The organism is Bradyrhizobium sp. 154 (assembly GCF_023073875.1).
In the GTDB taxonomy this organism is placed as follows: Bacteria; Pseudomonadota; Alphaproteobacteria; order Rhizobiales; family Xanthobacteraceae; genus Bradyrhizobium.
On record NZ_JADPKG010000058.1, the window covers coordinates 1 to 57,671 of the forward strand.

The following is a 57,671-nucleotide window of genomic DNA, read 5'->3' on the forward strand; positions in this document are numbered from 1 at the left end:
ATTGAGGTGAACCTCATCGCACAGGCGCCGTTCCGATCGGATGCCGAAGCAGTAACCGACCAGGAGCATCCGGATCATCAGTTCAGGATCGATCGAAGGCCGACCGATGCTGCTGTAGAAAGGCGCCAGGTCCCGCCGGACCTGTTCAAGATCGACAAACCTGTCAATCAACCGCAGCAAGTGATCAGTCGGGATATGTCTTTCGAGCGAGAACTCATAGAACAACGCGGTCTGTTCGACTTGCCGATGCCCCATCATGATCTTCAGTCCTGCCAATTAGACAGACTGAATCACTGCTATCCTTGAGTCGCAACTGCCGCCTTTTTCAACAAAATCGGCCCATCAGCGAAGTAGCGGCGCACCTCGTCGAGTCCGCTTAGTGAGGCACGGCGGACTACATCTGCTCAGGTTGAGTCTTCACATTTTGACCCGAAGCCGAGCAAAGCTCCGGCCGTTGTCGCGTCGGCTGCTGAAGGTCTCTGAACGGCCCGCTTGGCCCGGCCTTCATGTCCAAAGGCCTCATCTGAGAACTGAAAGCAGTGAACCGCATTCGTTCCGAGCTGTGGAACCAATTCCACGCCGCTCTGTAATCTACCGGGGACGTGCAGCTAAGCGGAGACACAACGGTCGAACCATTAAGGTGTGCGCCACTAACCGTGGCGGGAGCCGAGATGCCATAACGCCGGCTGCGTCCGCCAAAATCCATCAACACACACCAACTTGGAGGATCAGGAATGTTGCAAGGAATGCGAAAATATTCGCTCGGCGCCGCAGCGGCAGCTGCTCTTTTTGTAATTCCAGTGTCGGCCTCTTCCCAATCAATTGAGGTTGGACCGGGAGGCGTCCGGATGGGAGGTGGGGAATGCGAGCAATTGCGGCGAGCTTGCGAAAACAAGGACGTGCTAGGTGAGCGGGGCGAAGGAAATTGCCGGAGATACCGGGAGACCTGCCAACGGCCAGTTCGGAGGGATGCGTGCGCCGAATTGCGACAAGCCTGCCTCAACAAGGACGAATTGGGCGAACGAGGCGAAGGAAATTGCCGCAGGTATCGCCAGACCTGCAGAGGACGCTTGTAAAGGGCGCTGTTTGTCGGTGTTGCATAGTGATCCGCCATCGCTCGACGCCGCTTCCGTGCACAGATCACCCGAAGGCCGCCTCAATCGGCGGCCTTCGTTCGTATCGGGCCAAGCCTGCGACGTCGCCTTCTGGCCCTTCGGCGAGTGGCAGCATCACTCCACGAAGTCCGCTTATCGAGGCATGGCGGACAAGATTTGCTCACGTTGAGTTCTTCGCATTTTGGACCCTGAGCGGACGCACCAGCATCTTTACCGCATGGCCGCGGACGGGGAGATCCAACGTCCCTGCTTCCGATTGCATCGGGTTGCGGTTCTGCCGCAATCGGGGATACAAAGTTACGGAGGGCTGCCTCCGTCCTGAATGGTGTGATCGCGAGCAATCCCTGTGCAGAGGTCCATCCCCCACCCGCAAATCTTGTTTATCGATGGCCTTCCTGGTTCCGGTAAGAGCATGGCCGCTGGGGCGCTGGGCGGTTCTGTCTCCAATAGTAGGGTTTTCGTCGAGAGCGCCCCAAACCATCCCTTGCTCGTCGGCAGGCCCGATCGAATGGGAGCAGCGTTCGCAGACATTCACAAGAGACACTCCGTGGGCTCGTTTGCCTCTGCAGCGCTCAGAAGGCTGGAGACCTTCCTGGAGAGCGTTGAGCATGATGTGCTGTACGTCTTTGAGAGCCATCCCATACAAAGCACGGTTCGGGTGCTTTTTCAGTTGGATGCGCCTCAAACGACCATCATCCGGTTTTGGTCAGATTTGCAGGATCGGCTGGCCGTCGTGCAACCTCGGCTGATCTACTTCCAGGAGCCCGATCCTTTGCAGGCCATAAAGGATGTCAGTCGAAAGCGAGGGCCAACTTGGGAGAGCTACTTTCTTGAAGCATTTCAGGAATCACCCTGGATGCAGGCGCGCTCCCTGTCCGACGCCGAAGGAGTGGATCGAATGGTTGTAGCGTATGCAGGTCTAATGGATGAGTTGGCAAATCTTTGGCGGTTTCCGAAATTAGAGCTCCCCGCGCGGCCGGAGGATTATGAAGCGCGCACGGACGTGCTGATCACGTGGGTCACCCGCCAGCCAACCGAGAACGGCAGCAGTGGCAGCCGCGCGCGTTCTCGATAATTATCCTTTGCTCGCTCCTGACCCGTGGCTGACCCCAGCTCAGAGCGCCCCGAGTTCTGCTTCCTGAAGGTGACCCGAACAGGGTGATGCGAGCGGTCCAAGGCAGCCTTTGACCCGAAGCTGACGTCACCTCGGCCATCGCTCGTTCTCTAACGTTCAGCTGCGAATATGCGCCACTCGCCCGGGATGCCCTTGAGGGATTGGTTACCGCGGTCGTTGAAGCGCAATCCAGAACCCGCTACCAGGTCTTTGACCGTGCTCGAGACCAAAACCTCGCTCCGACCGGCAAGCGCCGCAATCCGTGCGCCTATGTGAACAGCGATACCGCCAACATCGTCGCCGATCATTTCGCACTCGCCTGTATGAAGTCCAGCACGGACCTCTATGCCGAGCGGCTTGATCTCATCCGCGATGGCGCAAGCGCAGCGGACGCCACGCGCCGGGCCGTCAAAAGTTACGAGAAAGCCATCGCCGGTCGTCTTCACTTCGCGGCCACGGAAGCGGGCAAGCACGCGCCGGATCGTAGCATGATGGTCATCGAGCAGATTGCGCCAGCGCCGGTCGCCGAGGCTTGCAGCCTTCTCCGTCGAGCCAACAATATCGGTGAACAGAACGGTCGCCAGGACGCGATCCGCCTCGATGCGCGCCGGCGCGCCGGTGAGGAATTCTTCTATCGCGTCTGAGATCTTTTCTGCGCCGTCGCCAACGTAGAATATATGATCGACTCCCGGAAGCTCAACCAGCTTGGCACCCGGAATATTGGCGGCTACGTCGCGCCCACCGGCGATATCGACAACCTGATCTTCTGTGCGGTGAAGCACGAGCGTCGGTACCCTGACCGCTGGAAGGATGCCGCTGATGTCAATCTGGCTGTTCATACGCATCAGCGCGGTCACCGCGGCTGGGCTGGCACCGAGGCGTTCGTTGCGGCCCCACCATTGCTGGAATGCAGCGTCGTTGGCCCGCGATGGCGCAAATCGATGGATACTACCACCGGTGCCCCAGGCTTTCTCGACATACTCGAAGAAGCCTGCGAGGGCCTCCTCCGTCGGAAACCAATAAGAGAAGCGGGAAAAGCTGCCGTACAATACCAGCGCTCGGCAACGCTCGGGATAGCTCGCTGCAAACAACGCAGACAGGGGCGCGCCTTCCGAAATCCCGAGCAGCGCTGCCTGCTCCATACCGGTAGCATCCATGACCGCACGGAGGTCGTCCATGCGTACCTCGAGGCCGGGCAGCTCGGTGACGCGATCGGACCCGCCGGTACCGCGCTTGTCGAAGGTCACTACTCGGGCATAGCCACCCATGCGACGGAGGAACCGCGCAAAGTCGGGCTGGTCCCAGTAGTTCTCTACGTTCGACACAAATCCCGGAACGATCACCACATTAATCGGCCCCGCACCAAAGATCTGATAGGCGATGTGGACGTCGCCGCTTTTTGCGTATTGCGTAACCGGCTGCATGGATGTCCCCGCTGGCTCGCCCGGTTTTCCCGCGCGAATTGCAAAACTGGCCTGACGAGGGAGAAACAGCAAGTGCCGTGATGTAAGGAACGCGCGTTTTCGCTACCGCGAGGCGGTCTGATCGGTGAGGCAGTGGCTTCAACTGGCCGCACTTGGCGGCCGACACGTCCACCCCTTCAGCCCATCGCTTACGAGCCCGGGTATCCGCTTTCAGGAGATGAGCCGAACAGGTTATTCGCTCCGCCGAAGGCAGTCTTTGACCCAAATGCGACATCAGTCTCCTTTCGCCACATCTAGCTGTGGGATAAAATTCATGGTCTGGACCGAGAGGCTGGCAATGAGAAGACGCGAGTTCATCACGTTGGCCGGGGCGGTTGCGTCGTTGTGGTGGCCACTTCTAGGGTTCGTGCCGATGATAAGATAACCAAGATCGTCGTGCTCGGAGATTCTCTCACTGCCGGAAGCGGTATCCCTGCTGGCCATCGTTTCACAGAGCAGCTTGAATTTGCACTGAGAGCCAAAGGACAATTGGCCGCTGTGATCAATGCTGGTGTGGGTGGCGACACGGCTGCAAGGGGGCTTGCTAGGTTGAACCGGTCAGTCCCCGATGATACCGACGCGGTGATTTTAGAACTTGGTGCGAATGACATGCTCCGGGGAGGCGATCCAACTGTCACTCGCACGGCGCTCGCGGAGATTCTACGTAACCTCGAAGCCCGGAGAATTGCAGTGCTTCTTTGCGGGGCGCGGACCCGCACCACCTTTCGAGACGAATACAAGAACGCATTTGCCGCGATGTTTTCTGGCCTTGCCAGTGAACACAATGTGCTGTTCTTACCCGGCTTTCGACGATGCGTTTGTGGACGATGCTCAACTCAAGCTGTTGGACGGCCTGCATCCTAACGCAGCCGGGATCAAAGCGCTCGTCACGCGCATATTGCCGAATGTCGAAACCCTGATCGACCGGACGCGTCGTAAAGTCCGTTGATCTTGTCCAGCGAACACCTACCAATGTCGTCGACGACGTCCCACTCAGAGCCTGACCGCCGCCGCGGAAGGCGACCAGCGCAGCAGGTGGGCCCCGACTGGAACCTCCGATCACCAAACAGGCGTTTACCGAAGCGGACGCAGAGCAGGTCTATTCGTCAGGGTCAATCGACCGCTCGCGCCGCCCAACATGGCGCAAGTGTTCGAGCGGTATATCGCAATATCTCTGACTGAAGAAATTGGTCAGGTATCGCACGGCAGATGTTGAGGTTTGCGGAAGACGAATGCCGCAAGCGTAATCGTTCTCAGATGGATTTGAACCCCTCAGAGTTGCGGCGCGAGGCGCTGTCACTGCAGAGGGCCTCTGCATATCAATCGGTTCGTGAGGAGCTCGCCGTTTCAGCCAGCAATAAAACTTTGGGCGGAGGTCTACTGCGCTATCATTTCAGTAAGGAGCTGTGATGCTGATCCGCTGTTGGCCCGCGGGCGAAGTCGCGATAACCTCCGGCACATCCGCAGTTTGGCGCCAGACCTACTATCGGGAACACGCGCCCAACCCGACGCGAATGACCCGTTGCAGATTTTCTTTTTGCCTGCCAGGGTCTAAGGTCTTGTTTCATCGCCAAAGTGTCTCGATCAACATCGGGCGAGTTCAGCATAGGTACTGAATTGCTGGTTTGTTCCCACCGTGAGCGGGTGGCGTCCGTGTTGAGCCCGACGTTGTCCTAATCAGTTATGAGAGGCGCCTGAAGTTCGCTATTCAACCAAAAGCGACATGGGATAGTTTGCCTGCACATGAAAGAGATACTGGCCCATCTTGAACTGCTTCGCGTGCAAATCGCTGACTGCGAGCGCCTGCAACAGTCAGCAAAGAGCCCGCTTAGGCGCGACGTCTATACGCGGGTGCTCTCTCGTTACAAGGCCATCGCAACAGAATTAGAGCAAGCGATAGCGCGGCTGCCACCTGCTGCTGGGACGACCCGTCGTCGCCCGCAAAATCGACATGAGGAAAAGTAAGGCCGCTCAGTTGGCGATTCGTCCGCTTAGTGGCTTATGGGCGGACAATGGACTCCAGCCGGGTTCGTCGCCTTCTGTTCAATGCGAAACTATCGGGAAAGCTCCGGATCATCATTTCCGAACTTCTCAAGCGCGGCAAACCACAAGGCAATGCGGCTCCATTAACGAGCCGGGCTCGGATGGCTTTTGCCTGACCGAGGTGTGGACCATAACCAATTTTGAAGCGGGATCGACCAAAGATTTGGCCTCGGATACCGAGCAGCGCGAACCTGCGCTGCTCTCCGGGAAGGATCCATAGTTGGTAGCCATATCCAAAATAAGCGGTCGCGACTTTCGCAGAGAGCTGTTTATCAGCGGGTTTGACCGTTGTTGCGTCCAAAATCCATTGCTGCGGGACCAACTGGCGACCTTCCTAAGTGCCGTCGTGGGCCAGCAGTCTGCCCGAAACGAGCATAGTCGCGCAAGGTTGCGTTGAAGCAGCAGAAAGCTATCTCCTGGCCGCCGCCATCGACGGCCCATGAAGCGTCAGCTTCGGGGCCGGCGAGCGTACCCGGTCGACCGGATGGCTCAACGCGGAAGACGTCGAGGTGTGACTCACAACCGGCTTTGAACGCGACCCACGCGCCCTTCTTCATGGCGAGCTCTCTGATCCAGTCGGCGTCATAGCCACGGTCGGCAAGGAGCATTGACCCGACTTTCAAATGGGACAGCAGTTTTCGGCAAGTCGAACGTCGTGGGCCTCACCGGAGCTCAGCGCCAGTCGTACCGGCAGACCATTGCTATCGACCACCGCATGGATTTTGCTGGTCAAGCCGCCGCGTGACCTCCCCATCGATTGGCGCTGATTTAGTCTGATGCAGGCTCCATGCTGATGCACACGGACGATGGAGGTGTCGATCATCTGGACAGCGGCATCGTGGGCCGCGGCAAGTGCGTCTATGATGCGGCCCCAGACACCAGCCCGCCGCCAGCGAACAAAGCGGTTGTAGCAAGTGGTGTACGGACCAAACGCCTCCGGGAGATCACGCCAGGGCGCTCCGGATCGTAAGACTCAGAAAATTCCACTGATGACACGGCGGTCGTTTACCCGGGGAATGCCACGCGGCTTGTTCGGCAGCATCGGCCTGATGGTGGTCCATTCATGATCCGTGAGTTCGTAGCGCATGATTCAAGCCCCCAGTTATCAGAGGTTTGAATCACGGCAGCTCGGCCGGAAGCAACGCTCCTAGCCAATCCCCTGATAGGGCTTATCGGCAGAAGCGTATATCAACTGACCGACGAAGCCCGTTTCTCCTATGTAGCCCCTAAGACAGACGCAGCAGGTGAAACACCGTTAACTTTTGCTGCGAGGAGGACGTAGCCATGCTGCAGAAGCGAAGACGGATCAAGCATACCATGACCTTCGATGAGCGACTGGCCAAGTCGGCTGCGCAACTTAAAGAGCAAGCCCGGGGGATGCCGCCTGGTCGGGAGAAGGACGCTCTAGTAAAACGAGCGCGCCAGACCGACGTCGCAGTTCATATCAACGAATGGCTCACGTCACCAGGTTTGCGCCCACCGCGATAAATGACTGATCGTCGGCTTTACACAGTCGGCAACGACGGGCAATTCGTGGCATGCCGGGTCTTTTCGTGCGAAATGACGACGACGCGATTGTATGGGCAAAGCAGTTGATTGACGGAGCCCCCGCGAGCTTTGGAGTCTCGCTCGGTTCGTAATCAGGCTTGAGCCGAGGTATATGGCTCGGACCCTCATTAAAGTAGCTTATCGTAATTCAATCGAACCGCTTCGTAGCATTCGCAGGCGCTTTCCCTCAGTCCCTCAACGTTGAGGATTTCGATGCGCCCTCGCGTGTACCTGATCATCCCGGCTTGTTGCAGCGTATGCGCGACCGGGCTGACGCTGGTTCTGTTCCTGCCCAGCATTTCCGCCAGAAATTCTTGGGTGAATGGCAGGGTGTCGCTTTCAGCCAGATCACGAGCCCGGAGCATCCAGCGGCAAAGCCGGGCTTGAGTGTCATGTGCGGCCATACATGCCGTCGACTGTTGAGCTTGTGCGAATACGGTCTGTTCATGCCGAACGAGCATGGCGATCAAAGCGCGGCTTTGAAATGCCGCGGTCTCCAATGCCTTGGCGCTACACTCCAAGGCGTTGCCAGGCAGCTGAATGATTGCGCGGTTCAGGGATATTTTCCCGTCGAGCGCGGCTCCCGCTCCGACAACGCCATCGCGGCCGACCATTGCGGCCTCGACTGACTGTCCCGTTGACAGGGGCACGACTAATGACACCACGCAGGTCAGCGGGAAGTATACGACAGGTACCGGATCGCCGGTATCAAACAAAATGCGCTGGTGCTCAAGTTTGACAGGCCGGAGGTGCGGCTTGAGGACTTCGAGGTCGGCAGCTGACAAGGCGCCGAGGATACGGTTTGATCCGATCATTGAAAGCTCTCGCGCAGTAAGGCGGGAGCATTTCAACTCTCAGTCACTGACGCCCAATATCGTGGCCAGCAATGTCTCCTTCTTACGCTCATTCGGGCGGCACGTCTGTAGTGCGATGGACATAGCGCGGGCTGTTTCACTGACGGGGCGGGACCGCTACGCCTTTATGAGGCTATCCAAATGGCTGTTTGGAAACGAACTCAGGAACCATTGTGCGCCGCTTTACTTAGCATTCGTGGCCCCAAAGACCACCGAAGAGGTCAAGTGGCCACAGTTTTAGTCGTTGAGGATGAAGTTCTAATCAGGGATCTTGTGGCGGGAGACCTCCAAGAGGCTGGGTTTACCGTGGTCGTCGCAAAAAACGCTGATCATGCCATCGCCATTCTGGAAGCCCGCAAAGACATCCATTTGCTATTTACAGGCATCGAAATGCCGGGTTCCATCAACGGGCTGAAGCTCGCCGCTGCTGTCCGGGACAGATGGCCTCCGGTGCATATCATCATAACTTCCGGGAAGTTGAGGCCGCTTGAAATTCCGGCAAACGCGCTTTTCATCGCAAAACCTTACCTCGGAAAGAATGTTGTTGCCGTGATGAGAACCTTTGAAAATACGTCCCACTAGCTGCCGTGGTCTACAGTCCTGCCACTTGACGCATAGGTCTCTGTCGCAGCGGATACTGCCATTGTCGCCTCACGCCCTTGGTTTATGGGTACACGTCTTAGCAAGACCGAAATTGACGATTGGATGAATGGAGAGCGTCGGATCGCGTGGCTCCGGTCCCAAGGTTACGCGAAGTGACTTGATGACTCCTTCCTCCAACTATCTTTGCGGCGCGACACGGTTATCGCTAGTATTTAGAGCTGACCTAATTTGGTTCCAGTATCTGGAACTGACTATTTACTTTAAGGTCTGGGGATCGATGCCCCGCCCTTGGCTATTATCGGTGACTGAGAGTTCTGAAAGCTCCCGCCCTCAACAATCGCGGTGAGCTATGTTTGAGAAGTGTGAAGAGATCGATCTGCGCATTGCGCGCTACAAGTACATAGCATCACGCATCAACGACCGAATTGCGGTCGATGGCATAGCTGAATTGATAGAAGCTGCGCTTGCCAAGAAGGCGGCTATCCATCGCGAACCGGAGGAACAGTAGGGCCGCCTTGAACCTAAACGCCAGCGCCCCGTTAGCGTCTACTGGAGGATTGCAGTTTCCAGTTCCACCGTAGCGCCACTGAGCATTATTCGGCTTGGTGGCGTTTTCGTTTAGTGGCGCATTTCTAAATTCAGGGCGGTTTATTTCGGCCAGTACCGATGGGAGCTGGCCTGTTTCCAACCTCGGTGGCCCAGTTTGATTTCAGCAGTGGCCTATTTTGGTTCGTCGCCATGGTGCCCAGCGATCACCGCCCAAACAGGCGGAGAAGGTTCGATCCCAGTTGCTCTCCCTCCGCCATTGGTCTCATCTCGTCAGCTTCCATCTCCCGTCTCCGGCCCGCTTCAGCACGGGATCGCTCACCCGCACATGCTCGGCGAGAAAATCAATGAACGCACGGACGCGTGCCGGGAGCGGCGCGGTGTGGCCGACATAGACGGCGTGGATGTCTTCGCGGTCGCCGGGATTGTGGCTTTGCAGCACCGGGACGAGGCGGCCCGATTCGATGTCGGGGCCGATGTGGAAGAGGGCGAGGCGCGCGAGGCCGACGCCGCCCAGCGCAAGGCGGCGCGCGGCTTCGCCGTCGCTGGCGCGCGCGACGGGCGGCGGCACCGCTTCTTCGGTGTGGTCGCCACGCTTGAATGGCCAGCCCCGGATACTGCGCGGAAACGTCCAACCGATGCCGCGGTGATCAGCTAGGTCGGCCGGCGTCCTCGGCGTGCCGCAACGTGCGAGATAGTTCGGCGCGCCGACCACGACCATGCGGCTGGTGCCGAGTTTTCGGGCGACGAGACGTGACGCACGCAACGGGCCGACCCGGATCGCGACGTCGGCGCGCTCCTGCATCAGGTCGATGACCGTATCCGTGAGCACGAGATCGAGCGTGACGTCGGGATGCTCTTCCAGGAACCGCGGGATCAGTGGCATCACATGCAGCATGCCGAATGGAATGTTGCTGTTCACCGTGAGGCGGCCGCGCGGGGCCGCACCGGAGGCCGCCTCGCGCTCGGCTTCCTCCATCTCTGCGAGGATGCGCACGGCCCGTTGGTAGAACGCCTGCCCTTCTTCGGTCAGGGTCAGCTTGCGTGTGGTGCGGTTGACGAGGCGCGAGCCGAGCCGTGCCTCCAGCCGTGAGATCAGCTTGCTCACGCCCGATGGCGTCAGGCGCAGTTTTCGACCGGCCTGGGTGAATCCGCCGAGGTCGACGACGCGGACGAAGACCTCCATCTCGGCGGAGCGGTTGGTGTCGAAACGGCCCATGTTGAATTCACGTCACAAATGATTGGATTGCGGCCATGCTAACGGTTTTGCCCACGCGCGGCTATCTGCGTGGCTCGTCTCATCCATCGGAGCCACGCATGCCTTCCGCCGTCCTTGCGCTCACCGCCGGTGCCTTTGGCATCGGCACCACCGAATTCATCATCATGGGCCTGTTGCTCCAGGTCGCCGCCGAGATGCACGTCTCGGTGCCCGTCGCGGGCCTGCTCATCTCCGGCTATGCGCTCGGCGTGTTCGTCGGCGCGCCCGTCCTGACGCTGGCGACGCGGCGAATGCCACGGAAAACCGTGCTGCTCGCGCTGATGGCGATCTTCACGCTCGGCAATGCGGCCTGCGCACTGGCACCGAACTACGAATTGCTGATGGCCGCGCGCGTGTTGACTTCCCTTGCCCATGGTACCTTCTTCGGCGTTGGCTCGGTGGTGGCGACCAGCCTCGTCGCCGAGGACAAGCGGGCCTCGGCGATTGCCACCATGTTCATCGGCCTTACGGTCGCGACATTGCTGGGCGTGCCCTTCGGCGCCTGGGTCGGCCTGATGCTCGGCTGGCGCGCGGCGTTCTGGGCCGTGACGGTCATCGGTGTGATCGCCTTTGCCGTGGTTGCCGCGCTGGTGCCCGGCCATGTCGGCAACGGCGACAAGCCGGTCTCGCTTGCCGACGAAGTCTCGGTGCTCGGCCGCCCGCAGGTGCTGCTCGGCCTTGCTATGACCGTGTTCGGCTTTGCCGGCCTGTTCGTCGTCTTCACCTATATCCAGCCGATCCTGACGCGCTTCACCGGTTTTTCGGAGGCCGCGGTCTCACCGATCCTGCTGGTGTTCGGCGTCGGCCTCGCGATCGGCAACGTCGCCGGCGGCAAGCTCGCCGACCGCGGGCTCGCCGGCGCGCTGATCGGGACGCTCGCTGCGCTCGCCATCGTGCTTCTTGGCCTTGCCGCCGCGCTGTCGCTCAAGATCGCCGCGGTCGTGCTGATCCTGCTGCTGGGCGTCGCCGCCTTTGCGACCGTCGCCCCGCTCCAGCTTCGCGTGCTGGAAGCGGCAGGCCCAGATGGCCGCACGCTCGCCTCCAGCCTCAACATCGCCGCGTTCAATCTCGGTAACGCTCTCGGCGCCTGGGCCGGCGGCGTCACCATCGATCGCGGACTCGGCCTTTCGGCGCTGCCTCTGGTCGCAGCCGGCATCACCGCTGTCGGTCTCCTGCTGGCGCTGTGGAGCCTCCGGCTCGACCGCGCCCAGGCCGCCGTTGCGGCTTGCCCCGCGGAATAGCGCAGCGGTGCGTTCGCGGACAATTCGCCGCGTCGCGCCATCGCGCCATGCAGAAAACGCACCTGTACACGTCCTTTGGCCATCCGTAACGTCTGCGGCGCAATTTCAGGAGATGCGACGTGGCGAAGGCGACGACCAAGAAGAAAACGGCTTCGAAGAAACCGGTAAAAACCTCCAGCAAGAAAAGCACAAGCCGCAAGGCCGTCGCTGCAAAGAAGGCAAAGAAAGCCACGCGGCTCAAGCCGGCCTCACCGCGCCGTCCCAAGGGGCCGGCTTGGCAATGGTCGGCGGTCGAGACCGCGGCTGCGATCCGCTCCGGTGCAATCTCCGCCGTCGAGACGGTCGAAGCGCATCTCGAACGCATGCACGCCGTCAATCCAAGGCTGAACGCCGTCGTCGTCGATCTCTCCGAAGAGGCGTTAAAAGCGGCGCATGCGGCCGACAGGCAGCGCGCAAAGGGCGGCGAGCTCGGCCTCCTGCATGGCGTGCCTGTAACCATCAAGGAAAATGTCGACTACGAAGGGCGGCCAAACTTCAACGGCGTTCCCGCTAACAAGGACCTCATCGCGCCGTCCGATTCCCCCGTGGTGCGCAACTTGAAAAAGGCCGGCGCGATCGTGATCGGGCTCACCAACACACCGGAATTCTCCTTCCGCGGCTTCACCGACAATCCTCTGCACGGGCTGACGCTGAACCCCTGGGATCCGAACGTCACCTGCGGCGGCTCCTCGGGCGGTGCGGGCTCGGCGGTGGCGGCCGGCATCGGCACCATCGCCCATGGCAACGACATCGGCGGATCGCTGCGCTGGCCGGCGCATTGCAACGGTGTTGTCACGATCAAGCCGACGCAGGGACGGATCCCCGCTTTCAACGGAAGCGCCATCGCCGAGCGTCCGATGCTGGCGCATCTGATGTCGGCGCAGGGGCCGCTCGCCCGTCACGTCGCCGACGTTCGTCTCGCGCTGGAGGTGATGAGCCAACGCGATCCGCGCGATCCCTGGTGGGTGCCGGCGCCGCTCGTCGGGCCGAAGCCAAAGGGGCCGATCAAGGTCGCGCTGGCCAAGATCCCCGATGACATGGACGTTGACCCGCAGGTTGCCGCGGCGCTGCGCCAGGCCGCGGATCATCTCGAGCGGTCCGGCTATCGCGTCAGCGAGGTCGAGGTGCCCGACATCAACGGCGTCTGGCAGACCTGGTGCGACATCATCACCAACGAGACCGTTGTGATGCAGGAAGCCAGCATGCTGAAGGTTACGTCCGAGGATTTTCACAAGGCCTGGGGCGGCATGAGGACCAAGGCCAACGTGCTCGATCTCAAAGCCTGGATGCAGGCGACGGCCGCGCGCAACGGCCACATCCGCGCCTGGCAATTGTTCTTCGACGAGTATCCGGTCGTGCTGGCGCCGACCACGGTGAAGCCGACGCCGGGCCCGCGCGAGGACACCGTCAGCCCCGAGCGCGTGCGCGAGATCTTCTGGGGCGAGATCCGCTTCATCTCCGCGATCAACGTGCTGGGCCTGCCTGGCGCGGTGGTGCCGGTGGCAGTGCATGACGGCAGGCCGATCGGCGTGCAGCTCATTGCCGGGCGCTATCGCGAGGATCTCGCGCTCGATGCCGCGGCCGCGATCGAGAAGCGCGCCGGCGTGCTCGCTCATCGACTGTGGGAGACGATGGCCTGAAGCTAGGCAGGTTGTCGACGGGTTGACGGTGCACCCTCTGCCCTTATGCGGTCCCCAAAACCCGTAAGGGAGAAGGGAAAAGCAACGCCGCGGGCGCGGCAACCTCGTCAATTCGTTAATCCAGTTTAACCCGAATTCTGGCCACCTCGCCAACAAGCGTTAGGGTTACTTCCTCGATCTCTAGGCGAATTATTGTCCGCTTTACCACCCCCCTCTAACAGGAGGATGGCGGACAACGCACGCGCCTCATACAGGCCGATAAGTGCGGCCCGCTCCACGCGGAGGTGGCACGATGCGCAACGAGACGATCGCTATTCACGCCGGCTACGAACCGGAAGCCACAACGCACGCCGTCGCCGTGCCGATTTACCAGACCGCAGCCTATGCCTTCGACAGCGCCGATCATGGCGCGGCGCTCTTCAATCTCGAGGCCGAGGGCTTTCGTTACAGCCGCATCGCCAATCCGACCAGCGCGGTGCTGGAGAAGCGCATCGCGCAGCTCGAAGGCGGCGTCGGCGCGCTTGCGGTTGCGACCGGCCAGGCGGCGCTGCATTTCGCCTTTGTCAATGTCGCCGATCACGGCGGCAACATCGTCTCGGTGCCGCAGCTCTACGGCACCACACACACGCTGCTCTCACACATCCTGCCGCGGCAGGGCATCACTGGCCGCTTCGCCGAGAGCGACCAGCCCGAGGCGATCGAGAAACTGATCGACGAGAATACCCGCGCCGTGTTCGCCGAGACCATCGGCAACCCCGCCGGCAATGTCTGCGACATCGAGGCGCTGGCGAAAATCGCGCATTCGCATGGCGTGCCGCTGATCGTCGACAACACGGTCGCAAGCCCGATTCTGCTCAAGCCGTTCGACTACGGTGCCGATATTGCCGTGCATTCCCTGACCAAGTTCCTCGGTGGCCACGGCACCACGCTTGGCGGCGCCATCGTCGATTCCGGAAACTTCCCCTGGGGGAAACACGCCGACCGATTCCCGGCTTACAACAAGCCGGATGCGTCCTATCACGGCCTCGTCTATGCCGAGCGCTTCGGCAGGACCGCCTACATCGAGCGCGCGCGCAGCGTCTATCAGCGCACCATGGGTTCGGTGCTCTCGCCTTTCAATGCCTTTCTGCTGCTCCAGGGCATCGAAACCGTGGCACTGCGCATGGAGCGCCACGTCGAGAACGCCCGCAAGGTCGCCGAATTCCTCCGTGGCGATTCGCGGGTGGCCTGGGTCAATTACACGGGGTTCCCGGACAGCCCCTATTATCCGCTGGTGCAGAAATATCTGAACGGCAACGCCTCTTCGCTGTTTACCTTCGGCATCAAGGGCGGCATGGAAGCCGGCAAGACCTTCTATGATGCGCTGAAGCTGATCACGCGGCTCGTTAATATCGGCGATGCCAAGTCGCTGGCCTGCCATCCGGCGTCGACGACGCACCGGCAGATGTCGGCAGAGCAGCAGCGCATAGCGGGCGTGCTGCCGGAGACGATCCGCCTGTCGATCGGCATCGAGCATTCCGCAGACATCATCGAGGATATCGATCAGGCGCTGGAAAAGGCCTGTCCGTCGTCGCGTCTGCAGGCCGCGGAGTAGGCGGCGGCGCCAATGACGATCTTGATCGACAGGGATCAAGTCATATCAAGCCCGGCACTGGTGCCGGCCGAAGGTGATCTCGCGCGTGATCGCGGCGCCGAGCTGACCATCGGGCTGATCAACAACATGCCGGACCCGGCGTTGAAGGCGACCGAGCGGCAGTTCATGAAGCTGCTCCAGGCGGCTGCAGGCTCGCGTCGCATCCGCTTCCACTGCTTCTCGCTTCCTTCGGTGAGGCGCTCGCCGGACGCCAAGTGGCATATCGAGAGCGAATATTCCGATCTTGCGGATCTCAGGCGCCGTAAATTCGACGGGCTGATCGTGACCGGCGCCGAGCCGGTCGCGCCCGAACTCGACCAGGAGCCGTACTGGCGCGACCTGACGGAGCTGATCGACTGGGCCAAGGTCAACACGCGCTCGACGATCTGGTCGTGCCTCGCCGCGCATGCGGCGGTGCTGCACCTCGACGGCATCGCGCGGCGGCGGCTGCCGAGCAAATGTCACGGCATCTTCGACTGCGAAGCCGTGACGCGCGATCCGCTGACGCGCGGTGCGCCTATGCCGCTCAAGGTCTCGCATTCGCGCCTGAACGAGATCGCCGAGAGCGAGCTCGTGGAAGCCGGGTACCGGGTGCTGACGCGCTCGGAAGAGGCCGGCGTCGACGTCTTTATCCGCCAATATGCCAGCCGCTTCGTGTTCTTCCAGGGCCATCCGGAATATGACGGGCTGTCGCTCCAGCGCGAATATCTGCGCGACGTCGGCCGCTATCTCGCCCGTGAGCGCGAGAATTATCCGAATTTGCCCGTGAGTTATTTTGACGCAGCGACAGAAGAGAAGCTGGCCCGCTTCGAGAAACAGGCACGGCACCAGCGCCATCCCGCGCTCACCAACGAATTGCCTGCGCTGAATTTGCGCGCCGATATCGCCGCCGGCACCGCAGCGGCAGCGTTATTCCGGAACTGGCTGCAATATCTCGGTACGGATGCCGACGTATCGGTCCCTGCGTGCTAGCCGAAGGGTGTTGGCTCCATGTTAGGATTACCCGAGCGTTAGGCTTGCCTCAACTAGCGCGCGAATGTTTCAGTAGCGAATATGGAATCACGGGAAACGCAGCGTGTGGTCGTCACTCCAGGGACGCGTGAGCAATCGGCTGGCTCGGCATTTCCGCGCCGCGCCGCACCGGTTGCCTGCGCGCGCCCCGATGGTGAGCTTCACCTTCGACGATGCTCCAGATAGCGCCGCAGGCGAGGGTGCCGAACTCCTCGAGAAACATGGCGGTCGCGGCACATTCTACCTCTCGGGCAGCCTGATCGATCAGCCGTCGGATCATTGGCAGGGCCTGTCGAATGACGCGATCGTGCGGCTTCACCGCGCCGGCCACGAGATTGCCTGCCACACCTTCTCGCACCAGAGCGCGGTCGATCTCGACGAAGCCGCCATGGAACGCGAGATCGAGCGCAACCGCGACCACTTCCGCAGCATTGATTCCTCGATCATGCTGGAGAACTTCGCCTATCCGTATGGTCTCGCCTCGGTTTGGCGCAAGCCGCAGCTTGCAAGAGCCTACCGTTCGGCGCGCGGCATCCTTCCCGGCGTCAATCACGGCGTCATCGACCTCCAGTTTCTGCGTGCTTCGCCCTTGATCGACCGCGACATCGATACGACAGGCATCGATCGCTATTTCGACGAGGCGGTCGCAAGCGGCGGATGGCTGATCTTGTACGGCCATGACGTCGCCGACAGGCCGAGCCCCTATGGTTGCACGCCGCATTTGATGTGCCATGCGCTGAAGGCGGCCGAGAAGCGCAGTGTACCGATCGTGACCGTCGCGGAGGCGCTGCGAAGGATCGGGGCATAGCGGCTGTTCTTCCCTTTTCCGTTGTGGAGAAGGTGGCGCGAAGCGCCGGATGAGGGGTATGTCGCCGCGAAACAAGTCTCATCGAATGCGCAGTCAGAGACCCCTCACTATGCGGCGAGCCACTCTCTCCCACAAGCGGAGAGGGGAACACTATACCCTGCCGCGCAAACGGTCTTGCCATGCCCGCTCGGTCGTGCGACTGGCGTTGACCGAAAGCTCAATGTCCTCACGCCCATGTCCTCTCCTTCCACCGCTCCGCTGTCCGCTCTGGCCAACGGCCGCGACGCGCTGTCGGTCTTGCATTCGGTGTTCGGCCTGCCGGGGTTCCGCGGCGCGCAGGGTGAGATCATCCGGCACGTGAGCGAAGGCGGCAATTGCCTTGTGCTGATGCCGACCGGCGGCGGCAAGTCGCTCTGCTATCAACTCCCCTCACTGCTGCGCGAAGGCTGCGGCATCGTGGTCTCGCCGCTGATCGCGCTGATGCGCGATCAGGTTGCGGGCCTGATCGAATCAGGTGTCAACGCGGCCGCGCTGAACTCGTCGCTGACTCCGCACGAAGCTTCGGAGGTGGAGCGCCGCCTGATCGCGGGCGATCTCGACCTGCTCTATGTCGCGCCGGAACGGCTGGTGACGCCGCGCTGCCTGTCGATGCTGGCGCGGGCGAAGGTGGCGCTGTTCGCGATCGACGAGGCGCATTGCGTCTCGCAATGGGGCCACGACTTCCGGCCCGAATACGTCGGTCTGTCCATCATCGCCGAGCGCTTTCCCGATGTCCCACGCATCGCGCTGACCGCGACAGCCGACGATCTGACCCGCAAGGAAATCGTCGAGCGGCTTCAGCTTACCGGCTCCCCGCAATTTGTCTCCAGCTTCGACCGGCCCAACATCCGCTACGAGATCGTCGACAAGCGCAATGCGGTGTCGCAGCTGAAGGAGTTCATCCGCGAGCGCCACATGGGCGATGCCGGCGTGGTCTATTGCCTGTCCCGCAACCGCGTCGAGGAGGTCGCTGCCGCGCTTCAAGACGCAGGCATGGCCGCGCTGCCCTATCATGCCGGCCTCGACAGCAGCGTGCGCTCCCGGAATCAGGACCGCTTTCTCAACGAGGACGGCATCGTCATCGTCGCGACCATTGCGTTCGGCATGGGCATCGACAAGCCTGACGTGCGTTTCGTCGCCCATCTCGATCTGCCCAAAAGCATCGAAGCCTATTACCAGGAGACGGGGCGTGCCGGCCGTGACGGCAAGCCATCCGCCGCCTGGATGGCCTACGGCCTCTCCGACATCGTGCAGCAGCGCCGCATGATCGACGAGTCGAACGCTTCCGACGAATTCAAGCGGGTCTCGATCGGTAAGCTCGACGCGCTGGTCGGCCTTGCCGAGACGCCGCATTGCCGGCGCCGGCGGCTGCTCGCCTATTTCGGCGAGATCGTGATGGCCGAGAGTTGCGGCAATTGCGACAATTGCCTGATGCCGCCGAAAATGCGCGACGGCAAGGTGCTGGCGCAGAAGCTGTTGTCCTGCGTCTACCGCACCGGCCAGCGCTTCGGGGCAATGCATTTGATCGACGTGCTGGTCGGGCGCCTGACCGAGAAGGTGACGCAGTTCGGCCACGACAAGCTGTCGGTGTTCGGCATCGGCCGCGAGCTCAACGAAAAGCAGTGGCGCACGGTACTGCGGCAATTGGTGGCAATGGGGCATTTGCAGAGCGACAGCGAAGCATTCGGCGCGTTGAAGCTGACGGACTCTTCGCGCGGCGTGCTGCGCGGCGAAACGGAAGTGTGGCTGCGCGAGGAGGCGCCCGGCACCCGCATCCGTTCGAGCCGGGCCAAATCGCGCCGCGGCGACCTCGCGCCCGCGGCGAGCGCGCCGCAAGGCGACGTCGATCCCGAATTGCGCGCGCGGCTGCGCTCCTGGCGTTCCGACGTCGCCCGCGAGCGCGGCGTGCCCGCCTATGTCGTGCTGCACGATGCCACCATCGACGGCATCGTTCGGGCCTGGCCGACGACGCTGGATGAACTCCGCAACGTGCCCGGGATCGGTGACAAGAAGCTCGAGCATTACGGCGACGAGCTGTTGCAGATCGTCAGGGCGAGGTAGCGAGTAGTCTTCGCCCAACGCGATCCTGTGGCTCTCGGTGCCGGATCTGTGCTTATGCTTGTCCGGGACGACAGCCGTGTATGCGGCGAGATCTGCGCCACCTCACCCATTCCTGAACGCATAGGCATACCCGTTCAACGCGGGCGCGCCGCCGAGATGGGCGTACAGGATCTTCGCGCCCTGCTCGAAATAGCCCTTCTTCGCAAGGTCGATCAGGCCCTGCATCGACTTGCCCTCGTAGACGGGGTCGGTGATCATGCCTTCGAGCCGCGCGGTGAGGCGGATCGCTTCCTTGGTCTCTTCCGACGGCACGCCATAGGCGGGATAGGCATAGTCCTCGATCAGCACGACGTCGTCGGGGACGAGCTCCTTGCCGAGCTCGACGAGCTTTGCGGTGTTCTGCGCAATCTCGAGCACCTGGGCTTTCGTCTGGCTAGGCGTGAACGACGCATCGATTCCGATCACCTTGCGGGCGCGGTCGTCGGCGGCGAAGCCGACCAGCATGCCGGCATGGGTCGAGCCGGTGACGGTGCAGACGACGATGTAGTCGAATTTGAAGCCGAGCTCCTTCTCCTGCTTGCGCACTTCCTCGGCGAAGCCGACATAGCCGAGGCCGCCGAATTTGTGCACGGAGGCGCCAGCGGGAATCGCGTAAGGCTTGCCACCCGCCGCCTTCACCTCCTCGATCGCCTGCTCCCAACTCTTGCGGATGCCGATGTCGAAGCCGTCGTCGACCAGGCGCACGTCGGCACCCATGATGCGCGAGAGCATGATGTTGCCGACGCGGTCATAGACCGCGTCCTCGTGCGGTACCCAGGCTTCCTGCACCAGACGGCACTTCATGCCGAGCTTGGCGGCGACCGCCGCGATCATGCGGGTGTGGTTGGATTGCACGCCGCCGATCGATACCAGCGTGTCGGCGTTGGAGGCGATCGCATCGGGAATGATGTATTCGAGCTTGCGCAGCTTGTTGCCGCCATAGGCAAGGCCTGAATTGCAGTCCTCGCGCTTGGCGTAGACCTCGACTTGACCGCCGAGATATTTCGATAGCCGCTCAAGCTTCTCGATTGGCGTCGGACCGAAGGTGAGCGAATAGCGCGCGAATTTTTTCAGCATCATGGGTCATCCCGATTGGCATTGAGCTGGCCGCAGCGATTAGCACTTGCTACAAGAAAGGTGCTCTCAAATGCTGCGTCAATATTGCGCCGTTGCTTGCGAAAACGACATCAATTACCCTTACTTGTTCCGTAATGATGGATAGGAATGAGAGATTCTTCCATGCCTTCCCGTCTCGACCGTATCGACCTTAAGATATTGCGATTGCTTCAGAATAACGGCCGGCTCAGCAATGCCGAGCTGGCCGAAACCGTCGCGATCAGCCCCGCCACCTGCCATCGCCGCACCCAGCGCCTGTTCGAGGACGGCTTCATTGCGACCGTGCGCGCCATGGTGGCGCCGAAGAAGGTGGCCAAGGGCACGCTGGTGATGGTCGGCGTCGTGCTCGACCGCTCGACCCCGGAGAGTTTTGCCACTTTCGAGCAGGCGATTACAAAACTGAAATTCGTGCTTGATTGCCACCTCGTCGCCGGCGATTTCGACTACTTCCTCAAGATCCGTGTCGGCGACATGGAGGATTTCAATCGCATCCATGGCGAGCAGCTGATCGCGCTCCCCGGGGTGCGCCAGACCCGCACCTTCTTCGTGATGAAGGAAGTCGTCGACAACGCGCCGCTGGAGTTTTAAGCGCACCCGTCACAGCAACTTCACTTGCCCTGCGCGCGCATGCAGGCGAGCCTCGCATCTTCTCAAAGAGGAGATCGCAGCCGTGCGCCTTCCCATTCTCGATCCCCAGAATCTGGCCGACGAACAGAAGCCGCTTTATGACGACATGCGAGCCGGCATCAAGGACCATTTCAAGGGTTTTGTGAACATGCGCGACGACGGCGCGCTGCTGGGGCCGTGGAATCCCTGGCTGCGCGAGCCGCGCTTCGGTAAGCCGGTATGGGAGCTGGTCAAGGCGATCGCGTCGAACCCGCTGCTGCCGGCGCCGGTGCGCGAGGTCGCCATCCTCGTCACCGGCTCGCATTTCCGCTCCGGCTACGAGCTCTACGCCCACGTGCTGGTCGCCGAGCAGCGCGGCTTGTCCGACGAGAAGCTCGCGACCATCGTCGCCGGACAGCGGCCGGTCGATCTCACCAGGCAGGAGGCCGTCGCCTACGACATCGCGTCCGCGTTGGTCGGCGGCGGTGTTCTGCCGGAATTGACCTGGCGCGCCGCCGTGAAGGAGTTCGGCGAGCACGGCGCGGCCGAACTCTCCTATCTCGTCGGCGTCTACTGCATGGTCTCGGTCACGCTCAACACGTTCGACGTTCCGGTTCCGGAGTGAAGCCTGTTCCGGCAATCACTCCGCTGCCTTGCTTGCAGGCGGCGGGGGCGCGAAGGCGATGCAGCGATTGCGGCCCTCGGCCTTAGCCTGGTAGAGCGCGTGATCGGCCGCACTCATCAGTGTGTCGATGCCGGACATGCTGACGGTGGCCTCCGCGATGCCGATGCTCACGGTGACGCCGAACTGAACCTTTCCGGCGACGATCTGCGCGCTTATCACGTGTTTGCGGATGCGCTCGGCGACAATCCTCGCCCGGGACAGGCTGGTTTCGGGCAGAAGCACGGCGAACTCCTCGCCGCCGAGGCGGCCAACGATGTCCGACTTGCGTTTGCCGTCGAGGCACGCGGCCGCAACCGCCTTGATCGCGACGTCGCCCACCGCATGGCCATGGCGATCGTTGACCGACTTGAAATGGTCGATGTCAAGCATCAACACCGAGACGGAGCGATAGTAGCGCTGAAAGCGGCTCCATTCCGCACCGAGACAGTCGAGAAAGTGGCGGCGGTTGGAGAGGCCGGTGAGCGGATCGGTGGTGGCGAGCGTTTCCAGCAGCGCGGCTTTTTGCGTCAGATCGGTGATGTCGACATAGGTCAGCATGCGGCCGCCATTGGCCATCGTCGTACAATGGGCCCTGATGCGCCGGCCATCCGGCGTCTGCAGGTCGCGGACATGATCGCCGGCCTTGACCTCTTCGACGCGTCGCGCCGGAAATTTCGCGAGTTCGTTCGTCGGAAGATTGGGCGCGCTGGCGCGATGCAGGCGTCGCACCAGCGACGAATAGGTCGGTCGATTCGCGGCCTCCTCGTCGCTGACCTCCCAGAACCGCCGCATACGCCGGTTCATGAACGTAGCGTGCAGGTCGGAATCGAGAAGGAGGACTCCATCCTGAACATTCTCCAGCGCATCCCGCAGCAGCTTCAGCTCGTCGGAGGTGCGCACAATGTCAGTGACGGGCGTGTAGGTCAGCATGCGCCCGCCGTCGGGCAAAGGCGTGACCTGTACGCGCACCACATCGCCATTGGTCCGCCGTAGGTCGATAGGCGTCGGATCGCCCGCCTCGATCACACGGACGCGTTCCGCCACCAAGGCATCGAGCTCAGGATCCGGCACCTCATAGGCGCCGGTGTCACGTCCATGATGAAGCAGCGTGAGAATGGAAGGATTGCTGTCAGCAACCTCGTCTGGCAGGCGCCACATCTGACGAAACGACCGGTTGATCAGACGTGCCCTGAGGCTTGAGTCGAGCAGCACGATGCCCGTCGGCACATGATCGAGCGCGGCGCGCAGCGCCAGCATCTGGCCGCGCATCAGCGCGTCGGACGAGCGTTCCCGCTCCTCGCCACTCGGGCGCTCGACGCTGCCTGGCAGCTCGAAGGCGGCTCCGACCTGACGGTCCGATCGCCAGATCACGCGGCAGGCCAATATCTTGCGTCCCGCGACCCTGAGCTGGAATCGCTCGGGTACGCCGAGGCCGCTCTCCATCTCGAGCGTCGCAGCCTCCTCGGACAGCCGGCGCACGACGCAGTCAATCGACGACTGGCCGAAATTGAAGAAGATCTTGCCAGCAAGGAACGTCCGTTCCGGAAACAAGCGGGACATTCTCAGCCTCCAGGGCGAAACGAAAACCGGTCTCAGTATGGCGCAAGGTTCCTTGCGGCGATGTAACGCAATCAGTGTTTTCCGATGAAGGCTAACAACCCGTTGACGCGGGATGCTGCGCACCGGCGCAAAAACCCTTTTGTGATCAGGGCTCTGTGCCGGGTCACGTGCTGTCCTCCGGTTTGGGCCGGGATGCGATGTCCCGCGCGCCAGCTGGATGGACGTGATCGGTCCGGCGGTATCTGCAATCGATGGACTACACCGATACGCGCAGTTACCCTGTCGTGATCGCACCGACACATTCGCCCGCCAGAGTGCAGGCTGGACAATGGGGAACGACAGCCATGAACACGTCACGCCGCATCGTGCTCGCCGGACTGGCGGGATTCGCCGTCGCGCCAACCGCCGCAGGAGCCGCCCCGGCGCCGGCAGTTGATGACGTGACGGTGGCCGAGGAACGGTTCGCACGCATGATTGCGGCCGCACATGCGCCCGATCTCACTTGCGCGCGGCAGGCCGAGCGTTATGCGGACGCGCATTGGCCTGAGTATGTCGTGGCTGCCAGGGCCGTGCTCGGCGCGCGCGTGTGATTCACGCTGTTACTTCTCGACCGCGCGCCTGACCTGCTCGCCGATTTGCGACAGCACGAGCTGCGCCTGCGGCAGGATGGCGCCCATGGCGTGGAAATTGTGAATCATGCCGTCATGGCAAGTGTGCTCGACGACCACGCCCGCGGTCAGCAGCTTGCGCGCATAGGCGTTGCCTTCGTCACGCATCGGGTCGAATTCGGCGGTATGGATGATCGCCATCGGCAGGCCGGCGAGCCGTGTCGCGCGTAGCGGCGAAATGCGGGGATCGGCGGCATCCAAACCCTGAGGCAGATAGTCGGCGAGGTCGGCTTCCATGGTGGGGCGATCGATCAGGTGGCCCTCGGCGAACGCCTCGCGCGACGGCGAGATCTCCTCGAAATCCAGCACCGGGCAGATCAGGCATTGCGCGACGATGGAGAGGCCTGCGTTCTGCATCGCCTCCTGGCACACGATCGCAGCCAGCGTGGCGCCGGCGGAATCGCCGCCGACCACCAGCCGTTCCGCATCGATGCCGAGTGTTGGCGCTTCACGCGCGACCCACTCGGTGGCGGCGATCGCATCGTCGACGGCGGCAGGAAATTTGTGCTCGGGCGCGAGCCGGTAGTCGACCGAGACGAGGCGGCAGCCGGTCGCATGCGCCAGCGCCGCTGCGATGCGGTCGTGTGTGGCGATGCTGCCAGCGACGAGGCCGCCGCCGTGAAAGAATACGAATCCCGGCATGCGTTGACCGGCACTTGCGGGCGCATAGAGGCGATAGGGCAGCTCGCCGCCAGGACCCGGCAGCCTACCGTTGGACGTCGTCACATCCGGCGCATCAGCGCGCGCGAACTGCATCAGTTTCGCTAGCGACTGCCGCCGTGCCTCGACGCTCGGCCGGCTTCGTGTCGGCGGCGCGGCGGCAGCCATCATGGCCAACAAGCGTTTTGCGAGCGGATCGAGCGGCATGGATCTTTCATTCTCCGACAAGGGAAGAGGGTAACTATCTTCCCGCAGGGAATCATTTAGAAATTGCGACCAATAGTGGCGCTGTAGTGCGGCATCACGCCAGGGAGGCCGGTCATGGCCGAGATCAGGAAGCCCATCGAATATTCACCGAGCTGGACCTTCTTCGACGGCAAATGGCAGGACGGCAATGTGCCGATCATGGGCCCGCGCACGCATGCGGCTTGGCTCGGCTCTGTCGTGTTCGACGGCGCGCGTGCGTTCGAGGGTGTGGCGCCCGATCTCGACCGCCACGTCGCCCGCGCCAATCAATCGGCGGTCAACTTTGGCCTCAAGCCGGTGGTCGATACCGACACCTGGCTCACGCTCGCGCGCGAGGGCATTGCGCGCTTTGCGGCCAACGCCGAGCTCTACATCCGTCCGATGTATTGGGCGCAGCACGGTTCGGGCGGCGGCGTGCTGTTCGATCCCGAGACTACCAATTGGTGCCTGTGCATCTACGAGGCGCCGATGCCAAAACCCGTCGGCAACGCCATCACCCTGTCGCCGTTTCGCAGGCCGACCGCCGAATGCGCGCCGGTCGAGGCCAAGGCCGCCTGCCTCTATCCGAACAATTCGCGCGCGCTCGCTGAGGCCCCTCGCGCGGCTTCCAGAACGCGTTGATGCTCGACATGCTCGGCAATGTCGCCGAGTTCGGCAATTCCAACGTGTTCATGGCCAACGACGGCGTGGTCTACACCCCCGTGCCCAACGGAACGTTCCTCAACGGCATCACGCGCCAGCGCGTCATCAACCTGCTTCGCGCCGACGGCGTCGCCGTGGTCGAGAAGACGCTGCGCTATGCCGACTTCCTCGCTGCTGACGAGATCTTCTCCACCGGCAATTTCGCCAAAGTCGCGCCGGTTGTCCGCATCGACGAGCGCGAACTGAAGCCGGGTCCGTTCTACGCCCGGGCGCGAAAACTCTATTGGGATTTTGCGCATGCGGTGAAGCTAGCGGCGTAGCTGCCATTACTCCGCTGTGATCGCCCGACTTGATCGGGCGATCCAGTATTCCAGAGACAGTTGTGACTCCTCGATAGGCGCGGCGTACTGGGCGGATTCAATCGGTCGTCGCAACACTCTAATGGCTTCGCTGAAACCGGCTGAACTGAAACGCCTGCGTCGAATGCCACGGCGTATGGTGGATATCGCTACGCGTTTCGATCAGCTCGAAGTCGGGGCCGAGTTCCGCCGCGAGGCTGACGCTGTCATGGCGTTGCACCGGCAGGCCGCTGCATTGCTCCGGGCCGTCGGGCGCGAACGTCGCGATGATGACGTAGCCGCCGGGCGCAAGTGCCGACCGCAGGCGCTCGACATAGGCGGCCCTGTCGCGGGATTCGGTCAGGAAGTGAAACGCCGCGCGATCGTGCCATAGATCGTAGGTCTTTGCTGAGCGCCATGTCGTGACATCGGCAACGATCCACTCAACCACTGAAGCGGCTGCGCCGAGTCGCTTCTGCGCGACGTCAAGCGCGTTTGCGGAGAGATCCAGCACGCCGACGTCGCGATGTCCGTCCTGCAACAGAGCATCGACTAGTCGCGATGCGCCGCCGCCAATGTCGATGATGGCGGCCTCGCGGTCCAGATTGGCTGCTCTGATCATCGCCAGCGAGGTCGCCGGGCTGTTCTGAAACCAGCTGACCTCGGCTTCGCCCTTGGTGGCGTAGACGTTGTCCCAATGCGCGCGTCGATCGGACATGTTGCGTCCTACGGTTCGCGGAGAGCCGGCTCAATGGAAAGACCTACTCGTCCTTCTTCGACATCCGCTCGAGGCGTTCCTGCATTTCCTTCATCTGCTGGCGCAGATCGTCGATGTTGCTGTCCTTCGGCGCCTCGGCATTTGCATCGGGCTCTGGCTCCGGGGTGGCCGCCGGACGGGGCGCGGCGAAGGGCTTGAACATCGAGAAGGTCTGCTGGAATAGCTCCATGTTGCGGCGGACCTGCTCCTCGAGCGGCGCAAACGGTGTGCCGGACAGCGTGTTGGCGATCTGCTTGCGGAACTTCTCCTGCTCCTGGGTCAGTGTCGCGATCGACTGTTCGAGATATTTCGGCACCACCATCTGCATGCTGTCGCCGTAGAAGCGGATGAGCTGGCGCAGAAAGGTGGTCGGGAGCAGGTTCTGGCCGGCCTTGTTCTCCTGCTCGAAGATGATCTGGGCGAGCACGGAGCGGGTGATGTCGTCGCCGGTCTTGGCGTCGTAGACCAGGAAATCTTCGCCGTCCTTGACCATGGCGGCGAGGTCCTCGAGCGTCACGTAAGTGCTCGTTCCGGTATTATAGAGCCGGCGGTTCGCGTATTTCTTGATCGTGGTGGGTTGGTCTGATTTCGCCATGGGCTCTCACTTGCAAGCGCGGAGAACGGGAACCTAGCGGGCTATGCCGCAGGGCGGGAAGAGTACGCAACGCAACAAAATAAGCATTTTCAAAGGGGTCACGCTACCGTTTTGTGCGGCACGGTTAATCGGACAGCAAAATCGTGCTTGCGAAAGCGCCAAGAACGCTATTTTGAATGCGCTGCGGCATGAATTCGGTCGCCGGCCGATTGACATGCCGCAATGACGTTAACAGGATGCCGATCGAGACTGGCGAGCCGTTTTCCCCAGCCCCGCCTGCCCCCATTCAACCTCAGGAGATGCCCATGTCAGACGATGTCGTCATCGTCAGCGCCGCCCGCACCCCGGTCGGAAGCTTCAACGGAGCGTTCGCGACCCTTCCCGCCCATGATCTCGGCGCCATCGCCATCAAGGCTGCACTGGAGCGCGCCGGCATCGAGCCCGGTCGGGTTTCGGAAGTCATCATGGGTCAGATCCTGACCGCAGCTCAGGGCCAGAACCCAGCCCGTCAAGCCTCGATCGCCGCCGGCATTCCCGTGGAGAGCCCGGCCTGGGGCGTCAACCAGCTCTGCGGCTCCGGCCTGCGCACGGTCGCCCTCGGCTACCAGGCGCTGCTCAACGGCGATTCCGAGATCGTGGTCGCTGGCGGACAGGAGTCCATGAGCATGGCCCCGCACGCCCAGCACCTGCGCGGCGGCGTCAAGATGGGCGGTCTCGAATTGGTCGACACCATGATCAAGGACGGCCTGTGGGATGCCTTCAACGGCTATCACATGGGCAACACCGCCGAAAACGTCGCGCGGCAATGGCAGATCACGCGCGCCCAACAGGACGAGTTCGCGGTCGCCTCGCAGCAGAAGGCCGAGGCCGCGCAGAAGGCCGGCAAGTTCAACGACGAGATCGTTCCCGTCACCATCAAGACCCGCAAGGGCGACGTCGTCGTCAGCGCCGACGAATATCCGCGCCATGGCGCGACGCTAGACGCGATGGCCAAGCTCAAGCCGGCTTTCGAGAAGGACGGCACGGTCACTGCGGGCTCTGCTTCGGGCATCAATGACGGCGCTGCCGCCGTGGTGCTCATGAGCGCAAAGCAGGCTGCCAAGGAAGGCAAGAAGCCGCTTGCCCGCATCGTGTCCTGGGCGCAGGCCGGCGTCGATCCGAAGATCATGGGCTCGGGCCCGATCCCGGCCTCGCGCGCCGCGCTGAAGAAGGCCGGCTGGAGTGTCGGCGATCTCGACCTGATCGAAGCCAACGAAGCCTTCGCGGCACAGGCCTGCGCCGTCAACAAGGACCTCGGCTGGGATACCTCGAAGGTCAACGTCAATGGCGGCGCGATCGCCATCGGTCATCCAGTCGGCGCGTCCGGCGCCCGCGTGCTGGTCACGCTGCTGCATGAAATGCAGAAGCGCGATTCGAAGAAGGGCCTTGCCACGCTGTGCATCGGCGGCGGCATGGGCATCGCGATGTGTCTGGCACGCGACTGAGAAGGACCTGACACGTACTTAACTTGCGCGTGCGCTGCACACGTCAATGAGTGCGTTGCACGCGATTAAAAAGGCGGCGGTTGCAAATCAAATATTCTTCGCAATTGCGCAGGCCTCGACTAAAGAGAAACGCCCGGCTCGATGCCGGGCGTTTTGTTCTTGATGTCCGTCAAACGTCCCGCATAATCCGCAGTTAAAAAACGATCGCGTCAGAAACGTCCGAAGAGTCCAAGGGAAGGAATACGACATGGCACGTGTTGCATTGGTCACGGGTGGTACGCGGGGCATCGGTGCTGCCATCAGCAAGGCGCTGAAGGCGGCGGGCTACAAGGTTGCGGCGAGCTATGCCGGCAACGATGCTGCGGCGGAGAAGTTCAAGGCCGAGACCGGCATCGCGGTCTACAAATGGGACGTCAGCAGTTTCGACGCCTGCGCCGAGGGCGTGAAGAAGGTCGAGGCCGATCTCGGCCCGATCGAGGTGCTGGTCAACAATGCGGGCATCACCCGCGACACTGCGTTCCACAAGATGACGCTCGAGCAGTGGAACGCTGTCATCAACACCAATCTCGGCTCGCTGTTCAACATGACGCGCCAGGTGATCGAGGGCATGCGTGCGCGCAAGTTCGGCCGCATCATCTCGATCTCGTCGATCAACGGCCAGAAGGGGCAGTTCGGGCAAGTCAACTATTCAGCGGCCAAAGCCGGCGACATCGGTTTCACCAAGGCGCTCGCGCTCGAGAACGCCAAGGGCGGCATCACCGTCAATGCGATCTGCCCCGGCTACATCAATACCGAAATGGTGCAGGCGGTGCCGAAGGACGTTTTGGAAAAGAGCGTGATTCCGCAGATCCCCGTCAACCGGCTCGGCGAGCCCGAGGAGATCGCGCGGGCGGTCGTGTTCCTGGCGGCGGACGAGGCCGGCTTCATCACCGGATCGACCATGACCATCAATGGCGGCCAGTATCAGGCCTGATATGGCCGCAGGCTATTGGGCCAAAAGCCTGTAGCTTCAGGCGCGACGAGGCGATAGTGAAGACGCAAATGCCCGGCTCCGCGCCGGGCATAAACGTCCTCAGAGCCCTTTGATCGATGACTCCCCGCACCGCGACGCTGATCGGATTGACCGCAATCCTGATGTGGTCGCTACTGTCAGTGATGACGGTGGCGACTGGAAAGATCCCGGCGTTCCAGCTCGCCGCAATGACCTTCGCGATCGGCGGCCTCGTCGGCCTGCTCACCTGGATCGGTCGCGGCGAGGCGGCAAGCAGCGTGCGCCAGCCGCTCGTCGTCTGGGTCGTCGGCGTCGGTGGCCTGTTCGGCTATCACGCCCTCTATTTCCTTGCCCTGCGCTTCGCCCCGCCGGCAGAAGCCGGCCTCTTGAATTATCTCTGGCCGCTGCTGATCGTGTTGTTCTCGTCCTTCCTGCCGGGCGAGCGGCTCGCCCTGCATCACATCGCCGGCGCCGTGCTCGGACTTGTCGGCACCGTGCTGCTGTTGGCCGGCAACACCTCGGGCTTCGCGTCGGGCGCGGTGCCGGGACTGGTCGCGGCCTTCATCGCCGCCTTCGTCTGGACGAGCTATTCGGTGCTGTCGCGCCGGCTCAAGGCGGTTCCGACCGACGCGGTCGCGGGCTTCTGCCTCGCCACCGCCGCGCTTGCCGCGCTGATGCATGCTCTGCTCGAAACCACGGTCTGGCCGGAGACCGCGCTGCAATGGCTCTCCGTGGCCGCGCTCGGCATCGGTCCCGTCGGTGCTGCCTTCTACGCCTGGGACATCGGCATGAAGCGCGGCGACATCCGCGTGCTCGGCGCCGCCTCCTATGCGACGCCGCTATTGTCGACCGGCTTCCTCATCGCTGCCGGCTTTGCGAAAGCCAGCACCAACATCGCCGTCGCCGCCATCCTGATCGCCGGTGGCGGCCTGATCGCGGCGAAGGACATGGTGCTGCGGAAGCGGTGAACGAGGCCTACGGCTCCCAGCCCGGCGGCGCGAGCTCGAAATTCGCGAACTCGAATGCGGGCGCGACGGTGCAGCCGACCAGCGTCCATTCGCCGGTCGTTTCCGCCATCTGCCAGGCATTCGCCGGCACGATCGCCTGCGGCCGCTCGCCGCTCACGAGATCCGTGCCGAGCTGCACCTCGTGCTGCGAGCAGCCGTCGTGCGCGATGCGCAGCATCAAGGGGCTGCCGGCGTAATAGTGCCAAACTTCGACCGCATCGATGCGATGCCAGTATGAGCGCTCGCCGCGCGCGAGCAGGAAATAGATCAAGGTCGAACGCGAGCGCCCGTTGCTATCCGTGGTCTGGTCGCGAAACGTCTCGCGGTAGTGCCCGCCTTGGGGATGGGGGCGAAGTTCGAGGCGGGCGATGATCTCGGCTGCAGTCGGCATCGATCCCCGTCAGGACTTGTGCTTTAGGATTTGTTCTTGCGCTCGCGTAGCTCGCCGAACACCTCGGCGGCATCCGCACCCTTCATGTGCAGCCTGGCTGCGACCGATGGCTCATCGGCGCGCAGGAACACGTTGGCCCGCTTCTCGTCGCCGAGCAGGGCGGGAATGGTCGGCTTGTTCTCGGCCCGCAGCCTCGCAACTTCCGCTGCGCGCGCCTGGAGCGCCGCGTTGTCCGGCTCGATGGTGAGCGCGAACTTGACGTTGGACGCCGTGTATTCGTGGCCGCAATAGAGCTTGAAGTCATCGGGCAGGGCCCGCAGCTTCAACAGCGAGTCCCACATCATCGGATAGGTGCCCTCGAACACGCGGCCGCAGCCGATCGAAAACAGCGTATCGGCGGCGAACACGGTCTTCTCATTGTCGAATACGTAGGAGATGTGGTCGAGCGTGTGGCCGGGCGTCTCCACGACGCGCGCCAGCAGGTTGCCGATCTTGACCACGTCGGCATTGGCGACACGCAAATCGACGTCGGCAATTCTCGTCGTCTTGTCGTGCGGCGCGACGACGCGGCAACTGAATTTCCGCTTGAGTTCGGCGACCCCGCCGACATGATCGCCATGATGATGGGTGATCAGGATGTCGGTGAGTTGCCAGCCCTCGCGCTCCAGCGCCTTGAGGATGGGACCTGCCTCCGGCGCGTCAATCGAGGCGGTCGCCTTGGTTTCCACATCGTGGATCAGATAACCGAAATTGTCGCTTAAACAGGTGAAAGTACGAATTTCGGCGGCCATGACATCTCCATCGCGCTCAGCCCCGCCAGACAAATATGGCGTTAACGTTGCGCAGGCAATGCAATATTCCGCGCGCGGCGGCGGCCTTGCGCATGTTACATTGCCGCCATGACCATCGACGTCGTCGACCTCCGCGAGTTCTATTCCCGCCGCCTCGGGATCGTGGCGCGACAAATGATCAACCGCGGCATCAGGCAACGCTGGCCGGGCGCGGCGGGTCAGCGCGTACTCGGCATCGGCTATCCCACGCCCTATCTCGGACTGTTCCGCGAGGACGCGGAGCGCTGCCTCGCGTTCATGCCGGCGGCCCAGGGGGTCCTGAAATGGCCGACGGGGCGGCCGGCGCTGGCCTCGCTGGTCGATGAATTCTCGCTGCCGCTTCCTGACGCCGCGGTCGACCGCATTCTCCTGGTCCACGCGCTGGAGATGTCGGACGACCCGGCTGCGCTGCTGCGCGAAGTCTGGCGCGTGCTGGCGCCGTCTGGTCGCGTCATTGCGGTGATCCCGAATCGGCGTGGGGTGTGGACGCGCACCGACAGCACGCCGTTCGGCCATGGCCGGCCCTATTCGCGCTCACAGATCACCGAGTTGCTGCGCCAGACCTGGTTCACGCCGACCGCCTGGGGCGAGGCGCTGTTCATGCCGCCTTATGCCGGCGGCTGGGTCTTGAAATCGGCGCAGATGTGGGAGCGCGCCGGCGCGGCGCTGTCACTGCCCTTTGCCGGCGTGCACATCGTCGAAGCCACCAAGCAGGTCTACCGCGCGCTTCCCGCCAAGCGCGAGCGGACACGGCTGATTCCCTCGTTGGCGAAGCCCGTCTTGGTGCCGTCCTCGACGACGGTAACCCGGAGCTGAAAACAAATCGTCCCGGCGGAGCCGGGACGACTCAGTTTACGAAACCAACCAGCTCATTCGCCGGGCGCGAGATCGTCGTTGGATGCCGCCGGCGCGGCTTCGCGCTCGGGACGGGGGCCATGCGGCCGGCGCCGCCGCCGCGGATAACGCTCGCTGCCGCCACCGCCCTCGAAACCGCCCTGGCCGCCATTCGCGCCGACATTCACTTGCGGCTGCGCGCCGGTGATGAAGGAGGGCAGGCGATCGACGTTGCCGGCATCGGCAATGACGGGCTGCGGCTGGTTCGGCGGTTGCGGCGGCTGGTATTGCGGTTGCGGACGATGGTCGCGTTCGCGGTGCTCGCGCGGCTGCTGCTGGTCGCGGTGATATGGCTGCTGGTTCTCGCGCTGCTGATCACGCTGGCCGTCGCGGTCGCGCATGAAAGGCTGCTGCGGCGGCTGCGGGACGAAGCCCGGCTCCTGGCCGAAGGCCGAGAAATTCTCGCCATCGTCCTCGCCATCGTCGTTGCTGGCGGTCGGCTCGTCACCGCGCGGCTGCTGCTGGTTCTGGCGGAACTGCTCCTGGGCGGCGGCGATCAGGCGGAAATAATGCTCGGCATGCTGGTAGTAGTTCTCGGCTGCAACGGGGTCGCCGGAGGAGCGCGCATCGCGCGCGAGCTGAAGATACTTTTCAGCGATGTGCGAAGCCGTGCCGCGGATCTTGATGTCGGGCCCGTTGGACTCGTAGACCCGGGTCATCGGGTTCTGGCCGCGGCGGTTGTTGTTGTTATTGTTGTTGCGGTTGCGCATCCGCTGCTTGTTCTGACCGTTTCTCATGTCCTGCCTTTAATTCCAGCCCTAAAGGTTGCACGCGTTACTGATTGCTAGGAGTGACCTGGTGACAGCGGTTCACGACTCTCACACGAACCGCGCGCAAGAGGGGCCTGAACCCTGCCGATGTTCGTCGACCGTCGCGTTCAACAAAGACGCGTTCCCCACCCGCCAGCATTCATTGCCAGCGAACCCATTCATATCGCCTGCCGAAACAAGCCCAGCTTTCTTGCGTAAGTCTTCAAGCGCAAATTCAGGCTTTCGTTCACGTTGCGGTCGGAGAGCAGCGCAGCTCCACTGGCCATCGCGCTCAACAGGACCTGCGGCTTGGAACCTATATCAGTAAAAGCTCTCGCCCGAGAGCCCGGCTTTCGCCCGTAGGTCTACGGGGCCGGCACCGATGTGTTGACCGGAACGTAGTCGTTCCCACGGGATATTCCAAGAGGTTTTTACAGGCCATTCCGGCTTTTATGGGGGCATTTTTCGGGCCGAAACGGCCCGCGGAATACCCGCCAGATCGGCCTTGGGGGGCCTGTCCACCACTAACGCCGCAGCCAGCATCAAGGTTTCAATATTTCCGGCCTGGCCCTGTCCGGCCTCCACGATCAGCGCGCCGCCGGGGGCAAGACGTTCGCTCGCCTGCGGGATCAGGGCGCGATAGGCGTCGTATCCGTCATTGCCGCCGTCGAGCGCCAGATGTGGATCGTGCTCGCGCACCTCGATGCTCAATTTAGGGATTTCGGCGGATGGAATATAGGGTGGATTCGACACGATGAGATCGAAGGGACCCGAGAGCGCGGCGGCATAGGAGCAGGCGATGAAGGCGGCGCGGTCGGCAAGGCCGAGCGTTGTGGCATTGTCCCTGGCGGTTGTGAGCGCGGTCAGGCTGAGATCGGTGGCGACGCCGAAAGCGTCAGGGATCTCATGCAGCAGCGCCAGCAGGATCGCGCCGGATCCGGTGCCGATGTCGGCGATGCGAGGTGGATAAGCTGCCTTCTGCTCGCGAAGGATTTCGAGTGCAAGCTCGACCACGGTCTCGGTATCGGTACGCGGGACCAGGGTTGCTTCGGACAGGCGAAATGGCAGTCCCCAGAATTCGCGGGTCCCGAGGATGCGCGCCACCGGCTCGCCGGCGATGCGACGCTGTGCGTGCTGCGCGAGCCGCGACGCCTCGGCATCCGTGAGCGAGCGGGTGGCCTGCGCGATCAGGCCGGTGAGGTCGAGGCCGAGCACCGCACCGAGCAGGATGCGGGCATCGAGATCGGCTTCGTCGCGCTGCGCCGATCTCAATTGTGTGGCCAGCGTGCGCCGTGCACTCTCGATCGATTGTCCGGTGAAGGGATTGCTCACGCGTCAGGCCGCCGCGCCTTGCGCGGCGAGCTGTGCGGCCTGGTGCTCAGTGGTCAGAGCGTCAATCAGCTCGCCGAGTGCTTCCCCCGCGATCACCTGTGGCAGCTTGTAGAGCGTCAGATTGATGCGATGGTCGGTCACGCGCCCCTGCGGGAAGTTATAGGTGCGGATGCGCTCGCTGCGGTCGCCGGAGCCGACCTTCTCCTTGCGCTCGGCCGACCGCGCGGCGTCGACGCGCTGGCGCTCGGCGTCGTAGATGCGCGAGCGCAGGATGTTCATGGCGGAGGCGCGGTTCTTGTGCTGCGAGCGGCTGTCCTGCATCATCACCACGATGCCGGTCGGGATGTGGGTGATGCGGATCGCCGATTCGGTCTTGTTGACGTGCTGGCCGCCGGCGCCCTGCGCACGCATGGTCTCGATGCGCAGATCGTCGTTCTTGATGTCGACGTCGACGTCCTCGACCTCCGGCAGCACCGCGACCGTCGCCGCCGAGGTGTGAATACGTCCTTGCGTCTCGGTATCGGGCACGCGCTGCACCCGGTGCACGCCGGATTCGAATTTCAGCTTGGAGAACGCGCCGCGGCCCTGCACCTCCGCGATGATCTCCTTGTAGCCGCCAACGGTGCCTTCGCTGGCCGAGATCACCTCGACCTTCCAGCCCTGCAGGCTGGCGAAGCGCTCGTACATCCGGAACAGATCGCCGGCGAACAGCGAAGCCTCGTCGCCGCCGGTGCCGGCGCGGATTTCCAGCACGACGTTGCGGTCGTCCATGGCGTCTTTGGGCAGTAGCGCGACGCGGATCTTCTGGACCAGGTCCTCGATCCTGGCCATCAGCTCGTCGCGTTCGGCTTCCGCCATGCTGCGCATCTCGGCATCTGTCGCGGGATCGGCGATCAGGGCCTCGGTGTCGGCGAGCTCCTTGACCGCGGAACGATAGGTCTTCACCGCCTCGATCAGCGGCGTGATCTCGGCGAGCTCGCGGGTGATCTGCACATAACGGTCGGAGGCGAGCTGGCCGAGCGATTCGGCCTCGAGCGAGGCGTGATGTGCGAGCAGGACGTCGAGTTTGGCTTCGGGGAGTGACGACATCGGGTTCAGTCTCAAATGGGCGGGCGGAGGCGAGGTGAGCGGAAGCGGCGCCAGGCCCGCTACAACGCCAGGCCTTCGGCCTCGGCAAATTCCGTCAGCTTCTGCCGGATCGAGACGCTGCCCGCGGGCGCGTCCAGCAACGGGCCGAGCATGGCTTCGGCCTTCCTGGCGTCGAGGTCGAGCACCATGGCCTTGACTGGGCCGAGGGCGGTCGCCGAGAGCGAGAGCGAGCGATAGCCCAGTGCGATCAGCGCCAGCGCGCCGACCGGCTTCGAGGCCATTTCGCCGCAGAGCGAAAGCGACTTCTTGGCCGCATGGGACTTGCGTGCGATGTCGCGCAGCGCGCGCAAGATCGGCGCCGACATGGTGTCGAAGCGCTCGGACACTTTTGGGTTGCCGCGATCGACGGCGAACAGAAACTGGAACAGATCGTTCGAGCCGACCGAGATGAAGTCGACCTTCCTTAGGAGCTCGTCGAGCTGGTAGAGCAGGGCGGGCACCTCGACCATGGTGCCGATGTCGATCCGCTCCGGCAGCGTGTGGCCGTGCTGGCGCAAATATGTGAGTTCGCGCTCGACTAGCGCCTTGGCCGCATCGAATTCGGCGACTTCCGAGATCATCGGGAACATGATGCGCAGTGCGCGGCCGCCGCCGGCGCGCAGGAGCGCGCGGATTTGGCCGCGCAACAGGCCGGGACGATCGAGCCCGAGCCGGATCGCGCGCCAGCCGAGCGCGGGATTCTCCTCGACCACCGCTTCCATGTAGGGCAGCGCCTTGTCGCCGCCGATGTCGAGGGTGCGGAAGGTGACGGGCTTGCTGCCGGCCGCATCCAGCACGGTGCGATAGAGCGCGAGCTGGTCACTGGTGCGCGGCAGGCTCTGGCCGACCATGAATTGCAATTCGGTGCGGAACAGGCCGATGCCGGCGCTGCCGGTGTCCTCGATATGGGGCAGGTCGATGGCGAGACCTGCGTTGATCATGAGCTCGACCTTCTCGCCATCCTTGGTCACGCAAGGCCGGTCGCGCAGTGCGAGGTACTGCGCCTGGCGGCGGGCGCGGAAGCGCACGCGCTCGGCGAAGGCGGCCTCGATTTCCTGCGAGGGGCGCACGTAGATCGAGCCCGACGTGCCGTCGACGATGATGGCGTCGCCGGGATCGGCGATACCCGGCGCGTTCGGGACTTCGCCGACCGCAGGAATTCCGAGCGCGCGCGCCACGATCGAGACGTGGGAATTGGCGGTGCCTTCCTCCAGCACGATGCCGCGCAGGCGCTTGCGGTCGTAGTCGAGCAGCGCCGCCGGGCCCATCGCACGCGCGATGACGATGGCGTTGTCGGGCAATTGCTCGCGTGAGGGCGCGTGGTCCTGGCCGACCAGCTGCCGCATCAGGCGGTAGCCGAGATCTTCCAGGTCGTGCAGGCGGTCGCGCAGATATGGATCGGTCGAGCGCAGCATGCGCGCGCGGGTGTCGGACTGGACGCGCTCGACGGCGGCCTCCGCGGTGAGGCCGGTGGCGACCGCCTCATGCAGCTTGTGCGACCAGCCCTGGTCGTTGGCGAACATGCGATAGGCTTCCAGCACCTCGCGGTGCTCGCCGCCCTCCGCGACGTCGCCGCGCTCAAGCATGCGGTCGAGATCGGCGCGCAGCTTGGCGAGCGCGGTGTCGAGCCGCTTGATTTCCTTCGGCAGGTCCTCGGCGATGTAGTCCTTGATGACCACGCGCGGCTCGTGCAGCACGACATGGCCGAGCGCGATGCCTTCCGACAGGATGGCGCCGACCTTCTGCGCGGAATGGCGCGCGGCAGGCTCCTGGCCCGGCTGGGCCAGCGCGGATAGTTCGCCGGAGGCAATCAGCTCCGCCAGCACCATGGCGGTGGTCTGGAGCGCCTCGAGCTCCTCCTCGACATAGTTGCGCTTGGCACGGTTCTGCACCACCAGCACGCCGAGCGTGTTGCCGGCCCGCAGGATCGGGACGCCGAGGAAGGAGTGGTAGATTTCTTCGCCGGTCTCGGGGCGGAACGAGAAGGCCGGGTGGCTCTGCGCATCGCTTAGATTGAGCGGCGTCGCCTCGCTGGCGACGAGTCCGACCAGGCCCTCATGGGCGCTGAGCACCGTGTGATGCACCGCCTCGCGGTTGAGACCTTCGGTGGCGTAGAGCTCGAGCGTGTTGTCGACGCGCAGCACATAGACCGAGCAGACCTCGGCCACCATATTGGCGGCGATCAGCACCACGATCTTGTCCAGCCGCTCCTGGGCCGAAACCTGCTCCGCCATGGTTTCGCGGAGCCGTCTCAATAAGACGCGGGGACCTCCCGACGCGCTCCGCATGAACCGTCAATCTCCTCCGTCTGCCGAGCCCGAAAGGGCCGTCGGCGGCTGGCCCAGAAATCCAGAAAAGCAACAAAGCCTGCTCGTCCGGCGCCGGCCCAAGCTCAATCTAGTGAGCCTTGACGCTTTTGCCGAATCGACACCGCTTCAACTGGGGCACAGTTTTCGGCAGCCAACCCTGTTCGCCGTATAGCGAATTGGGGCTTGTTTTGCCAAGCAAAACGCCTGCCAAACGCGAATGTGTGGACGCCTTCGCGTTTGCTGCGACCGCTAAGAGAAAATTCGTCTAAGTCTGATCGAGGCCGTAGAGCGTGTGCAGGGTGCGCACCGCAAGCTCGGTATAGGCCGCATCGATCAAAACCGAGAATTTGATCTCGGAGGTTGTAATGGCCCGGATATTGATATTCCGTCTGGCGAGGGCCGAGAACGCCTGGGCGGCAACGCCGGCATGGCTGCGCATTCCGCTGCCGATCACCGAGATCTTGGCGACGTCGGTGGCAGTATCGAGCCGGGCATAGCCGATCTTGGCCTTGGCGGCGGTAATTGTGTCCTTGGCGCGGGTGTAGTCGGCGGCCGGCACCGTGAAGGTGAGGTCGGTGGTCTTGCCGTCTTCAGAAACGTTCTGAACGATCATGTCGACGTTGATGTTGGCGTCCGCCAGCGGGCCGAAGATCGAGGCCGCGACGCCCGGCTTGTCCTCGATCTGGCGCACCGAGATCTGGGCCTCGTCCTTGGAGAAGGCGATACCGGTGACGACGTGGCTTTCCATGATCTCCTCCTCGCTGCAGATCAGCGTGCCGGGCGGCTGGTTGGCATGCGGGTCGATGTCCTCGGGCTTATCGAAACTTGAGCGGACGAAAATCGGCATGTTGTGAACCATGCCGAGTTCCACCGAGCGGACCTGGAGCACTTTGGCGCCCTGGGAGGCCAGTTCCAGCATGTCTTCGAATGCGATCTTGTCGAGCCTCTTGGCCTTCGGCACGATTCGTGGATCGGTCGTGTAGACGCCGTCGACATCGGTGTAGATATCGCAACGGTCCGCCTTGACGGCGGCGGCGACCGCCACGGCCGAGGTGTCGGAGCCGCCACGGCCGAGCGTGGTGATGCGACCAGTCTCGGGGTTGATGCCCTGGAAGCCGGCGATCACCGCGACCTCCTTGCGCTCCCTAAAGCGCTTGATGATCTCGCTGCCGTCGATGTCCTCGATTCGAGCCGAGGCATGGGCGTCGCTCGTCTTGATCGGTATCTGCCAGCCCTGCCAGGAGCGGGCCTGGATGCCCATGCCCTGCAGCACGATGGCAAGCAGGCCGGACGTCACCTGTTCGCCAGAGGCCACGACGGCGTCGTACTCGCGCGCATCGTGCATGGGCGAGGCCTCGGTGCACCAGGCCACCAGCTCGTTGGTCTTGCCAGACATCGCCGAGACGACAACGGCCACTTCATGGCCGGCGTCGACCTCGCGCTTCACATGGCGCGCGACGTTGCGGATACGTTCGATGTTGGCGACGGATGTGCCGCCGAATTTCATCACGAGGCGGCTCATGACGACGCGTGCATTCCCTCATAAGGATCAGTATGGTGACCGCACCGGACGGGTGCCTCGCGGATACCGACCGCGCGTATACAGAGCGGCGGGGCCGGGGGCAAGCGGGTTCCTGCGGGGGGCAGGTGCGGGGCTAGTGGGTTAACACAGATCATGGCGCGTTATATCGACGAGATCCTGCAACCGGGCGAGCGGGTGCTGTATTCGACCAATGCGCATTGGATCTTCTATTTTCCGGCCATCGTGGCCTGGATCGTGGCGCTGGCGCTGCTGATCCTGTCGCGGCAGGTCACGGTTGACTGGCTCGTCTTGCTTTGCCTGGGAGCCGCGGGTCTCGTCGGCCTGGCGGCCTTGTATTGGACCATCAAGGGTTGGTTCCATCGCTTCACCACCGAGACCGACGTCACCAATCTCCGGGTCGTGCACAAGACCGGGTTCATCAAGCGCCGTACCTTCGAGATGGCGCTGGACAAGGTCGAGAGCGTCGACGTCGACCAGACGATTCTTGGACGGATTCTCAACTATGGCGACGTGACGATTCGCGGCGTCGGCGAGGGAATCGAGACGATCAAGACCATCGCCTCGCCGCTCGCCTTCCGTAGTTCGATCACCACGCGGTAGGACCGCGCGTAACCATGAGCATGCAGCAAAATACTTCCGCAGCCACCCTGCCGGGTTCGACCGTCGACGCCGCCGAGATCGCGAAATTCTCAAAACTCTCGGCGGAGTGGTGGGATCCCAAGGGCAAGATGGCGCCGCTGCACCGGATCAATCCGCTGCGGCTCGGCTACATCCGCGATGCCGCTTGCCGCAAGTTCGAGCGCAATGTGCGCAGTCTCAATTGCCTCGGCGGCCTGCGCGTGCTCGACATCGGCTGCGGCGCTGGCCTGCTCTGCGAGCCGCTGTCGCGCCTGGGGGCGCAGGTCATCGGCATCGACCCTTCGGCGAGCAACATCGCCGCCGCGAAGCTGCATGCCGACAAAAGCCATCTCGCGATCGACTACCGCTGCACCACCGTGGAGGAGATTGATCCGCGCGAGCGCTTCGACATCGTGCTGGCGATGGAGGTGGTCGAGCACGTCACCGACGTCGGCGTTTTCCTGAAGCGCTGCGCATCGATGCTGAAGCCGAACGGCCTGATGGTGGTCTCGACGCTGAACCGGAACTGGAAGAGCTTTGCGCTCGCGATCGTCGGCGCCGAATACGTCCTGCGCTGGCTGCCGCGCGGTACCCACGAGTGGAGCAAGTTCGTCACCCCCGACGAGCTCGCAAAATACCTGCTCGACAACCGCCTCGTCATCACCGAGCAGACCGGCGTGGTCTACAGCCCCTTTGCCGACAAATGGACCCTCTCCTCCGACTTGGACGTGAACTACATGGTCGTGGCGGAAGGGATGGTGTAAGGCCGCGCTGCATCCCACTCATTTGGTGTCGTCCTGGCGTAGGCCGCCAAGGACCCATTATCCCAGGGAGAAGTTGTGGCGCGAGGTGGCAACTACGAGTCTTCGGAAAGCCACTCCCTGGGTCATGGGTCCTGGATCTGTGCTACGCTTGTCCAGGATGACCTGAGGGTGTGGCGAGAGCATCGCTCCTATGACGCAGGCATGATTGACCTGTTGTCGCGTCGCCGGCAGTTTGCACGAGCCGTCATATAGCCCGCCAACCCATCCCATGTTCACGATCGCCAGCCTCTGGATTCCCTTTACCGTCGTTGCCGCGCTCGGGCAGGTCGCGCGCAATGCGATGCAGCGGTCGCTGACGAAGCCGCTGGGGACCTGGGGCGCGACCAACATCCGCTTCCTGTTCGGCTTCCCGTTCTCGCTGCTGTTTCTCGCGGCGGTGCTGGTCCTCTCTGGCGATCATCTCAGCATGCCGCCGATCGCGTTCTGGCCGTGGCTCTTGCTCGGCGCACTCAGCCAGATCGTCGCCACCGGGCTGATGCTGCTCGCCATGAATGACCGCTCCTTCGTGGTGACGACGGCCTACCTCAAGACCGAAGCGATCCAGACCGCGATCTTCGGCTTCGTCTTCCTCGGCGATCACCTGACCTCGCTGAAGGTGCTCGCGATCGTGATCGCGACCGCCGGGGTCGTCATCACCGCGCTCCGGCCAGGCGGCGAGAAGAGCTTTGCCGAATTGAAGCCGACCATCACCGGCCTCGTCGCCGCGGCGGCCTTCGCACTCTCCGCAGTCGGCTTTCGCGGCGCGATCATCACGGTGCCGAACGTGTCGTTCGTGACGGCGTCGTCCTTCACGCTAGTGCTCGGCCTGTTCGTGCAGACGCTGGTGCTGACGATCTATCTGCTCTGGCGCGCGCCGAAGGTATTGCGGGGCATCCTGGGACTATGGCGGCCATCGATGCTTGCAGGCTTCACGGGTGCCTTCGCATCGCAATTCTGGTTCCTGGCGTTCGCGCTGACCGCGGCCGCCAATGTCCGCACGCTCGCTTTGATCGAGGTGCTGTTCGCGCAAGGCGTGGCGTATTACTCGTTCAAGCAGCCGATCGCGCCGCGCGAGCTTGCAGGCATCGCGTTGATCGTGATCGGGGTCGCTGTTCTGGTAGGGACTTAATTCCGATCTTCCGGCAGCACCGGTAACGGCGACACCTCGATGCCTTCGTCGATCAGTGACTTGGCTTCGTCGGGCGAGGCCTCGCCATAGATCGGACGATGCTCCTTGTCGCCGTAGTGCATGGCGCGGGCTTCGTTGGCAAAGCGCTCGCCGACATTGTCGGCGTTCTTGACGATGTGGTCGCGCAATTCCTTCAGCTTGGCGCGCAGCTCGCGCTCCTGCGCCATCAGCAGCGAGGTCGGTCCTGACGGCGCAGCCTCGGGTGCAGGCGTAGTGGACGCCGTGGGCTCCGGCGGCGGCGTAGCGCGCCCGCGGCCCTTCTTGCCGACGATGCGCGGGGCCATGATCGCCTTGTCGACCCTGGCCGAGCCGCAGATCGGACAAGTCACGAGCTTGCGCTTCACCTGGGAATCATAGGCCGACGAGCTTTGAAACCAGCTTTCGAAGGCATGGTTCCGGTCGCAGTGCAGTGCGTAGCGGATCATGCCGATCCCCGCACGAGATGCAGATGGTCCGGCCCGGCCTTGGCATCGGAGACGCCGAAGCGGCGGCCGTGCTGGAGCGAGGGGATCGCCCGGCGCGCCGTCTCGACCTTGGCCGGGTCGATCTTGGCCATGATGACGCCGGGCTCGACGCCACCCTCGGCGAGGATCTCGCCCCAGGGGTCGATGATAAGGGAGTGGCCGTAGGTCTCGCGCTTGTTCTCGTGTAGGCCGGCTTGCGCCGCGGCGAAGATGAAGCAGCCGGTCTCGATCGCGCGCGAACGCAGCAGCACGTGCCAATGCGCTTCCCCGGTCTTGCGGGTGAAGGCCGAGGGCACAGTGATGAAGGATGCGCCGCTCTCGGCCAGCGCGCGGTAGAGCGCAGGGAAACGGACATCGTAGCAGATCGTCAGACCGACGCGGCCCCAGGGGAGGTCGGAAATTACCGCCGTCTCGCCCGGCTGGTAATTGGCGGATTCGCGATAGCTCTCGCCGTCCGGCAGCTCGATGTCGAACATGTGGATCTTGTCGTAGCTCGCGAGCACGTTGCCCTCGGGCCCGATCAGAAAGGAGCGGTTGACCGCTTTCTCCGGCGAGAAACGCAGCGCCAGCGAGCCGACATGGATGTGGATCCCGAGTTCCGCTGCGAGCGCCCGATACGCCTTCAGAGAGGCGTCGTCCTCTTCGCTCTGAAGATGCTCGAACAATGCCTTACGGTTCAGCTGCATCATGTTGCTGACTTCGGGCGTCTGCACGTAGTCGGCGCCGTTTGCCGCAGCCTCCCGGATCAGCTTGGTAGCCTGCGCGAGGCTCGGTTCGGGCAAGAGGCCGGTGCGCATCTGCACCATGGCGGCGGTGAAGGTCCGATCCTCGCTCATGAGACGGCCTTGACGCTGTCGAGCATGCGGTCGAGCTTGCCTTCACGATCGAGCGCGTAGAGCTCGTCGCAACCGCCGACATGGGTTCCACCGATCCATATCTGCGGGAACGTCGAGCCTTCGCCGGCGCGGTCGTACATGTCCTGGCGCCAGGACGGGTTCTTGGCGACATCGAATTCCGTGAAGATCGCCTTTTTGCGGGTCAACAGCGACCTTGCCGCGGAACAATAGCCGCAGCCTGGCCGGGTGTAGATCTCGACAGCAGCAGTCATGGCGTCCAGCGCTTTCATGTCATGAATTCATTGAATTATATGGGACGGGGGCCGCTTTCGACAACCCGGGCAAAGACCAGCACGTCGACCTGGGCGGCCTTGGCGCGCAGCAGGGCCCGCGCGCAGGCATCCAGCGAGGCACCCGATGTCAGGACATCGTCGACCAGGACGATGCGACGGCCCTGAATCTCGGCTTGGGGTCGGGGGATACCTGGAACGCGCCCTGCACATTGGTGGCGCGCTGGGCCCGCGACAGGCCGATCTGCTGCTCGGTGGCGCGCACCCGCCGCAACACTTCGCCCCGGACCTCGACCCCGCTCCGACGCGCGATGATGCGCGCCAGCGCGCCGGACTGGTTGTAGCGGCGCCGCCAGGCCCGCCGCCAATGCAGGGGGACGGGAATCAGCATGTCGGCGCCAGAGAGCAGCTCTGCGCCGGCGCGCGTCATCCAGCGGCCCATGGCGGGCGCCAAATCAGTGCGGTCCTGGTATTTCAGCGCATGGACCAGCGTGCGCGCAACATCGTCATAGCGCACCGCCGCGCGTGCCCGCATGTAAGCCGGTGGGTTCGCGATCGCCTCCATCGACAGCATGTCGGGACCGGGGTCATACACAAAGGGAATACCGAGCCGCGGGCAATAGGGCCGTTCAATGAACGACAGTCGCGCCCAGCAGGAAGCGCAAACGCCCTCGCCGTCGACCGGCTCGTGGCAGGACACGCACTGCGTCGGCAGTGCGATGTCGAGGGCGAGCCGTGCCGCGCGCGACAGCACCTGACAGCCAGTCGTCCACGCGGCACGCAGTGGTGCGGCGATGGATCGGGAGGGAGCGGTTTTGGCTTCCATTAGGGAAGGCTAGCGTTCCACGATCATCTGCTCAAGCCACCCTCTCGTGCCGCGGACGCAGCGCTCTTGCAGTGCGCTGCCGAGCCGGGGCCCAGAAGAGCCGCATGCGCAGCAGCGTGGGTCCCGGCTCTGCGGAGCGCCAATTCGTGCCGCACCGCGTTCGGGACACGAGACCGATTGCAATAGCCAGCATGATCGGCGTAACCAGCGGCATGGCCCAAATTCCGCAAACCCCGCCCGCTTTGTTCGACCGCGCCTTGCTGCATGCACGGCAGCAACGCGCACTTGCGCAAGGCCCGGTCACCTTCCTGCTCGATCGCGTGGCCGAGGATATGTCCGACCGGTTGGCCGCGGTGACGCGGGAATTTCATGCGGCGGTGGATCTATGGACACCCGGCGAGGGTCTCACGACGTTGCGGTCGTGCCTACGTTCGACCGAGCGGATTGCGTCGGGTGCGGCCGGCGAGGAGAAGCTGCTCTTCGAACCGGAGAGCCGCGACCTCATCATCTCGGCGCTGGCGCTGCAATTCGTCAACGACCTGCCGGGTGTGCTCGCGCAAATTCGTCGCGCCCTGAGGCCGGACGGGTTGCTGCTCGCCGCCATGATCGGCGGCGACAGCCTGACCGAGCTGCGTCAGGCGTTTGCGGCCGCCGAAGCCGAATGCGAAGGCGGCGTGTCGCCGCGCGTCGCGCCGTTCGCGGACTTGCGCGACATCGGCGCGCTGTTACAGCGCGCGGGCTTTGCGCTGCCGGTCACCGACGTCGACCGTGTGGTGGCACGCTATGGCAATGCGTTTGCTTTGATGCAGGATCTTCGCCGCATGGGTGCGGCCAATGTGCTGATCGAGCGTCGGCGCGTGCCGAGCCGTCGCACGACGCTGCTGCGGATGGCCGAGATCTATGCCGAACGCTTCGCCGATGCCGACGGCCGCGTCCGTGCGACGTTCGATATCATCTGGCTCTCCGGCTGGGCCCCGCATGCGAGCCAGCAGCAGCCGCTCAAGCCCGGCTCGGCCAAGGCGAGCCTCGCCGAGGCGGTGAAGAAGGCGAGAGAAATATAGGCTGTCTCTCCCGTCATGGCCGTGCTCGACACGGCCATCAACGTCATTCAGCTCGGCACGAAGATCGTGGATGCCTGAGACAGCTAGGCATGAGGCTGAGAGCGTGATGGCTCCCCGAGCTCACATCAGCAAGTCGATCAAATGCGGGATCAACGGGATGTCGGCGGGCGGCATCGGGTAATCGCGCAGTTTGTTGGCGCGGACCCAGGCCAGAGCCTGGCCTTCGCGCGCCGTAACCTGCCCCTCCCAGCGGCGGCAGATGTAGAGCGGCATCAACAGGTGAAAGGTCTCGTAGCCGTAGCTCGCAAAGGTCAGTGGGGCCAGGCACGGCTCGGCGACCGTGATGCCGAGCTCCTCGTGGAGCTCGCGAATCAGGCTCTGCTCGGGCCGCTCGCCGGGCTCGAGCTTGCCGCCCGGGAATTCCCAAAGGCCGGCCAGCGCCTTACCCTCGGGGCGTTGCGCGATCAGGACGCGCTTGTCGGCGTCGACCAGCGCGCAGGCCACCACCAGTGTGAGTTTGAGATCGGCCATGCCCATGTCGTTTGCTGAAGGATCGCTCGCAACGGTTCGTTAACCCCGCGTGGGGCCGCGTTCTCCGGCCTCCATAAGTCATATTTAATCGACGGTTCCTAGAGTGGAAACGCTGAAACCATTCCGGGTCCCGCTCCATGCGCGCTGCCATTGGCATCATCATCCGCCGATTCGTCCACGACCGGCGCGGCAATATCGCGGTGATCTTCGCACTCTGCTGCGTGCCGCTGATCACGGTGGTCGGCTGTGCGGTCGACTACTCTCGTGCGACGCAGATCCGCTCCAAGCTTCAGGGCGCGGCCGATGCGGCCAGCGTCGGCTCGGTGGCCAAGTCCTCGCCGGCCTTTGCCGCCGCGGGCACGATGACCTCGGACGGCCCGATTTCCGTCGGCGTTACCGATGCCCAGAACATTTTTGATGCCAACCGCGCCAACCTGACCGGCTACACGCTCAAGAACATCACGCCGACGGTGGTCAAGAGCGGCTCGACCGTCAAGTCCACGGTCTCATTCAGCGCCGAGCTGAACACCATGTTTCTCGGCGTGATCGGCAAGACCGCGCTGACCGTGAGCGGCACGTCGACCGCGACGGCCAGCATGCCGCTCTATATCGACTTCTACCTGCTACTCGACAACTCGCCTTCGATGGGCGTCGGCGCGACGCCCGGCGACGTGCAGACGATGGTCAACAACACGTCGGACAAGTGCGCGTTCGCCTGCCACGATCTCAAGGACAAGAACAATTATTACGACCTTGCCAGGAAGCTCGGCGTGACCACCCGGATCGACGTGCTTCGGAGTGCCACGCAGTCGCTGATGGACACGGCGAGCGCAACCGAAACCTATTCAAACCAGTTCAGGATGGCGATCTATGATTTCGGCGGCTCCGCAAGCACGCTCGGTCTGCGCAATCTGTTCTCGCTGTCGGCGTCGCTCTCCAGCGCGAAGTCGGCGGCCGGCAAGATCGACTTGATGTCGGTGAACGGTCAGAACGAGAACGGCGATCAGGACACGGCATTCACCGCGATATTTCCTGCGATCGACAAGGAGATCAGTTCACCCGGCCCCGGCACGTCATCCAGCCCGCTCAAATATCTGTTCTTCGTATCCGACGGGGTCGCTGACGAGAGCAACACCGCCTGCCTGAAGCCGCTCTCAGGCAGCACACGATGCCAGTCGCCGCTCGACCCGTTGCTGTGCAAGGCCATGAGGGATCGCGGGGTCAAGGTTGCGGTCTTGTACACGATGTATCTCGCGCTGCCCACCAACAGCTGGTACATGAAATGGATCAATCCATTTAATGCTGGCCCCTATGGGCCGTCGCCGAACAGCGAGATCGCGCAGAACATGCAGAGCTGCGCCTCGCCGGGCCTGTATTTCGAGGTCAGCCCGACGCAAGGCATCTCCGAAGCGATGAATGCGTTGTTCAAGAAGGCGGTCGCCGACGCGCGGATCTCCGGGTGAGATGAAGCAGACCTCCATCGCCGTCATCGTGAGACGGCCGCTTCTTCAGCGGCCCTCGCAGGGGAACGGCGGCCCAGTTCTCCCCGTGCGGCGGTAGCGCGGCCGTTCATCCGTCGAGGGAAGGCGTGCATCGCTGCGCGCTGCGCGCCTCGCACCTCAATGACGGAAGATTCAGGACCTGTAGTCGCCGTTGATCGCGACATATTCCTTGGTGAGGTCGCAGGTCATGACGCGGTCGCGGCCCTTGCCAAGGCCGAGCGAGACCTTGATCGCGATCTCCGGTGCCTTCATCGCCTCCGAGACCTGCGCTTCGTCATAGGACGGATCGCGCGCGCCGCTCTTGGCGACGCGAATGCCGTTGAAGGAGATCGAGAGCTTGTCGCGATCGGCCGGCTCGCCGGCCTTGCCGACCGCCATCACCACGCGGCCCCAGTTGGCGTCCTCGCCGGCGATCGCGGTCTTGACCAGCGGTGAGTTGGCGATCGACATCGCGATCTTGCGCGCCGAGGCCTTGGTCTTGGCGCCCTCGACGGTGATCTCGACCAGCTTGCGTGCGCCTTCGCCGTCGCGGGCCACCTGCTCGGACAGATTGGCGAGCACCTGGTTGAATGCCTTGACGAAGGCCTTCAGCCTGGGATCGCTGGCCCGGTCGATCTTCGGCGCACCATGTTTCGCGGCGGCGCCGGTCGCGAAGGCGAGCAGCGTGTCCGAGGTCGAGGTGTCGCCGTCGATCGTCACTGCATTGAAGGTGTCCTCGACGCCGCTCTTGAGCAGGGCTTGCAGCGCGGCGGGCGCGATCGGCGCGTCCGTGAAGATGAAGGACAGCATGGTCGCCATGTCGGGAGCGATCATGCCGGCGCCCTTGGCCATGCCGTTGATGGTGACCTTGGCCTTGCCGAGCTTGACGGTCGCGGTCGCGACCTTCGGGAAGGTGTCGGTGGTCATGATCGCCTTGGCCGCGGCGAGATAATCGTCCGGCTCGGCGGTCTCGGCGAGGCGGCCGAGCACGCCATCGAACTTGGTCGCGTCCAGTGGCTCGCCGATCACGCCGGTCGAGGCGAGAAAAATCTCGCTCTCGCTACACCCAACGGCCTTCGCCGCGATCTTCGCGGTCAGCGCGGTGGAGGCGCGGCCGGTTTTGCCGGTGAAGGCATTGGCGTTGCCGGAGTTGACGACCAGAGCGCGAGCCTTGCCGCCCTTCAATTTGGCGCGGCACCATTCGACCGGCGCGGAGGGGCATTTCGACCTGGTGAAGACTCCGGCCACGGCCGTGCCCTTGTCCATCACCGCCAGCAGCACGTCGGTGCGGTTCTTGTAGCGGATGCCGGCCTCGGCGGTCGCAAGACGGACGCCTGCGATCACGGGCATGTCGGGAACGGTTTTTGGGGCGAGCGGGGAGACGGTCGAAGACATCGCGGGGGGCGCCTTGGTGGGGTCTGACATGCAGATGGCCGGGCGATGCCCGGCCATTGCGATGCTTAGATACTCTTGGCGTCAGCGAAGTGACAGCAAATTCTTACTTCTTCGCCGGCGGCGCCATCTTGCTGTCAGACGGCTTGGCGTCCGACTTGGCGGCGTCCGCTGCCGGCTGGTCCAGCCGCTCGACCTTGGCCTCGGCACGCAGCTTGGCGACGTAATCGGCCTGGGCCTTGCGGGTGACGTAGTTCTCGATCTGGGTTTTCACCTGCTCGAAGTCCGGCGCCTTGCGGTTGCGCTTTTCCTCGACCTTGATGATGTGCCAGCCGAACTGCGACTTCACGGGGTCGGAGATCTTGCCCGGCTCGAGCGCGAAGGCGACGGCCGAGAATTCCGGCACCATCTGCTCCTTGGTGAAGAAGCCGAGGTCGCCGCCGTCGGCAGAGCCCGGGTCCTTGGATTTCTTCTTGGCAAGCTCGGCGAAATCAGCGCCCTTGTCGAGCTCGGCCTTCACCGCCTTGGCCTCGTCCTCGGTTTCGACCAGGATGTGGCGGGCGCGCACCTCCTGCTCACCGGTGATCTGCTTGGAGGCCTCGTCATAGACCTTCTTCATGGCGTCGGGGGTGGTGGCGGCCTTGCCCTCGCCCGCGAGCAGGCTGTCCATCAGGAGGCGGTTGCGGGCGAATGCCAGGCGCTTCTTGAACTCCTCGCTGTCGGCGACCTTCTTGTCTTCGGCAGCCTTGCTGACGATCTTCATGTCGATCAGGAAGGACAGGACGTTCTCGTCCTTGGTCGCCGGGTCCATCTGGGCCAGGCTGGGTCCGAGTTCTTCCTCGGCCATGGCGACGTCGCTCTTCTTGATTTCCGCGCCATTGACCTTCGCCAGCACCGGATCGTCGGCGGCGCGGAGCGGCCCGGCGCACGCCAGGGACAGCGCCAAAGCGAGGCAGCCGGCCAGGGCGGACGCATGGCGGAAACGCTGGCCGGTGGTTACCGGGAACGAGGTGGTCATGGAAAATCCTTATGTTGAAGCAGGGGGGCTGCTCGAGCGGGGCGGACACTCGCCCAATTCAGGGGGGCTTGGCAACGCGAAAAGTCTGTCAAAATGATGAATTAGCCGCAATGCGGCCGCCGTTGACAAGGCTAGGGGCCGGCCATATCTCTGGCCGGTCGCGTCCATGGCGATAGCGTTTATTTTGCTGCGTTTTTGGCCGTTGAACCCAGACTTGCTCAATTCCCACCCATATGGCGGACCACCCCGCAGTCCGGGCTGAAGGCGCCATCGGCGTCACGGTGAGTTGATAGGCAGGCGGGTGACAACTTCTTGGCTGCAACGCGGTTAAATCGCGAACACAGGAACTAGGCATGATCGGCGCGCTCGCCCGCAAGTTTTTCGGCTCCGCCAACGACCGGCGGGTGAAGGGATATCAGTCCCGCGTCAACGCGATCAACGCGCTGGAGCCCGAAGTCTCGAAACTTTCTGACGAAGCGCTCAAGGCCCGCACCGCCGAGTTCAAGAAGCAGCTCGCCGAGGGCAAGACGCTCGACGACCTCCTGGTGCCCGCCTTCGCCACAGTACGCGAGGCGGCCAAGCGTACGCTCGGCCAGCGCCATTTCGACGTCCAGCTAATCGGCGGCATGGTGCTGCACGAGGGCGACATCGCCGAGATGAAGACCGGCGAAGGCAAGACGCTGGTGGCGACGCTCGCGGTCTACCTCAACGCGCTCGCCGGCAAGGGCGTCCACGTCGTCACCGTCAACGATTATCTCGCCCGCCGCGACTCCGGCTGGATGGGTCAGATCTACGGCTTCCTCGGCATGACCACCGGCGTGATCGTGCACGGCCTCGACGATGCCGAACGCAAGGCGGCCTATGCCTGCGACATCACCTATGGCACCAACAACGAATATGGCTTCGATTATCTGCGCGACAACATGAAGTACCGGCTCGAGGACATGGTCCAGCGGCCGCACTTCTTCGCCATCGTCGACGAGGTCGACTCCATCCTGATCGACGAAGCGCGCACGCCGCTGATCATCTCCGGCCCGCTCGACGACCGCTCCGACTTCTACAACACCATCGATTCGTTCCTGCCCAAGCTCGACAAGACCGATTACGACGTCGACGAGAAGCAGCGCACAGTGACGCTCACCGAAGCCGGCATGGAGAAGATCGAGACCTTGCTGCGCGACGCCGGCCAGCTCAAGGGCGAGTCGCTCTACGACGTCGAGAACGTCTCGGTCGTGCACCACATCAACCAGGCGCTGCGCGCCCATACGCTGTTCACGCGCGACAAGGACTACATCGTCCGCGACAACGAGGTCGTCATCATCGACGAGTTCACCGGCCGCATGATGCCGGGCCGCCGCTATTCGGAAGGCCTGCATCAGGCGTTGGAGGCCAAGGAGCACGTCCAGGTCCAGCCTGAGAACCAGACGCTGGCCTCGATCACCTTCCAGAACTATTTCCGCATGTACGAGAAGCTCGCGGGCATGACCGGCACGGCCGCGACCGAAGCGGACGAATTGTTCGACATCTACAAGCTCGAGGTCGTGGAGATCCCGACCAACCTGCCGGTCGCGCGCCTCGACGAGGACGACGAGGTCTACCGCACCCAGCAGGAAAAATACGGCGCGATCCTCGCCGAGATCGAGCGTGCCAATTCGCGGCTCCAGCCGGTGCTCGTCGGCACCGCCTCGATCGAAAAGTCGGAAGTGCTCGCCGAATTCCTCAAGAAGAACGGCTACAAGCAGATCGATTTCGGCAAGGAGAACGCGCTCGACAAGCTCTATGCTGCGGCCCGCGCCGGCAAGCCGGCAAAGCTGTTCGCGGTGCTGAACGCGCGCTTCCACGAGCAGGAAGCCTATATCGTCGCCGAAGCGGGTGTGCCCGGTGCGATCACCATCGCGACCAACATGGCCGGCCGCGGCACCGACATCAAGCTCGGCGGCTCGCTCGAGATGCGCATCCAGCAGGAGACCGCAGGCATCGAGGACGAGGCCGAGAAAGCCAAGAAGATCGATCAGATCAAGGCCGACATCGCGCACTTCCGCGATCTCGTGCTGAAGGCCGAGGAGACCATCGAGATCGAGCCGGCGAAGGGGAGCAAGCCGGCCAAGACCGTGAAGAAGCCGGGCGGCCTTTATATCATCGGCTCGGAGCGGCACGAATCCCGCCGCATTGACAACCAGCTCCGCGGCCGTTCCGGTCGTCAGGGTGACCCCGGCCGCTCGAAATTCTTCCTGTCGCTCGAAGACGATCTGATGCGCATCTTCGGCTCGGACCGTCTCGACAGCATGCTCCAGCGTCTCGGCTTGCAAGAGGGCGAGGCCATCATCCATCCCTGGATCAACAAGGCGTTGGAGAAGGCGCAGCAGAAGGTCGAGGCGCGCAACTTCGACATCCGCAAGAACCTGCTCAAGTTCGACAACGTCCAGAATGACCAGCGCAAGGTGATCTTCGATCAGCGCGTCGAGCTGATGAAGGACGAGAGCGTTGTCGAAACCGTCACCGACATGCGCCACGCTTTCATCGACGATCTCGTCGCCAAGCACGTGCCCGAGCATGCCTATGCCGAGCAGTGGGACGTGGCGGGCCTGAAGGACGAGCTGAAGCGCGTGCTCGATCTCGACCTGCCGGTCGACGAATGGGCCAAGGAAGAGGGAATCGCCGACGAGGAGTTGCTGACCCGCATTGAGACCAAAGCCGACGAGCACATGGCGGCCAAGGTCGCGCAATGGGGGCCCGACGTGATGCGTTACGTCGAAAAGACCATTCTGTTGCAGACGCTCGACCATCTCTGGCGCGAGCACCTGATCATGCTCGACCATCTGCGCCAGGTCATCGGTCTGCGCGGTTACGGCCAGCGCGATCCCTTGCAGGAGTACAAGACTGAGGCCTTCAATCTCTTCCAGGAGATGAGCGCACATTTGCGCGAGGCCGTCACCGCGCAGCTGATGCGCGTCGAGATCGTCCCGCCGGAGCAGGAAGCCCCGCTGCTGCCGCCGATGGAGGCGCACAAGTTCGACCCGAACACCGGCGAAGACGAAATGGCGATCGCCAGCGTCTCGCTGGGAGCGCAGGCCACTGATGCCGCCCTTCGCGATCCCAAGAATCCGGCAAGCTGGGGCAAGATCGGCCGCAACGAGGACTGCCCGTGCGGCTCGGGCAAGAAGTACAAGCACTGCCACGGCAGGTACGCGTAAGGCTTGAATGTATTAGTGGGGCGCAACACCGGCGCCTCATTCTCGACTGTCGTCGCCCGACTGATCGGGCGATCCATTACGCCGCGGCTTCTCGGCTCAATCGCGACCGTCTCCGGAATACTGGATCGCCTGTTGCAGTGCGCAAGTGCGCACAAGGCGGGCGATGACAGTTGAGCGTGACGCGCCCAGCTCTCACCCCACCGTCGTCCTGGCGAAGCCAATTACCCAGGGGAAGTCGCGGCGCGACGCAGGCAACCGCCAGTCTTCGCCAAGTAAATGCGGTGGTAATGGGCCCTGGATCGGCCCTCCGCCCCGGACAACGCTGCGCGTTGCCAAGAACTTCGCTTGTCAAGGACGACGTGCTTTAAGAAGCCGAACTTAATCAGCCCTCAATTCGAGCTGTCGATCAAGCTCTCCAGCAGCCGCTTGAGCTCACTCGTCGATTTGTCGCCGTAGCTCTCCAGGATGTGCTCCTCCTGGTCCACCGCAAGCGAGTTGAGCTTCTTGCTCAGCACCTTGCCGCGGTCGGAGATGAACATCAGCACCTTGCGGCGGTCGTTCGGATCCTGCACGCGGTAGACCAACGTGTCCGAGACCATGCGGTCGATCATCTTGGTCAATGTCGGATGGTTGAGCAGCACGGCATCGGCGAGTTCGCCCATCGAATGGCCGTTGCCATCCGACAGCACTTTCAGGATGCGCCATTGCTCGACCGGCACGCCCTCCTTGCTCAACCGCAGCTCGAGCTGGCGGTTGATCTCCCGGTTGGCTTGCGCGAGCAGATAGGCGAGGTGATCGGTGATCGGTGAGTTTTCTTTCGAGGATTTTGCCACGGCTAAGACTTCGTCTTGACCCAAATGAGTGAATGTCTTGCAATCAATGCCGCATCTATATGCACTTCAATTGTTGAATATTCAATATTTTCAAAATAGGATCATTGCCCAACAAAAGGGCGGAAGCCGCGGCCGCCTGCTCAATGTGCTTTCAAGTCTGGTCCCAGACAGGAGTTGGCGTGCGCGCGACGGTGAACTTCCCGGCTCACGGCGGCCCGGCGTTGCCGCCGTCCTTGCTGTTCAGGAATCTGTCGTCATCGGCGGCTGATGGTGTCTTGTCGCCCAGGGATCACGCCTTCTTCAAGCGGCGCCGCGCGAACAAGCTGCGGATCGGCGGCTTCATCTGCTGCACCGGCTCGCCTGGAGTCTGGGGCCCCTGTGCGACCAACAGCGCCAAGCTCGCGGTTGCCGAGATCAACAAGCGCGGCGGCATCCTCGGGCGCGAAATCGAGCTTTCCATTTACGACGCTGGCGGACCGCTCGACGAGGTGCTGAACCGCGCCGAGCAGGCGATCGCGTTCGACGAGGTCGACCTCATCGTCGGGCTGCACACCAGCGCGGTCCGTGTCGGCTTGCGCGACGTCACCACGCGTCATCGCATCCCCTACATCTATACGCCGGTCTATGAAGGCGGTGAGTGCACGCCGGGCGTGATGGCGATCGGTGAGACGCCGCGCTGGCAGAGCCGGCCCTCGATCCACTGGCTCGCCGAGGTCAAGAACGCGTCGCGCTGGTACCTGATCGGCAGCGACTATGTCTGGCCCTGGCAGTCGCATCGCGCCGTGAAGAATTACATCAACGAAACCGGCGGCCTTGTCGTCGGCGAGGAGTTCGTTCCCCTCGGCGAGGATAATCACCAGCCTCATCTGGCGCGCATCCGCGCCGCGAGGCCGGATGTCGTGCTGATCTCGCTGATCGGCACCGACAGCATCACCTTCAACCGTGCCTTCGGCGAATGCGGGCTTGCCGCGACGACGCTGCGGCTGGCCGGCGCGATGGACGAGACGGTCCTGCTCGGCATCGGCGCCGACAACAGCGAGAACATGTTCTGCGCCTCCGGCTATTTCCCGGGCATCGGCTCGCGGAGCAACGACGACTTCCAGATCCGCTATCGCGCGATGTTCGGACCAAACGCTCCGCCGATCGGCTCGCTCGGCCAGTCCAGTTACGAAGGCCTGCGTTTCCTCGAAGCCGTCGCGAACAAGGCAGGTTCGTTGTCCATGGCTCCGATGCTCGCGGCGGGGCGCAACATCGTTTATGGCGGCGCGCGCGGGCCGGTCACCGTTCGCAACGGTCACGCCCGGATGCAGATGTATCTCGCCGAGGCTGACGGTCTCGATTTCAAGCTGATCAAGCCGGTCTAAAACGAGATTGTCGAGGGTGCTGGCGGATTTTCGAAATAATACTTGAAAAGGAAAATATTTCTGTCTGTAATATCGACGCGATGCCGATTTGGTCCCGCGCTGTGCAGGCGCGGGACCAGGCGGCTTCCGTCCACGCCAGGGATCAAGAAGCCTTTGAGGAGAGCGCCGTGACAGTTGTTCTTCCCACGCCAGCCCAACTTCGCAGCGTCGCCGAGCAGTGCGGCCTTTCGCTGACCGACGACGACGTCGCCTCGTTCCGCGGCCTGATGCAGGGCTCGATCGAAGCCTACAATCTCGTCGCCGCGATGCCGGACGAGGTGCCGGAGGTGAAATACCCGCGCACGCCGGGCTACCGGCCCTCGGCCGAAGAGAACCCGCGCAATGCCTGGTATCGCAAGTCGACCGTAAAGGGCGCCGCCAGCGGCAAGCTCAAGGGCAAGACCGTCGCGCTGAAGGACAACATCATGCTGGCCGGCGTTCCCATGACCAACGGGTCGTCCACGCTGGAAGGCTATGTGCCCGATTTCGACGCCACGATCGTCACGCGCATGCTGGATACCGGCGCCGAGATCAAGGGCAAGGTGCATTGCGAGCACTTCTGCCTGTCTGGCGGCAGCCACACCGGCTCGTACGGGCCAGTGCATAATCCGCACAAGATGGGCTACTCGGCCGGCGGCTCGTCGTCAGGCTCTGGCGTCGTGGTTGCGCTCGGCGAGGTCGACATGGCGATCGGCGGCGATCAGGGCGGCTCGATCCGCATGCCGTCCTCGTTCTGCGGCATCTACGGCATGAAGCCGACCTGGGGCCTCGTGCCCTATACCGGGATCATGCCGATCGAGATCTACATCGATCATACCGGGCCGATGACTGCGACGGTCGCCGACAACGCGCTGCTGCTCGAAGTGCTCGCCGGCGACGACGGCTACGATCCGCGCATCAAGGCGCCGAAGGTCGAGGAATACACCAAGGCGCTCGGCCAGGGCGTCAAAGGGATGAAGATCGGCATCGTCAAGGAAGGCTTTGAGCAGCCGGCCGCAGAGGCGGCGGTCAATGAAAGCGTGCGCGAGGCGGCAAAACGCTTCAAGGATCTTGGAGCCAGCGTCGAGACGGTATCGATCCCGATGCACCTCCTGGGCGGCGCGATCTGGACCCCGATCGGCACCGAAGGCCTGACCCAGACCATGATGTTCGGCGACGGCTACGGCCTCAGCCGCGGCGATCTCTATTCGACCTCCCTGATGGATTTTCACCGCGGCTGGCGCCGGCAGGCCGACTCGCTGTCCGAGACCACGAAGTTGTTCATGATGCTCGGCACCTACATCAACAACAATTTCGGCCCACGCTTCTACGGCAAGGCGCTCAACATCTCCCGCCGGCTCACCGCGGCCTATGACAAGGCCTTCAGCGACTACGATCTGCTGTTGATGCCAACCACGCCGATGAAGGCGACCAAGCTGCCGGAGCCCAATGCCAGCCGCGAGGAATACGTAGCCCGCGCGCTCGAGATGATCTCCAACACCGCGCCCTTCGACATCACCCATCATCCCGCGATGTCGCTGCCCTGCGGCATGGTCGACGGCCTGCCCGTCGGCCTGATGCTGGTCGGCCGCATGTTCGAGGAATCCACGATCTACCGCGCCGCCCATGCCTTCGAGCAGATCGGCGACTGGAAAAAAATGTGAGCGAGGCTTCGATGCAGGCGAACGGAAACGCAACGCATGGCTAACGCGTTCGTCGCGGCGTTCGAGATCCTGAGCTTTGGCGCGATCATCGTCCTTATCGTGCTGGGGCTCGGGATCATCGCCAGCATGATGGGCATCTTCAACTTCGCGCAAGGCGAGTTCGTCCTGCTCGGGGCTTACATCACCTATCTCGCCTACGCCAAGGGGCTGCCGATCTGGGCCGGCATGGCTGCGGCGCCTTTCGTGGTCGGCGCGCTCGGCTTCGTGCTGGAGGCGCTGATCATCCGCCGCTTCTATGCCGCGCCCATCGTCGCCATGCTCGGCACCTATGCGCTCGGTCTCATCATCCGGGAATCCGTGCGCGGACTGATCGGCGGCTTCTACCTCACCGTGCCGGAGCCGATCGGCGGCTCGCTCGACATTGGCGCCATGCACATCTCGGCCTGGCGTTTCACCATCATCGTGATCACGCTCCTGGTGATGGGCGGTTGCTATCTGCTGCTGTCGCGCACGAGCTTTGGCCT

Annotated in this window: 49 protein-coding genes and 3 pseudogenes (1 of these 52 running past the window's edge); 26 read left to right on the forward strand and 26 right to left on the reverse strand. The window is 63.2% G+C overall.

Annotated features, from left to right (window positions below):
• Positions 1–258: transposase (locus IVA92_RS15480; protein WP_247276240.1), on the reverse strand; the 258-nt coding region annotated here is incomplete at its 3' end.
• Positions 259–1,662: 1,404 nt separating this feature from the next.
• Here IVA92_RS15480 and IVA92_RS15485 point away from each other — a divergent pair.
• Positions 1,663–2,190, forward strand: coding sequence for a hypothetical protein (locus IVA92_RS15485; RefSeq protein WP_247276241.1), 528 nt, complete (start codon positions 1,663–1,665; stop codon positions 2,188–2,190).
• 149 nt (positions 2,191–2,339) lie between these two features.
• Here IVA92_RS15485 and IVA92_RS15490 read toward each other — a convergent pair whose 3' ends face one another.
• Positions 2,340–3,653, reverse strand: a complete 1,314-nt coding sequence (locus IVA92_RS15490; RefSeq protein WP_247276242.1) for an adenylate/guanylate cyclase domain-containing protein — start codon at positions 3,651–3,653, stop codon at positions 2,340–2,342.
• Between the two features lie 435 nt (positions 3,654–4,088).
• On the opposite strand from IVA92_RS15490, the gene IVA92_RS15495 reads away from it, so the two are divergent.
• Positions 4,089–4,556, forward strand: a complete 468-nt coding sequence (locus IVA92_RS15495) for a GDSL-type esterase/lipase family protein (RefSeq protein WP_247276434.1) — start codon at positions 4,089–4,091, stop codon at positions 4,554–4,556.
• Positions 4,557–6,274: 1,718 nt separating this feature from the next.
• On the opposite strand, the pseudogene IVA92_RS15500 reads toward IVA92_RS15495, so the two are convergent.
• Together IVA92_RS15500 and IVA92_RS15510 are read right to left on the reverse strand one after the other, a co-directional pair.
• Positions 6,275–6,822, reverse strand: a pseudogene (locus tag IVA92_RS15500) (IS5 family transposase); the annotation flags it as partial.
• Positions 6,823–7,411: 589 nt separating this feature from the next.
• A complete protein-coding gene (locus tag IVA92_RS15510; protein ID WP_247276243.1) occupies positions 7,412–8,098 on the reverse strand; it encodes a Crp/Fnr family transcriptional regulator in 687 nt (228 codons plus the stop codon).
• A 264-nt stretch (positions 8,099–8,362) separates the two neighbouring features.
• Between IVA92_RS15510 and IVA92_RS15515 the strand changes: the two genes are divergently transcribed.
• Positions 8,363–8,719 carry a response regulator gene (locus IVA92_RS15515; protein WP_247276244.1) on the forward strand — a complete coding sequence of 119 codons (357 nt, stop codon included), beginning with the start codon at positions 8,363–8,365 and terminating at the stop codon, positions 8,717–8,719.
• A gap of 427 nt (positions 8,720–9,146) precedes the next feature.
• On the opposite strand, the gene IVA92_RS15520 is transcribed toward IVA92_RS15515, so the two are convergent.
• The gene (locus tag IVA92_RS15520; protein ID WP_247276245.1) at positions 9,147–9,428 is read right to left on the reverse strand and encodes a hypothetical protein; all 282 of its coding nucleotides are present in this window, start codon (positions 9,426–9,428) and stop codon (positions 9,147–9,149) included.
• 123 nt (positions 9,429–9,551) lie between these two features.
• A complete protein-coding gene (locus IVA92_RS15525; protein WP_247276246.1) occupies positions 9,552–10,505 on the reverse strand; it encodes a LysR family transcriptional regulator in 954 nt (317 codons plus the stop codon).
• Positions 10,506–10,603: 98 nt separating this feature from the next.
• On the opposite strand from IVA92_RS15525, the gene IVA92_RS15530 reads away from it, so the two are divergent.
• From IVA92_RS15530 to recQ, 6 genes are all read left to right on the forward strand, one after another.
• The gene (locus IVA92_RS15530) at positions 10,604–11,785 is read left to right on the forward strand and encodes an MFS transporter (RefSeq protein WP_247276247.1); all 1,182 of its coding nucleotides are present in this window, start codon (positions 10,604–10,606) and stop codon (positions 11,783–11,785) included.
• A 119-nt stretch (positions 11,786–11,904) separates the two neighbouring features.
• On the forward strand, positions 11,905–13,464 hold the full coding sequence (locus IVA92_RS15535; RefSeq protein WP_247276248.1) for an amidase family protein: 1,560 nt from the start codon (positions 11,905–11,907) through the stop codon (positions 13,462–13,464).
• A gap of 292 nt (positions 13,465–13,756) precedes the next feature.
• Positions 13,757–15,058: an O-acetylhomoserine aminocarboxypropyltransferase/cysteine synthase family protein gene (locus IVA92_RS15540; protein WP_247276249.1), complete on the forward strand. Its 1,302-nt coding sequence runs from the start codon at positions 13,757–13,759 to the stop codon at positions 15,056–15,058.
• 12 nt (positions 15,059–15,070) lie between these two features.
• Entirely contained in the window at positions 15,071–16,069 is a 999-nt protein-coding gene (locus IVA92_RS15545; RefSeq protein ID WP_247276250.1) for a homoserine O-succinyltransferase, read from the forward strand.
• A gap of 103 nt (positions 16,070–16,172) precedes the next feature.
• On the forward strand, positions 16,173–16,916 hold the full coding sequence (locus IVA92_RS15550; RefSeq protein WP_247276251.1) for a polysaccharide deacetylase family protein: 744 nt from the start codon (positions 16,173–16,175) through the stop codon (positions 16,914–16,916).
• 234 nt (positions 16,917–17,150) lie between these two features.
• A complete protein-coding gene (gene recQ, locus IVA92_RS15555) occupies positions 17,151–19,016 on the forward strand; it encodes a DNA helicase RecQ (protein WP_247276252.1) in 1,866 nt (621 codons plus the stop codon).
• Positions 19,017–19,118: 102 nt separating this feature from the next.
• Here the strand turns inward: recQ and IVA92_RS15560 are convergent, their stop codons facing one another.
• Positions 19,119–20,132, reverse strand: a complete 1,014-nt coding sequence (locus IVA92_RS15560) for a 1-aminocyclopropane-1-carboxylate deaminase (RefSeq protein ID WP_247276436.1) — start codon at positions 20,130–20,132, stop codon at positions 19,119–19,121.
• Between the two features lie 162 nt (positions 20,133–20,294).
• On the opposite strand from IVA92_RS15560, the gene IVA92_RS15565 reads away from it, so the two are divergent.
• The gene (locus IVA92_RS15565; protein WP_247276253.1) at positions 20,295–20,759 is read left to right on the forward strand and encodes an Lrp/AsnC ligand binding domain-containing protein; all 465 of its coding nucleotides are present in this window, start codon (positions 20,295–20,297) and stop codon (positions 20,757–20,759) included.
• An 82-nt stretch (positions 20,760–20,841) separates the two neighbouring features.
• Positions 20,842–21,402 (forward strand): carboxymuconolactone decarboxylase family protein, encoded by a 561-nt coding sequence (locus tag IVA92_RS15570; protein WP_247276254.1) that lies wholly within the window; start codon positions 20,842–20,844, stop codon positions 21,400–21,402.
• Positions 21,403–21,417: 15 nt separating this feature from the next.
• On the opposite strand, the gene IVA92_RS15575 is transcribed toward IVA92_RS15570, so the two are convergent.
• The gene (locus tag IVA92_RS15575) at positions 21,418–23,001 is read right to left on the reverse strand and encodes a sensor domain-containing diguanylate cyclase (protein ID WP_247276255.1); all 1,584 of its coding nucleotides are present in this window, start codon (positions 22,999–23,001) and stop codon (positions 21,418–21,420) included.
• Between the two features lie 344 nt (positions 23,002–23,345).
• Here IVA92_RS15575 and IVA92_RS15580 point away from each other — a divergent pair, with 344 nt between their 5' ends.
• The gene (locus tag IVA92_RS15580; protein ID WP_247276256.1) at positions 23,346–23,591 is read left to right on the forward strand and encodes a hypothetical protein; all 246 of its coding nucleotides are present in this window, start codon (positions 23,346–23,348) and stop codon (positions 23,589–23,591) included.
• A gap of 9 nt (positions 23,592–23,600) precedes the next feature.
• On the opposite strand, the gene IVA92_RS15585 is transcribed toward IVA92_RS15580, so the two are convergent.
• Positions 23,601–24,536 carry an alpha/beta hydrolase gene (locus IVA92_RS15585; RefSeq protein ID WP_247276257.1) on the reverse strand — a complete coding sequence of 312 codons (936 nt, stop codon included), beginning with the start codon at positions 24,534–24,536 and terminating at the stop codon, positions 23,601–23,603.
• 114 nt (positions 24,537–24,650) lie between these two features.
• Between IVA92_RS15585 and IVA92_RS15590 the strand changes: the two are divergent.
• Positions 24,651–25,537, forward strand: a pseudogene (locus IVA92_RS15590) (branched-chain amino acid aminotransferase).
• 118 nt (positions 25,538–25,655) lie between these two features.
• Here the strand turns inward: IVA92_RS15590 and IVA92_RS15595 are convergent.
• Positions 25,656–26,273, reverse strand: a complete 618-nt coding sequence (locus tag IVA92_RS15595; RefSeq protein ID WP_247276258.1) for a class I SAM-dependent methyltransferase — start codon at positions 26,271–26,273, stop codon at positions 25,656–25,658.
• Positions 26,274–26,316: 43 nt separating this feature from the next.
• The gene (phaR, locus tag IVA92_RS15600; RefSeq protein WP_247276259.1) at positions 26,317–26,907 is read right to left on the reverse strand and encodes a polyhydroxyalkanoate synthesis repressor PhaR; all 591 of its coding nucleotides are present in this window, start codon (positions 26,905–26,907) and stop codon (positions 26,317–26,319) included.
• 305 nt (positions 26,908–27,212) lie between these two features.
• Here phaR and IVA92_RS15605 point away from each other — a divergent pair, with 305 nt between their 5' ends.
• The 3 genes from IVA92_RS15605 to IVA92_RS15615 all read left to right on the forward strand — a co-directional run bounded on the left by IVA92_RS15605 (position 27,213) and on the right by IVA92_RS15615 (position 30,350).
• Positions 27,213–28,391: an acetyl-CoA C-acetyltransferase gene (locus tag IVA92_RS15605; protein WP_247276260.1), complete on the forward strand. Its 1,179-nt coding sequence runs from the start codon at positions 27,213–27,215 to the stop codon at positions 28,389–28,391.
• A gap of 247 nt (positions 28,392–28,638) precedes the next feature.
• Complete coding sequence (gene phbB / locus IVA92_RS15610) at positions 28,639–29,364, forward strand: acetoacetyl-CoA reductase (protein ID WP_247276261.1); 726 nt, start codon at positions 28,639–28,641, stop codon at positions 29,362–29,364.
• Positions 29,365–29,480: 116 nt separating this feature from the next.
• Positions 29,481–30,350, forward strand: a complete 870-nt coding sequence (locus tag IVA92_RS15615) for an EamA family transporter (RefSeq protein WP_247276262.1) — start codon at positions 29,481–29,483, stop codon at positions 30,348–30,350.
• Between the two features lie 7 nt (positions 30,351–30,357).
• Here the strand turns inward: IVA92_RS15615 and IVA92_RS15620 are convergent, their stop codons facing one another.
• Together IVA92_RS15620 and gloB are read right to left on the reverse strand one after the other, a co-directional pair.
• Positions 30,358–30,780 (reverse strand): cupin domain-containing protein, encoded by a 423-nt coding sequence (locus tag IVA92_RS15620; RefSeq protein ID WP_247276263.1) that lies wholly within the window; start codon positions 30,778–30,780, stop codon positions 30,358–30,360.
• 23 nt (positions 30,781–30,803) lie between these two features.
• Positions 30,804–31,571 carry a hydroxyacylglutathione hydrolase gene (gene gloB / locus IVA92_RS15625; protein WP_247276264.1) on the reverse strand — a complete coding sequence of 256 codons (768 nt, stop codon included), beginning with the start codon at positions 31,569–31,571 and terminating at the stop codon, positions 30,804–30,806.
• Positions 31,572–31,679: 108 nt separating this feature from the next.
• Between gloB and IVA92_RS15630 the strand changes: the two genes are divergently transcribed.
• Complete coding sequence (locus IVA92_RS15630; protein ID WP_247276265.1) at positions 31,680–32,426, forward strand: methyltransferase domain-containing protein; 747 nt, start codon at positions 31,680–31,682, stop codon at positions 32,424–32,426.
• Between the two features lie 53 nt (positions 32,427–32,479).
• Here the strand turns inward: IVA92_RS15630 and IVA92_RS15635 are convergent, their stop codons facing one another.
• From IVA92_RS15635 to IVA92_RS15655, 5 genes are all read right to left on the reverse strand, one after another.
• Positions 32,480–33,241, reverse strand: coding sequence for a DUF4167 domain-containing protein (locus IVA92_RS15635; protein ID WP_247276266.1), 762 nt, complete (start codon positions 33,239–33,241; stop codon positions 32,480–32,482).
• 462 nt (positions 33,242–33,703) lie between these two features.
• Entirely contained in the window at positions 33,704–34,585 is an 882-nt protein-coding gene (gene prmC / locus IVA92_RS15640; protein ID WP_247276267.1) for a peptide chain release factor N(5)-glutamine methyltransferase, read from the reverse strand.
• A 3-nt stretch (positions 34,586–34,588) separates the two neighbouring features.
• Positions 34,589–35,674 carry a peptide chain release factor 1 gene (prfA, locus tag IVA92_RS15645; protein WP_247276268.1) on the reverse strand — a complete coding sequence of 362 codons (1,086 nt, stop codon included), beginning with the start codon at positions 35,672–35,674 and terminating at the stop codon, positions 34,589–34,591.
• Between the two features lie 59 nt (positions 35,675–35,733).
• The gene (gene ptsP / locus IVA92_RS15650) at positions 35,734–38,001 is read right to left on the reverse strand and encodes a phosphoenolpyruvate--protein phosphotransferase (protein WP_247276269.1); all 2,268 of its coding nucleotides are present in this window, start codon (positions 37,999–38,001) and stop codon (positions 35,734–35,736) included.
• Positions 38,002–38,287: 286 nt separating this feature from the next.
• The gene (locus IVA92_RS15655; protein WP_247276270.1) at positions 38,288–39,544 is read right to left on the reverse strand and encodes an aspartate kinase; all 1,257 of its coding nucleotides are present in this window, start codon (positions 39,542–39,544) and stop codon (positions 38,288–38,290) included.
• A 153-nt stretch (positions 39,545–39,697) separates the two neighbouring features.
• Here IVA92_RS15655 and IVA92_RS15660 point away from each other — a divergent pair, with 153 nt between their 5' ends.
• From IVA92_RS15660 to IVA92_RS15670, 3 genes are all read left to right on the forward strand, one after another.
• Complete coding sequence (locus tag IVA92_RS15660) at positions 39,698–40,165, forward strand: PH domain-containing protein (RefSeq protein ID WP_247276271.1); 468 nt, start codon at positions 39,698–39,700, stop codon at positions 40,163–40,165.
• 14 nt (positions 40,166–40,179) lie between these two features.
• A complete protein-coding gene (gene ubiG, locus IVA92_RS15665) occupies positions 40,180–40,947 on the forward strand; it encodes a bifunctional 2-polyprenyl-6-hydroxyphenol methylase/3-demethylubiquinol 3-O-methyltransferase UbiG (RefSeq protein ID WP_247276272.1) in 768 nt (255 codons plus the stop codon).
• Positions 40,948–41,215: 268 nt separating this feature from the next.
• A complete protein-coding gene (locus IVA92_RS15670) occupies positions 41,216–42,115 on the forward strand; it encodes an EamA family transporter (protein WP_247276273.1) in 900 nt (299 codons plus the stop codon).
• On the opposite strand, the gene IVA92_RS15675 is transcribed toward IVA92_RS15670, so the two are convergent.
• The 4 genes and pseudogenes from IVA92_RS15675 to IVA92_RS15690 all read right to left on the reverse strand — a co-directional run bounded on the left by IVA92_RS15675 (position 42,112) and on the right by IVA92_RS15690 (position 44,591).
• On the reverse strand, positions 42,112–42,600 hold the full coding sequence (locus IVA92_RS15675) for a DUF1178 family protein (RefSeq protein WP_247276274.1): 489 nt from the start codon (positions 42,598–42,600) through the stop codon (positions 42,112–42,114). The genes IVA92_RS15670 and IVA92_RS15675 overlap by 4 nt on opposite strands.
• Positions 42,597–43,475, reverse strand: coding sequence for a carbon-nitrogen hydrolase family protein (locus tag IVA92_RS15680; RefSeq protein ID WP_247276275.1), 879 nt, complete (start codon positions 43,473–43,475; stop codon positions 42,597–42,599). The genes IVA92_RS15675 and IVA92_RS15680 overlap by 4 nt, the downstream gene beginning before the upstream one ends.
• Positions 43,472–43,747 (reverse strand): glutaredoxin 3, encoded by a 276-nt coding sequence (gene grxC, locus IVA92_RS15685; protein ID WP_247276437.1) that lies wholly within the window; start codon positions 43,745–43,747, stop codon positions 43,472–43,474. Before grxC ends, IVA92_RS15680 begins: the two co-directional genes overlap by 4 nt.
• A gap of 35 nt (positions 43,748–43,782) precedes the next feature.
• Positions 43,783–44,591, reverse strand: a pseudogene (locus IVA92_RS15690) (ComF family protein).
• A gap of 191 nt (positions 44,592–44,782) precedes the next feature.
• On the opposite strand from IVA92_RS15690, the gene IVA92_RS15695 reads away from it, so the two are divergent.
• Positions 44,783–45,652 (forward strand): methyltransferase domain-containing protein, encoded by an 870-nt coding sequence (locus tag IVA92_RS15695; protein ID WP_247276438.1) that lies wholly within the window; start codon positions 44,783–44,785, stop codon positions 45,650–45,652.
• Positions 45,653–45,772: 120 nt separating this feature from the next.
• Here the strand turns inward: IVA92_RS15695 and mutT are convergent, their stop codons facing one another.
• On the reverse strand, positions 45,773–46,183 hold the full coding sequence (gene mutT, locus IVA92_RS15700; protein WP_247276276.1) for an 8-oxo-dGTP diphosphatase MutT: 411 nt from the start codon (positions 46,181–46,183) through the stop codon (positions 45,773–45,775).
• 137 nt (positions 46,184–46,320) lie between these two features.
• On the opposite strand from mutT, the gene IVA92_RS15705 reads away from it, so the two are divergent.
• The gene (locus tag IVA92_RS15705) at positions 46,321–47,646 is read left to right on the forward strand and encodes a TadE/TadG family type IV pilus assembly protein (protein ID WP_247276277.1); all 1,326 of its coding nucleotides are present in this window, start codon (positions 46,321–46,323) and stop codon (positions 47,644–47,646) included.
• 171 nt (positions 47,647–47,817) lie between these two features.
• Here the strand turns inward: IVA92_RS15705 and argJ are convergent, their stop codons facing one another.
• On the reverse strand, positions 47,818–49,059 hold the full coding sequence (argJ, locus tag IVA92_RS15710) for a bifunctional glutamate N-acetyltransferase/amino-acid acetyltransferase ArgJ (RefSeq protein ID WP_247276439.1): 1,242 nt from the start codon (positions 49,057–49,059) through the stop codon (positions 47,818–47,820).
• A gap of 103 nt (positions 49,060–49,162) precedes the next feature.
• Positions 49,163–50,074: a peptidylprolyl isomerase gene (locus IVA92_RS15715; protein WP_247276278.1), complete on the reverse strand. Its 912-nt coding sequence runs from the start codon at positions 50,072–50,074 to the stop codon at positions 49,163–49,165.
• A gap of 353 nt (positions 50,075–50,427) precedes the next feature.
• Between IVA92_RS15715 and secA the strand changes: the two genes are divergently transcribed.
• Entirely contained in the window at positions 50,428–53,268 is a 2,841-nt protein-coding gene (secA, locus tag IVA92_RS15720; protein ID WP_247276279.1) for a preprotein translocase subunit SecA, read from the forward strand.
• A 389-nt stretch (positions 53,269–53,657) separates the two neighbouring features.
• Here the strand turns inward: secA and IVA92_RS15725 are convergent, their stop codons facing one another.
• Complete coding sequence (locus IVA92_RS15725; RefSeq protein WP_247276280.1) at positions 53,658–54,101, reverse strand: MarR family transcriptional regulator; 444 nt, start codon at positions 54,099–54,101, stop codon at positions 53,658–53,660.
• Positions 54,102–54,280: 179 nt separating this feature from the next.
• Here IVA92_RS15725 and IVA92_RS15730 point away from each other — a divergent pair, with 179 nt between their 5' ends.
• From IVA92_RS15730 to IVA92_RS15740, 3 genes are all read left to right on the forward strand, one after another.
• Complete coding sequence (locus IVA92_RS15730) at positions 54,281–55,465, forward strand: substrate-binding domain-containing protein (protein ID WP_247276281.1); 1,185 nt, start codon at positions 54,281–54,283, stop codon at positions 55,463–55,465.
• A gap of 167 nt (positions 55,466–55,632) precedes the next feature.
• Positions 55,633–57,147, forward strand: a complete 1,515-nt coding sequence (locus IVA92_RS15735) for an amidase (RefSeq protein WP_247276282.1) — start codon at positions 55,633–55,635, stop codon at positions 57,145–57,147.
• Positions 57,148–57,183: 36 nt separating this feature from the next.
• A protein-coding gene (locus IVA92_RS15740) for a branched-chain amino acid ABC transporter permease (RefSeq protein ID WP_247276283.1) crosses the window boundary here: on the forward strand, positions 57,184–57,671 show its 5' portion. It continues 370 nt past the right edge of the window; 488 of the gene's 858 nt are visible here — the first part of the coding sequence; it begins with the start codon at positions 57,184–57,186; its stop codon lies off the right edge, out of view.

Bases quoted from the DNA above. Each gene is read 5' to 3' on its own strand.
- IVA92_RS15510 (WP_247276243.1), bottom strand. From the start codon at position 8,098: ATGATCGGATCAAACCGTATCCTCGGCGCCTTGTCAGCTGCCGACCTC.
- IVA92_RS15585 (WP_247276257.1), bottom strand. From the start codon at position 24,536: ATGCCGCTCGATCCGCTCGCAAAACGCTTGTTGGCCATGATGGCTGCC.
- mutT (WP_247276276.1), bottom strand. From the start codon at position 46,183: ATGGCCGATCTCAAACTCACACTGGTGGTGGCCTGCGCGCTGGTCGAC.
- IVA92_RS15525 (WP_247276246.1), bottom strand. From the start codon at position 10,505: ATGGGCCGTTTCGACACCAACCGCTCCGCCGAGATGGAGGTCTTCGTC.
- recQ (WP_247276252.1), top strand. From the start codon at position 17,151: ATGTCCTCTCCTTCCACCGCTCCGCTGTCCGCTCTGGCCAACGGCCGC.
- IVA92_RS15630 (WP_247276265.1), top strand. From the start codon at position 31,680: ATGACCATCGACGTCGTCGACCTCCGCGAGTTCTATTCCCGCCGCCTC.
- ubiG (WP_247276272.1), top strand. From the start codon at position 40,180: ATGAGCATGCAGCAAAATACTTCCGCAGCCACCCTGCCGGGTTCGACC.
- grxC (WP_247276437.1), bottom strand. From the start codon at position 43,747: ATGACTGCTGCTGTCGAGATCTACACCCGGCCAGGCTGCGGCTATTGT.
- IVA92_RS15540 (WP_247276249.1), top strand. From the start codon at position 13,757: ATGCGCAACGAGACGATCGCTATTCACGCCGGCTACGAACCGGAAGCC.
- IVA92_RS15670 (WP_247276273.1), top strand. From the start codon at position 41,216: ATGTTCACGATCGCCAGCCTCTGGATTCCCTTTACCGTCGTTGCCGCG.
- IVA92_RS15695 (WP_247276438.1), top strand. From the start codon at position 44,783: ATGATCGGCGTAACCAGCGGCATGGCCCAAATTCCGCAAACCCCGCCC.
- argJ (WP_247276439.1), bottom strand. From the start codon at position 49,059: ATGTCTTCGACCGTCTCCCCGCTCGCCCCAAAAACCGTTCCCGACATG.
- IVA92_RS15615 (WP_247276262.1), top strand. From the start codon at position 29,481: ATGACTCCCCGCACCGCGACGCTGATCGGATTGACCGCAATCCTGATG.
- IVA92_RS15605 (WP_247276260.1), top strand. From the start codon at position 27,213: ATGTCAGACGATGTCGTCATCGTCAGCGCCGCCCGCACCCCGGTCGGA.
- IVA92_RS15675 (WP_247276274.1), bottom strand. From the start codon at position 42,600: ATGATCCGCTACGCACTGCACTGCGACCGGAACCATGCCTTCGAAAGC.
- IVA92_RS15635 (WP_247276266.1), bottom strand. From the start codon at position 33,241: ATGAGAAACGGTCAGAACAAGCAGCGGATGCGCAACCGCAACAACAAT.
- IVA92_RS15560 (WP_247276436.1), bottom strand. From the start codon at position 20,132: ATGCTGAAAAAATTCGCGCGCTATTCGCTCACCTTCGGTCCGACGCCA.
- IVA92_RS15680 (WP_247276275.1), bottom strand. From the start codon at position 43,475: ATGAGCGAGGATCGGACCTTCACCGCCGCCATGGTGCAGATGCGCACC.
- IVA92_RS15565 (WP_247276253.1), top strand. From the start codon at position 20,295: ATGCCTTCCCGTCTCGACCGTATCGACCTTAAGATATTGCGATTGCTT.
- IVA92_RS15575 (WP_247276255.1), bottom strand. From the start codon at position 23,001: ATGTCCCGCTTGTTTCCGGAACGGACGTTCCTTGCTGGCAAGATCTTC.
- IVA92_RS15545 (WP_247276250.1), top strand. From the start codon at position 15,071: ATGACGATCTTGATCGACAGGGATCAAGTCATATCAAGCCCGGCACTG.
- IVA92_RS15705 (WP_247276277.1), top strand. From the start codon at position 46,321: ATGCGCGCTGCCATTGGCATCATCATCCGCCGATTCGTCCACGACCGG.
- IVA92_RS15620 (WP_247276263.1), bottom strand. From the start codon at position 30,780: ATGCCGACTGCAGCCGAGATCATCGCCCGCCTCGAACTTCGCCCCCAT.
- phbB (WP_247276261.1), top strand. From the start codon at position 28,639: ATGGCACGTGTTGCATTGGTCACGGGTGGTACGCGGGGCATCGGTGCT.
- IVA92_RS15660 (WP_247276271.1), top strand. From the start codon at position 39,698: ATGGCGCGTTATATCGACGAGATCCTGCAACCGGGCGAGCGGGTGCTG.
- gloB (WP_247276264.1), bottom strand. From the start codon at position 31,571: ATGGCCGCCGAAATTCGTACTTTCACCTGTTTAAGCGACAATTTCGGT.
- IVA92_RS15580 (WP_247276256.1), top strand. From the start codon at position 23,346: ATGAACACGTCACGCCGCATCGTGCTCGCCGGACTGGCGGGATTCGCC.
- IVA92_RS15490 (WP_247276242.1), bottom strand. From the start codon at position 3,653: ATGCAGCCGGTTACGCAATACGCAAAAAGCGGCGACGTCCACATCGCC.
- IVA92_RS15595 (WP_247276258.1), bottom strand. From the start codon at position 26,273: ATGTCCGATCGACGCGCGCATTGGGACAACGTCTACGCCACCAAGGGC.
- IVA92_RS15655 (WP_247276270.1), bottom strand. From the start codon at position 39,544: ATGAGCCGCCTCGTGATGAAATTCGGCGGCACATCCGTCGCCAACATC.
- IVA92_RS15530 (WP_247276247.1), top strand. From the start codon at position 10,604: ATGCCTTCCGCCGTCCTTGCGCTCACCGCCGGTGCCTTTGGCATCGGC.
- secA (WP_247276279.1), top strand. From the start codon at position 50,428: ATGATCGGCGCGCTCGCCCGCAAGTTTTTCGGCTCCGCCAACGACCGG.
- phaR (WP_247276259.1), bottom strand. From the start codon at position 26,907: ATGGCGAAATCAGACCAACCCACCACGATCAAGAAATACGCGAACCGC.
- prfA (WP_247276268.1), bottom strand. From the start codon at position 35,674: ATGTCGTCACTCCCCGAAGCCAAACTCGACGTCCTGCTCGCACATCAC.
- ptsP (WP_247276269.1), bottom strand. From the start codon at position 38,001: ATGCGGAGCGCGTCGGGAGGTCCCCGCGTCTTATTGAGACGGCTCCGC.
- IVA92_RS15715 (WP_247276278.1), bottom strand. From the start codon at position 50,074: ATGACCACCTCGTTCCCGGTAACCACCGGCCAGCGTTTCCGCCATGCG.